The organism is Acidovorax sp. FG27 (genome assembly GCF_040365715.1).
GTDB lineage: Bacteria > Pseudomonadota > Gammaproteobacteria > Burkholderiales > Burkholderiaceae_C > Paracidovorax.
This window is the reverse complement of sequence record NZ_BAABVY010000009.1, coordinates 1,406,824-1,463,751: the sequence shown is the minus strand read 5'-3', so window position 1 is coordinate 1,463,751 and position 56,928 is coordinate 1,406,824. Positions and strand designations below refer to the sequence as shown.

Sequence of the window (56,928 nt, the reverse complement as noted above, 5' to 3'; positions counted from 1 at the left end):
TCTCGGGTTGGTGAAGAGGGCGCGGGCTATGGCAATGCGCTGGCGCTGCCCGCCTGACAGACTGCCGCCCTGCTCACCCACGGCGGTGTCATAGCCTTCCGGCAATTCGCTGATGAAGTCGTGTGCGCCAGCCAGTCGGGCGGCATGCACTACTGCCTCGATGGGAGCGGCGGGGTCGGCAATGGCGATGTTTTCCCGCACGCTGCGGTTGAAGAGCAGGTTCTCTTGCAGCACCACGCCCACTTGGCGCCGCAACTGGGCAGCGTCAATCAGCCCGATGTCGATGCCGTCTACCAAAATGCGGCCTTGCTCGGGTACATAAAGGCGTTGTACCAGCTTGGTCAGCGTGCTTTTGCCAGAACCTGAGCGGCCCACGATGCCAATGACTTCGCCTGGACGCACATCGAGGCTCACGCCCCCCAGCACGGGTGTGGCCTCAGGCCGGTAGCGAAAGTGCACACCGTCCAGCGTGACGCGGCCACGGATGGGCGGTAACTGAGCGGCATTGGTGGGCGGCACTTCGGTGCGAGTATTCAGGATGTCGCCCAGCCGTGCCATGGAGATGCCCGTTTGCTGAAAGTCCGTCCACAGCTGGGCCATGCGCATGATGGGCTGTGCCACGCGCTGCGCGAACATGTTGAATGCGACGAACTGGCCCACGGTGAGCTGATTGCTCATGACCAAGTGGGCGCCATACCAAAGGGTGGCGGCGTTGACCAGTTTGCCAATGAGGTTGACACCTTCGTGGGCCCACGCGGCGACATTCTGGGTTTTGAAACTAGCGCTCACGTAAGCAGCGAGTTGGTTGTCCCAGCGACGGGAAAACGATGGCTCGAGTGCGCTGGCCTTGACAGTCTGTATGCCGGTGACGGTTTCCACCAGCATGGCTTGGTTCTCGGCTCCCCGCGCGAACTTTTGGTCCAGCCGACCGCGCAGTACGGGCACCACGGCCAGGCTCAGACCAAAGTAGAGCGGCAGACTCACCAGCACGATCAGTGTGAGAGGCACGCTGTAGAACAGCATGACGGCAATAAAGATGATGGAAAAGAACACGTCCAGCACGACGGTTAAAGCGTTGCCGGTCAGGAAGTTGCGAATGTTTTCCAGCTCGCGGACCCGGGCTATTGAATCCCCGACACGGCGAGCCTGAAAGTACGCCAGTGGCAGCTGCACGAGGTGACGAAACAGCCGTGCACCGAGTTCGACATCAATACGATTGGTGGTATGGCTGAATATGTATCCCCGTAGTCCGTTCAAGATGCTTTCGAACACTACTACGACCACCAGACCGATCACCAGCACGTCCAGCGTCGTCACCCCCTGATGCACCAACACCTTGTCCATCACCACTTGAAAGAACAATGGGCTGATGAGCGCGAACAGCTGCAGCATGAAGGAAATCAGTAAAACCTCGCCCAGCAGCTTGCGATGCTTGACTAAGCTCGGAATGAACCAAGAAAAGTCAAACTTCGCGAGCTCGCCTGCCAAGCTGGCTCGACTGGTCACCAAGATGAGCTCGCCGGTCCAACGCTGGGCAAATTCCTCCAAAGGTACGATGGTCGGCCGGGCACCATCTTTCTCACTGGCGGGATCTTGCAGCAGCACTCGCTCACGGTCGCAGCGCGCCAGAATGACCATGTATTCATTGCCTTGACCGTCGAGGAGAACAGCCAAGGCAGGCAGGGACGCTAATGCCAGTCGATCTTTGGGCGTTACCGACCGCTTGGCTTTCAAGCCCAGGCGCTGGGCTGCGCGCAGCACATCAGCAGTCGTTACCGCCTCGTGAGGTGACAGCCCCAGTTGATGCGCAAGTGCTGCAGGCTCGGCCGCGATCTGGTGATAGCGAGCCAGTACGCATAGCGCTTGCAATGAGCGAGTAGGGACGTGGGCGACAGGCTTGTTTGCCTCACTTGCGCAGTCGCACAGGGCAGAGTCTTCCCCCGGGTGCCTTGTTAGCAGTTGGCCACCTGCGTGGCTGTCATCACCCATCAGCGACTCTCCCTCTTATGGTTGCCGATCCTAGTGCAACCCACAGATAGATGGGAATAAAAATCATAACGTTTGACAGTTGGTTAACTTTGGTTCCGCATAAAGCGCGGGGGTGTGCACGGAGCCCGCCAAGCAGCCCGGGTCGAGAAGCATCCAGACGGTGCCACAGCTGGACTTAGCCGTTTTGGTAGTTAGCAACTGAGAAATCGTTGGTTTGTTGAGCGAAGCGACTTGCGTAGAGTGCAACGCACAGGCGCCGGCGACTGCTCCGGGCCTCTTACAAGGTTGCACGCATGTCCGCCGTTCCATCCCGTCTTTCGCGCTCTTTCCTGCCGTCGGCCACTCTGTCGTCAGGGTCGGCGCAGCGTTCGAACCCAGCGCCGCCGCAAGGCCTGACCATCCGTCCCCTGCCCGGCGCGCCCCTGGGTGCCGAGGTGCTGGGCCTGGATCTGTCGCGCCCGCTCGGCAATGTCGATTTCGCCCGTCTGCACCAGGCGCATCTCGACCACCATGTGGTCGTGTTCCGCGACCAGCGCATCACCCCCGCGCAGCACGTCGACTTCAGCCGCCGCTTCGGGCCGCTGCAGATCCACGTGCTGAAGAACTTCCAGCTGGCAGGCCACCCCGAGATCTTGGTCGTCTCCAACATCAAGGACGGGGCTGGGCAGCCCATCGGCCTGGGCGATGCGGGCCACTACTGGCATTCCGACCTGTCGTACAAGGAGCGGCCCAGCCTCGGCTCGCTGCTGCACGCGCAGGAGCTGCCCGCCGAGGGCGGCGACACGCTGTTCGCCGACCAGCACGCCGCCTACGACGCGCTGCCCGAGGCACTCAAGCGCGCCATCGCGCCGCTGCGGGCCGAACACAGCTATCTGGCCAAATACGAGGAGCTGCGGGCCCGGAGCCCGTGGCGGCCCAAGCTCACGCCCGCGCAGATTGCCGAGGTGGCACCCGCCGTGCATCCGGTGGTGCGCACGCATCCGGAGACGGGCCGCCGCGCGCTGTTCGTCAACGAGCACTTCACCACGCGCATCGTCGGCTGGCCCGAGGACGAGAGCCGCGACCTGCTGGCCCAGCTATTCGCCGCCGCCGTGAAGCCGGAGTTCGTCTACCGCCACCGGTGGCAGCCGCACGACCTGGTGTTCTGGGACAACCGCTCGGTGCAGCACCTGGCGGCCGGCACGCCGGACAGCCAGCGCCGCAAGCTCCATCGCACCACGGTCGAGGGCGACCTTCCGTTGTAGGGCCTCGCGCCCCCGAGGCGCCGCGAGGCCGCGTCCACCGGATTCCATCGCCGGCGGCAGACTTACTATAAAAATAATAGCTACAGGCGCTTGCAGATCGGGCGCTGGAAGCACTTTTTCATCTGAAATTCCTGAGAGGCCCATCGCATGTCACGTACCACCACCACCACCCCTGTCTCCACGCTGCGCCGCGCCTTCATGGGCAAGGCAGCCGCCGCCGTCACCGCGATGGGCCTGTTCGCGGCGGGCGTCGCCGCGCCCGGCGCCGCGCACGCCGAAGAGGGCAGGCTGCGCATCGCCCAGCAGTTCGGCATCGTCTATCTGCTGCTGAACGTGGCGCAGGACCAGAAGCTGATCGAAAAGCACGGCAAGGCGGCCGGGGTCGACGTGAAGGTGGAGTTCCTGCAGCTGTCGGGCGGCTCGGCCGTGAACGATGCGCTGCTGTCGGGCAACATCGACATCGCGGGCGCCGGCGTGGGCCCGCTCTTCACGCTGTGGGACCGCACGCGCGGGCGCCAGAACGTCAAGGGTGTGGCGTCGCTCGGCAACTTCCCGTACTACCTGGTCAGCAACAACCCGGCGGTGAAGACGATCGCTGACTTCACCGACAAGGACCGCATCGCCGTGCCGGCGGTGGGTGTGTCGGTGCAGTCGCGCGTGCTGCAGCTCGCCTCGGCCAAGCTCTGGGGCGACAAGGACTTCAACCGGCTCGACAGGCTGCAGGTGGCGGTGCCGCACCCGGACGCGGCGGCGGCCATCATCAAGGGCGGCACCGAGATCACCGGCCACTTTGGCAACCCGCCGTTCCAGGAGCAGGAGCTGGCCGGCAACCCGAAGGCCCGCATCGTGCTCAGTTCGTACGACGTGCTGGGTGGCCCGGCGTCCGCCACCGTGCTCTACGCCACCGAGAAATTCCGCAAGGAGAGCCCCAAAACCTACCAGGCATTCCTGGCCGGGCTGAACGAGGCGGCGCAGTTCGTCGCTGCCAACCCGGAGAAGGCGGCCGACATCTACCTGAAGGTGACCGGCGCCAAGACCGACCGCGCCCTGCTGCTGCAGATCATCCAGAACCCTGAAGTGCAGTTCAAGGTGCAGCCCGAGAACACGCTGGGCCTGGGCCAGTTCCTGCACCGCGTGGGCGCCATCAAGCAGAAGCCCGAGGCGCTCAAGGACTATTTCTTCGACGACGCGCTCACGGCGCGCGGCAGTTGAGATTGCACGAACGGAGGCCGCCATGCTGACCATGCGACGACTCGCGCCCCTGTCCGCCACCCTGCTGGAGCGGGTGCGGGAGGAGGTCGGGCACTATGCCGCCGAGGCCCACGCCACCCTGGCGCCGCCGTTGGCAGACCGCGCCGCCGAATCCTCCGCGGCCCAGCCCCTGCTGCGGGTGGACGGCGTCAGCATCGACTACCGCACGGCGCAACGCGCCGTGCGCGCCACGCACCGCGTCGGCTTCGACGTGCATCCGGCCGACCGGCTGGTGCTGCTGGGCGCATCGGGCTGTGGCAAGTCCACCCTGCTCAAGGCCATCGCCGGGTTCATCGCGCCGAGCGAAGGGCGCATCCTGCTCGATGGCCGGGCGGTGACCCGGCCGGGGCCCGACCGGGTTGTGGTGTTCCAGGAGTTCGATCAGCTGCCGCCCTGGAAGACGGTGCGCGAGAACGTGATGTTCCCGCTGCTCGCCTCGCGCCAGGTGGGCCGGGCCGAAGCGGCCGAGCGCGCGGCGCTCTATCTGGACAAGGTGGGGCTCTCCCAGTTCGCGGACGTGCATCCGCACCAGCTCTCGGGCGGCATGAAGCAGCGCGTGGCGATCGCCCGGGCCCTTGCCATGCAGCCCCGCGTGCTGCTGATGGACGAGCCCTTCGCCGCGCTGGACGCGCTCACCCGCCGCCGCATGCAGGAAGAGCTGCTGGCCCTCTGGGACGAGTTCCGTTTCACGCTGATCTTCGTCACGCACTCCATCGAGGAGGCGCTGGTGGTGGGCAACCGCGTGGCCATCCTGTCGCCCCACCCGGGCCGCCTGCGCGCCGAGATCAACAGCCACCAGTTCGGCCTGCACAGCCTGGGCGGGGCCGAGTTCCAGTCCACCGCGCAGCGCATCCACCGCCTGCTGTTCGACGAGCCCGCAGGCGAGGGCGGCCAGGGCGCGGGTGCGCCCGGCTCGGTCGCGGCCGATGCCGCGCAGATGGCGCAGCGCCCGCCCGCCGCCTCCGCCTCGCTGCCTTTCCGGATCGCCATATGAGCCGCACCGCATTGCCTTCTTCCCATGCCACAGCCTCGGCAGGCGCCGCGCCCGCCAGCCGCGTGCCGCCGGTGCGGCCGGAGGTGGAGCACACGCTGCCGCCGCTCACCGGCGTCGCGCCCGAGCGCCCGCTGCCCTGGGCCACCCGCGTCTGGCAGCAGGGCACCGTGCGCCGCTTCGCCATCCTGCTCGTGCTGGCCGCGCTGTGGGAGGCGGCGGCGCGCTGGCAGAACAACGACCTGCTGCTGCCCACCTTCCTGCAGACCGCGCGGGCGCTGGCCGAAGGCATCGCATCGGGCGAGCTGCTGGCCAAGACCGCCATCTCGCTCGCGGTGCTGCTCAAGGGCTACCTCGCCGGCATCGCGGGTGCCTTCGTGCTCACCACGCTGGCGGTCTCCACCCGCCTCGGGCGCGACCTGCTGTCCACGCTCACCTCGATGTTCAACCCGCTGCCCGCCATCGCCCTGCTGCCGCTGGCGCTGCTGTGGTTCGGGCTGGGGCAGGGCAGCCTGGTGTTCGTGCTCATCCACTCCGTGCTGTGGCCGTTGGCGCTCAACACGTATGCCGGGTTCCAGGCCGTGCCCGAGACGCTGCGCATGGCCGGGCGCAACTATGGCCTGACGGGCATCCGCTACGTGCTGCAGATCCTGGTGCCGGCCGCGCTGCCGGCCATCCTCTCGGGCCTGAAGATCGGCTGGGCCTTCGCCTGGCGCACGCTGATCGCGGCCGAGCTGGTGTTCGGTGCATCATCCGGCCAGGGGGGCCTGGGCTGGTACATCTTCCAGAACCGCAACGAGCTCTACACCGACAAGGTGTTCGCCGGCCTGGCGCTGGTCATCATCATCGGCCTGCTGGTGGAAAGCCTGGGGTTCCAGACGCTGGAGCGGTTGACGGTGCGCAAGTGGGGGGTGCAGCGCTGAGCCTGCCCTGCGCAGCCTACACTGCGGTCATGCTCCGCTGGTTCCTCGTCGTCTTCCTGGCCCTGATGTTCATCAGCTGGCTCACGCCGCTGCTGCGGCGCATCGGGTTCGGGCGGCTGCCCGGGGACTTCCGGTTCCGGCTCGCGGGGCGCGAGTGGGATGTGCCGCTCGCCTCCACGCTGCTGCTCAGCTTCGTCGCCAGCCTGATCGCCAAGTGGATGTGACGCGGCCGCGGGCGTGGGCGCCCGCCAGCCGCCGATGGGCCGGCTTCGAGGCTCAGCCGCCCACCGTGGCGGCGACGGTGCCCCCGCCGCCCGGGCGGCGCCCGCCGGCGGCCAGATGGCTGCGGTCGTCGTCCTCGCCGGCCTCGGCGAGCGCGGCCAGGTAGGTCTTGCGCCACCAGTGCACGTCGTGCTCGCGGATGCGCTCCATCAGCCGCTGGTGCCGGCGCTGGCGCTCGGGCAGCGGCATCTGCAGCGCGGCCTGGATGCTGTCGGCCATGCCCTGGGTGTCATAGGGGTTGACCAGCAGCGCTTCCTTCAGCTGCTCGGCTGCGCCCGCAAAGCGCGACAGCACCAGCACGCCCGGGTCTTGCGGGTCCTGCGCGGCCACGTACTCCTTGGCGACGAGGTTCATGCCGTCGCGCAGCGGCGTGACCAGGCCCACGGCGGCGGCGCGGCACAGGCCCGGCACGCGCTTGCGCGCCACCGTGCGGTGGATGTAGCGCAGCGGCATCCAGTCCAGGTCGCCGAAGTCGCCGTTGATCGCGCCGCACAGGCCCTCCAGCTCGGTGCGCAGGTCGGCATAGGCGTTCACGCTGTCGCGCGAGGGCGAGGCGATCATGATCATGGTCGCGCTGTGCTGGTTCTCGGGGTAGCGCGACAGCAGTTCGCGGAAGGCCCGCACCCGCTGCGGGATGCCCTTGGAGTAGTCGAGCCGGTCCACGCCCAGCAGCAGGCGCCGGCGGGAATATTCTTCACGCATGGCGGTGAAGGTGTCCATCGCCTCGGGGGCCTGCGTCAGGTGCGTGAATTCGTCCACGTCGATGCCGATGGGGAATGCCGCCACCTGCACCGTGGCGCCGAAGGCGCGCAGGCGCTGGGCACCCACTGACTGCGCGTCGGCTTCCTTGTCGAGGTAGCGGGTGAAGTGCGCGACGTCGGCCTCGCTCTGCAGGCCCACCAAGTCGTAGGCGAAGAAGGAGCGCATCAGCCATTCGTGCTGCGGAATGGCCGCCATGATGAGCGGCGGCGGCACGGGAATGTGCAGGAAGAACCCGATCTTCTGGCGGCAGCCCAGGGCGCGCAACTCGGCCGCGAGCGGAATCAGGTGGTAGTCGTGCACCCAGATGGTGTCGTCTTCCTTCAGGAGCGGCAGCAGCTTGCGCGCGAACATCTGGTTCACCCGCCGGTAGCCGGCGATGTAGCCCGCGTTGAAGTCGGCCAGGTCGAGCCGGTAGTGGAAGACGGGCCACAGCACGCTGTTGCTGTAGCCGTAGTAGTAGCTGTCGTGGTCCTCGCGGCACAGGTCCACCGTAGCGAGCGTCACGTTGCCGGCCTGGCGCGTGTGCAGCGTGCCCTCGCCGGGCAGGCCGTCCTCGGTGACGGTGCCGCTCCAGCCGAACCAGAGGCCACCGGTCTGGTTGAGCGTTTCGCCCAGCGCCACGGCCAGGCCGCCGGCGGCCGGCTTGCGGGGGTCGGCCAGGCGGTTGGAGATGACGACGAGGCGGCTCATATGACGGTGTCCCAGGGGGCGGAAAGGCGCATGGCGGCGTTGATGATGCCCACCATCGAATAGGTCTGCGGGAAGTTGCCCCACATCTCGCCGGTCTCGGCATGCGTGTCTTCCGACAGCAGGCCCAGCGGGTTGCGAGCGGCCAGCATGGCTTCGAAGATCTCGCGCGCCTGGCTGCGGCGGCCGATGCGGGCGAGGGCGTCGATGCGCCAGAAGGTGCAGATGTTGAAGGCCGTGTCGGGTTTGCCGAAGTCGTCGGCCGCTTCGTAGCGGCGCATGTAGGGGCCGTCGCAGAGCGACGCTTCCATCGCGTCCACCGTGCTCACGAAGCGCGGGTCGCGCGGGTCGATCAGGCCGACCTCGGCCATCAGCAGCACGCTGGCGTCCAGCTCGTGGCCGCCGAAGCTCTCGGCGAAGGCCTGGCGCTTGTCGCTCCAGGACCGGGTGAGGATCTCCTCGCGCATGCGGCTGGCGTGCGCCTTCCAGTGATCGGCGCGGTCCTCCAGCCCCAGCTTGGCGGCTATTTTTGCCAGCCGGTCGCAGGCGGCCCAGCTCATCAGCGCGGACGAGGTGTGCACCCGGGCGCGGGTGCGCAGCTCCCACATGCCGGCGTCGGGCGTGCCGTAGACGCGCACGGCCAGCTCGCCGATCTGCTCCATGCGGGTGAATTCGGCCTCGCCGGCCGGATGCAGCAGGCGCTTGTCGTGGAAGGCCTGCGCCGCGCCCAGGATGATGTTGCCGTACACATCGTGCTGGAAGTGTTCGGCCGCCTGGTTGCCCACGCGCACCGGGCCCATGCCGCGGTAGCCCTTGAGGTGGGGCACGAAGAATTCGGGCAGTTCGCGCTCCAGGCCGATGCCGTAGAGCGGCTGGATGTGCCCTTCGCTGGCCTCGGCCACCACGCTGCTCAGCCAGCGCAGGTAGTCTTCCATCGTGGCCGTTTCCGACAGGCTGTTGAGCGCGCGCACCACGAAGAAGGCATCGCGCAGCCAGCAGAAGCGGTAGTCCCAGTTGCGGCCGCTGTGGGCCGACTCGGGAATGCTGGTGGTCATGGCCGCGACGATGGCGCCCGTGTCCTCGTAGAGCGACAGCTTGAGCGTGATGGCCGCGCGGATCACCGCCTCCTGCCACTCCAGCGGCAGCGCGAGCCGCTGCGTCCACTGCCGCCAGTAGGCCACCGTGTCCTGCTCGTACGAGCGCGCCGTGTCGGCGATGCCGGCGGGCAGGGCCTCGTCCGCGCCCAGCAGGAAGTTGTATTCCCGGGACAGCACGAAGGGCTGGCCCGACAGCACGTGCGACACCGGCGCATCGGTGTTGAGCCGCAGCGTCAGCGCCCCGCCGACGAAGCGCACGTGGTTGCTGCCGCGCGTGATCTCGGGCTGCTCGCTGCCCCAGCCGTAGCGCACGTTGGCGGTCACGCGGATGCGGGGCGATCCCTTGAGCGGGCGCACGCGCCGCACCAGCAGCATGGGCCGGAAGAACCGCGAACGGGCATAAAAGCGCGGCGCGAAGTCGGTGATCTCGATGCTGTTGCCGGCCTGGTCGGTGAGCTGCGTGCGCAGCACGGCCGTGTTCGGCTCATACCACTGGCGGCTCTCGACCTGGTTCTCCAGCTCGATGGCGAAGCGGCTGCCTTCCTCGCCCGGCTGGATCAGCGCGTTGAAGACCGGGTCGCCGTCGAAGCGCGGCATGCACGACCAGACGATCTGCCCGCGCGCGTCCACCAGCGCGCTGATCGAGCAGTTGCCGATCATGCCGAGCTTGAGAGAGCCCTCGATGGGCGGCGCGAACGTGGCCGGCCGCGCCATGGGCTGGATGGGCAGGCCGCGCATGGCGTCGGCCAGCGGCAGCGCCGGCTCGCCCAGCGAGCGGGCGTCCGCCGTCGCCGGCGGCTGCGATGCGGGGGCATCGGTGGAGGGCGCGGAGTGGTCGGGGGGCGTGGTCGTCATGCGGGAAGTCCCTGGGGAGAAGCCATCTGGAAAATCCATTCGCGCAGCTCGGTGGTGTCCGTGCAGCGGGCCTGGGCCTGCGTGTCGCCCGGCCCGACCTTGATGCCGATGCCGCCCAGCGCCCGCACCGCGGCAAAGCCGTGTTCATCGGTCACGTCGTCGCCGGCGAAGACGGGAATGCGGCCGGCAAAAGGCGCGTGGCGCATGAAGTCGGCGATGGCGCGGCCCTTGTCGGGGCCGGCGGGCTTGATCTCCAACACGCACTTGCCCTGCAGCACCTCCAGGCCCGGCGCCTGGGCGAGCGCGTGGTCGACGGCGGCGCGGCAGCGCGCTTCCAGCTCGGGCGCCTGGCGGTAGTGCAGCGCCACGCCGGCGCTCTTGCGTTCCAGCACCAGCGCGGGGTGGCGGTCCAGCATGGGCTGCAGCACGGCCAGCACGGGCGCCAGGTCAGGCGCGGGCACGCCGCCTTCCACGCCGCCGGCCAAGCGGTATTGGGCGCCGTGTTCGGAGGCCAGCGGCAGCTGCAGCGGGTTCAAAAAATGATCGATGTCGGCGCGAGTGCGCCCGGTGGCGATGGCGAGGGCCCCGCCCAGGTAGCCGGAGAGGGTGCGCAATGCGGGCACCACGCCGGGGTGGACCTGCACCGCGTCGGGGTGCGAGGCGATATCGGCCAGCGTGCCGTCGAAGTCGAGAAAGAGCGCATGTCGCGCCGTCAGCAACGGGGGCTTTTGCATCGGCGAGACCTTAGCAAAATGCTTGCCTCGGCCATGTAGGCCGGCGGCTACTGTCCGGCGGCAGCGCGGACCGGACCGGCGCTACCCCGCCGCCGCCAGATGCGCCTGCAGCGCGGCGGTGCGTGCGCGGCGGATGGCCTCGCCCACCTGCGGGCCGGTCATGCCGGCCTGGGCGGCCTGCGCGGCGATGGGGGCGGTGGGCACGGCCCGGGCCGCAGCCAGGGCTGCGGCCAGCCGGGCGCGCTGCGGATAGGGCGCGTCATCGAAGCCCAGCCGGCCGCGCGCATCGCATTCGCAGGCCAGCAGCACGTCGGCGAAGCGTTCGGGCTTGCGCAGCGCATCGCAGCGCTCCAGCAGGCGCAGCAGGGCGGCGGCGTTCAGCTCGCCGCTGCGGTGGATGTTGCCGTGCTCGCGGGCCACCACGTCGGCCGTCTCGCGGCAGTCCACGGGCACGCGCAGGCGCTCGGCCACGCCCTGCAGCAGCCGGGCGCTGCGCATTTCGTGGCCGATGTGGCGCGGCAGCACGTCTGCTGGTGTGGTGCCCTTGCCCAGGTCGTGCGTAAGGCAGGCGAAGCGCACGGCCAGCGGCGCCTCGAGGCGCGCTGCCATGTCCAGCACCATCATCAGGTGGATGCCGGTGTCCACCTCGGGGTGGTATTCGACGCGCTGGGGCACGCCCCAGAGGCGGGCGACCTCGGGCAGCAGCACGGCGAGCGCGCCGCAATCCTTCAGCACCTCGAACATGCGGGAAGGCCGCGCCTCCATCAGGCCGCGCGCCAGCTCCTGCCAGACGCGCTCGGGCACCAGGTGGTCGGCCTCGCCGTCCTCCACCATCTCGCGCATCAGCTGCATGGTTTCGGGCGCGACGGTGAAGTCGGTGAACCGGGCGGCGAAGCGCGCCACGCGCAGGATGCGCACCGGGTCTTCGCGGAACGCGCCGGTCACGTGGCGCAGCACGCGGGCGTCGAGGTCCCTTACGCCGTTATAAGGGTCAAAAAGGCCTGCAGCGCTTGATCCGTCTGGGCTGGCAGCTATCGAATTGATAGTAATGTCCCGGCGGGAGAGATCTTCTTCCAGCGTCACGTCCGGCGCGGCGTGCACGGTGAAGCCCCGGTAGCCGTGGCCGCTCTTGCGCTCGGTGCGGGCGAGCGCGTATTCCTCGCGGGTCTCCGGGTGCAGGAAGACGGGGAAGTCGCGCCCGACGGGCAGGAAGCCGCGTGCTTCCATCTCGGCCGGCGTGGCGCCGACGACGACCCAGTCGCGGTCATGTACGGGGCGGCCCAGCAGCCTGTCGCGCACCGCGCCGCCCACCAAATAGATCTGCATGCGGGCAGTGTAGCCAGGGCTTTGCCTATAGTTGGAAGATCTATCGCCCAGCGCGACCCTTGCGCCTTCCATCGCCATGACCCTGCCTCCGCTCACCATCGCCCAGCTGAATCCCGACGGCAGCCTGCCCATTCCTGCGCCGGCGGCCCCGGCGGTGGACGCCGCTGCCGAGGCGGCGCAGGCGCAGCTGCGGCTGGAGGAACTGCAGGAAGAGCTCGACGCCCTGCAGGCCGTGCTGGACAAGCCGCTCAGCGCCATCCTGGCCGAGCAGGCCCAGGCGCAGGAGGCCGCCACCGCCTGGGACGCCTTCGGCGCCATGTGGATGCTGTCGCAGCGCGCCATGCGCCGCGTGGCGATGGACCTGGCCGCCGCCCAGGGCGTGAGCGAGCAGGAGGTGGTGCAGCGCGCCATGGCCCATGCGCGCAGCGTGCTGAACGTGGAGGACGAAGACCTGGGCGGCAGCGTGGCCCCGGCACAGCTGGCGCACATCGCGCGGCACAAGGCGTTTTTGCGCAAGCAGTTCCGGTGAGCGGTTGCCGGGCCCCGCTTGTTCGCACCGAGCGCGTCGACAGGCCCGGCTCAGCCCGGCCCCACGCCCTCAAACACCGGCCTAAAGAAGCTGCGCTCGTAGCTCACGATGCAGCCCGTCTCCTCGGCATAGCGGAAGGCCGCCTGGCAGTCCGCGTCGTCCATCGACCGCTGGCGGTACACCTCGTAGGCGGCCAGGCTCTCGAAGGTGAAGAGGGCCAGCGCGATGTTGTTGGCGCCTTCGCTCGGCATGAAGTAGCCGTGGTGCCTGCCGCCGAATTTCTCGACCAGCGGAATCCAGAGCCGGCCGTAGTGCTCGAACTCGCGCAGCTTCGCCGTGTTCAGCACGTAGCGCAGGTAGATAGTGACGGCCATGGCGTCAGCCCCGCCCGCCGCGCAGGCGATAGGGTTCCTCGAAGTCGAGGAAGTCGTTCTCGGCCAGCGCGCCCTGCACCCAGTCCTGCACGCCGGGCAGGGCCGTCACCCGGTCCACATAGGCCTGGATGTGCGGCGGCAGCGGCAGCGCGTAGGTGACGAGGCGGGTGCACACCGGGGCGAAGAACGCATCGGCGACCGTGAAGCCGCCGAAGAGCATCGGCCCGCCGTGCGCATCCAGCAGCTGCGTCCACAGGCTGACCAGCCGGGCGACGTCGGCACGCACGGCGGCGTTGTCGCGCCAGAGCAGCGCGCCGGTTTCGGGCAGGCGCGCCTCGATGTTCATCGGGCAGGCGCCGCGCAGGCCGGTGAAGCCGCTGTGCATCTCGGCGCAGGCGCTGCGGGCCACGGCACGCGCGCGGGCGTCCGCTGGCCAGAGGGCGCGTTCGGGAAAGCGCTCGGCCAGGTATTCGGCGATGGCCAGCGTGTCCCACACCACCAGGTCTCCATCGACCAGCGCCGGCACCTTGGCCGTGGGCGACACCGCGGCGATGCGCTGCTTGAACGCGGAATCGGCCGCGAAGCTGTCGAAGCGCACCAGCACTTCCTCGAAGTCGATGCCGGCTTGGCGCATCAGCACCCAGGGGCGCATGGACCAGGAGGAGTAGTTCTTGTTGCCGATGTAGAGCTGGAGCATGGCGGGCTTTTCAGGAAGAGTGACGAGCCCAGTCTAGCCACGCCGTGCCTCGCCAGTGATGCATTGCGCAGCCCCGTTTGATGCCTGGGGCGCATCATCCCGATCGGCCCCTGGGCTAGTCCGTCGAACGGCCGCGGAGCAGGCCAAGCCAGTGCAACCGCGGAACTGGCTCTGCCAGGCCGCCGGTTGCGTCCCCCTTCCCGCCTCGCGCAGCGAGGCGAGAGAAGGGGGAAGCGGCGCAAGCCGCTCAGGGGGATCGCCTCTACACAGGCCAGACCACGCCGTTGTCGTTCAGGATCGCATCCAGCGGCAGATCGTGCGCTTCCGGCTCGAAGTCTTCCAGGAAGCCGTTGGTGAAGCCCAGGCCCACGGTGGTCGGGCTGGGCTGCAGCGTGGCCAGGGTGCGGTCGTAGAAGCCGCCGCCATAGCCCAGGCGGTAGCCGCCGGCGCCATAGCCCACGCAGGGCACGAACAGCAGGGTCGGCACGATGACCTCGGTGTCCTTGGGCTTCGGGATGCCGTAGGCGTCTTCCTCCATCTCGCAGCCGGGGTACCAGACGTGGAAGGTAAGCGTCTTGTGCTCCTTGTTCACCACGGGCAGGCCGATGCGCCGGCGCAGGGGCTGGTCCAGCAGCTCGCCGTCTTCCTTCCAGCGGTGCAGGGCGGGCAGGGGGTCGAACTCGCCCTTGATGGGCCAATAGGCGCCGATGACCGTGTCGGGCCGGTCCACCAGCCAGATGCGCATCACGCGCTGCAGCAGGTCGGCGCGCCGCAGGCGGTCGGGCAAATTCAGACGCTCTTCAATCAGTGCGCGGCGCAGGGCTGCTTTGTCCATCACATAATTCCCGAATGCAATTGCTCAAGATTCTGACACCGCTGTGCGCCGGCGCCGTGATGATGGCCTTGGCCACCCCCGTTCTGGCCCAGAACCGGGGCGACGAAGCCGTGCTGGAGATGCAGAAAGCCTTCCGCAAGGGCGACCGCCAGTCGCTCACCGGCCTGCTGCCCTACACCCGCGGCAACCCCCTGGAACCCTGGGCCGCCTACTGGGAGCTGAAGGCCCGGCTGTCCGAAGCCCAGCCGGCCGAGGTCGCCGCCTTCCTGCAGCGCTACGCCGGCAGCTACCAGGAAGACCGCCTGCGCAACGACTGGCTGCTGCTGCTGGGCCAGCGGCGCGACTGGGCGCAGTTCGCCGACATGCACCCGGCCTACCGCATGTCCGACGACCGCGAGGTGCGCTGCTACGCCATCGCCATCGACCAGATCAAGGGCAACGCGCCGGCCAGCGCCGCCGACGAGGTGCTGCGCCTCTGGTATGCCCAGCGCGAGGCCGACGACGGCTGCACGCATGCCGCGTCCGAAATGTTCTCGGCCCGCAGGATCAAGCCGGTGGAGGTGTGGCGCAAGGCCCGCCTGGGAGCCGACGCCAACCGCTCGCGCGCGGTGCGCGACGCGGTCGAGATCGTCGCGCCCGAGGCCCTGCCACAGCTGCGCGAGGTGCTCGACAGCCCGATGAAATACCTGACGGGCCGCGCCAGCGCCGCCACCAAGGTCAGCCACGAACTGGTGGTGCTGGCGCTGATCAAGCTCGCGCGCAGCGACGTGGGCCAGGCCGCCCGCCTGCTCGACAGCAAGTGGGGCGTGCAGCTCTCGCCCGAGGAGCGCAACTGGGTCTGGGGCGTGATCGGCCGGCAGGCGGCCAGCTCGCTGTCGGACGACGCGCTGGGCTACTACGCCAACGCCAACCGCGACAGCGACCTGACCGACGACATGCTCGGCTGGAAGGTGCGCGCCGCCCTGCGCGCCGGCCAGTGGAAGGTGGCCGGCCGCGCCATCGACGCCATGAGCCCCGAGGCGCGCAGCGAACCCACCTGGACCTACTGGAAGGCGCGCACCATGCTCGCCCAGCGGCCGGGCGACGACGACCGCGCCGAGATCAAAAAGCTGCTGGAACGCATCGCCGGCCCGAGCGGCTTCTACGAGCAGCTGGCGCTTGAAGAGCTGGGCCAGCGCGTGACCGTGCCGCCCGCGCCGCAGCCGCTCACGCCCGAGGAAAAGGCCGCCGCCCGCGCCAACCCGAGCCTGGCGCGCGGGCTCTACGCCATCGCCCTGGGCTTGCGCAGCGAAGGCGTGCGCGAATGGAACTACGGCACCAACCTGCACACGCCCGGCGGCCTGCCCGAGCGCGAACTGCTGGCCGCCGCCGACCTGGCCTGCAGCCAGCAGGTGTGGGACCGCTGCATCAACACCAGCGAGCGCACCAAGGCCTCGTTCGACGCCAACCAGCGCTTTCCCATGCCGTTCCGCGACACGGTGGTGGCGCGGGCGCAGGGCATCGGGCTGGACCCGGCCTACGTCTACGGGCTCATCCGCCAGGAAAGCCGCTTCATCATGGACGCCCGCTCCGGCGTCGGCGCCTCGGGCCTGATGCAGGTCATGCCCGCCACCGCCCGCTGGACGGCGCGCAAGATCGGCATGACCGGCTTCACGCCCGACCAGATCAACGATCGCGACACCAACATCGCCATCGGCACGGCCTACCTGAAGCTGGCGCTGGACGACTTCGACGGCTCCATGGCGCTGGCCGCCGCCGCCTACAACGCCGGCCCGGGCCGGCCGCGCAGCTGGCGCAACGGCCCGGTGATCGACGCCGCCATCTGGGCCGAGAACGTGCCCTTCGCCGAGACGCGCGACTACGTGAAGAAGGTGCTGTCCAACACCACCATGTATTCGGCCATGCTCACCGGCCAGCCGCAGTCGCTCAAGGGGCGGCTGGGCACGGTGGGGCCCCGCGACATGGCCAGGCCGGAGCCGAACAAGGATCTGCCTTGATGCGATTTGCTATTAAATAAATTGCATAAGGCCCAGGTGGATCAAGCGCTGGAGCCTGATTTGGCTTGAAAACCGGGCCGGCTGTGGCAACTCACACGTCGGCCCACATCCGCAGCAGGTTGTGATAGTGGCCGGTCAGGGCGACGGTCTGGTCCGTTTCGCCGAGCCGTGCGCGCAGCTGCTGGATGGTCTGGTCCAGTTCCAGCAGCATGCCGCGCTGCGCGTCGCTGCGCACCATGCTCTGCGTCCAGAAGAACGAGCACACCCGCTCGCCCCGCGTCACCGGCTCCACGCGGTGCAGGCTGCTGGAGGGGTAGACGATCAGGTCGCCCGCCGGCAGCTTGACCTCGTGCGTGCCGTACGTGTCCACCACCACCAGCTCGCCGCCGTCGTAGTCCTCGGGGTCGCACAGGAACAGCGTGCTCGACACGTCGGTGCGCAGCCACGGCGCCGCCCCCGGCACGCGTCGTACCGCGCCATCGACATGCAGGCCGTAGGTCTCGCCCGCCGTGTAGCGGTTGAAGAGCGGCGGCATGTGGCGGGCAGGCAGCGCGGCGCTGAAGAACTGCGCGTTGGCCGCCAGCGCCTGCAGGATCACGCGGCCCTGCTCCAGCGCCACCGGGTCGTCTTCGGGCAGCTGGCGGTTGTGCTTGACCAGCGCGCCCTGCGCGCCCACGGTGGCGCGGCCGTCCACCCAGCCGGCGGCGTCGATGGCGGCGCGCATCTGGCGCACCTGCTCGCGGGTGAGGACGTTGGGGATGTGCAGCATCATGGGAAAAAGCCTTGCGGTCGAAGAAGCGCAAAAAGCCCGCACCGGGAAGGCGCGGGCCGTGGGCGGCGCCGGCGGTCAGAACTTCACGTTTGCCGTCAGCAGCGCCGAGCGCGGCGCGCCGAGCAGGTAGCGGTTGCCGGCGTTGTTCACCCGCGCCAGGTAGAACTTGTCGGCCAGATTGAACACGTTGAGCTGCAGCGACACGTTGCGGTTGACCTCGTAGCCCAGCATGGCGTCGAACACCGTGTAGCTCGGCACCTGGGGGAAGAACGAGGTCGCGGTGATGGCCGCGTTGCTGGTCGAGCGCATCTGCGTGTCCACGTAGCGCACGCCGCCGCCCACCGTGAGGCCCATCGGCAGCCTGTAGGTGGTCCAGAGCGTGGCCGTGAGCTTGGGCGAATAGCGGATCACGGCCAGGTTCTGCGTACTGGGGCCTTCGACGATCTTGGTGTCGATGCGCGCCACCCCGCCGATCACCTGCCAGGCGGGAGTGATCTGCCCGGCGGCGGACAGCTCCAGGCCCTGCACGCGCGTCTTGCCGAACTGGAGGGTTTCGTTGGTCGTGGCATCGACCACCACTTGTTCGTTGCGGTTTTCGGTGCGGAAGGCGGCGGCCGTCAGCGTCAACTGGCGGTTCAGCACCTCCCACTTGGTGCCCAGCTCGGCCGTGCGGGCCTTCTGCGGGTCGCGGTTCGGGTGGTTGATGTTGGCGTCCACAGTGGAGAGCGCGAAGTCGCTGCCCGGCGGCTTGGCCGATGTGGCGTAGGCCGCGTAGATGCTGCCGTTGTCCGCCGGCTTGTAGACCAGCCCCAGCTTGCCGGTGAAGAGGTTGCCCGAGCCGTCGGTGTCGACCGGCGCCGTGGTGGTGCCGGTGGCGGCCACGCTGTGGAAGTCGGTGCGGTAGTGCTCGTAGCGCAGGCCGCCGTTCAGCTGCCACTGGCGGTTGAGTTCCACCGTGTCGAAGGCGTAGAGCGCCGCGGTGGAGACCTTGCCCTCGGTGCGCGCGCCGGAGTCCACGACCGGCACGAAGGCGCGGTTCGGGTCGGGGTTGTAGAGGTTGACGAACGACTGGTAGGAGGCGGTGCCGTTCGACACCACCCGCACGCCATTGCTGGCGTCGATGGCGGCGGCGCGCGCACGGGTCACCTGTTCCTCGCGGCCCAGCTCCAGGCCGGCCGTCACGTTGTGCTTGAGGCCGCCCACGTCCAGGTCGGCGGTCAGGTTGGTCTGGTTGGCCAGCACGGTGTTGCGCTGGTGCTTGCCCTGGGGAAGCACCCGCATCGACCAGGTGGCGGGGTCGTTCAGGTTGGGGGTGACGAGGCTGCTGGAGAACGGCGCGGTCAGCACCAGGTCCTGCGTGGAGCGGCCCCAGCGCGTCAGGTTGCGCAGGGTGACGCCGGGGGCCAGGTCGCGCTCGAATCTGGCGGTCAGCTGGTCGGCCTTGACGTCGTCGTGGTCCGACAGCCAGCCGTAGTAGTTGCTGGTGTCGGCCCTCGGTCCGGTGCCGCCGCGCGCCGCCAGCTGCGCCAGGTAGTAGCCGGCCAGGCCGGTGGTGGGCAGGCCGCCGTCGGGGCGGTTGCTCTGGTCCATGTGCAGGTACTGCAGCGTAGTGCGCGTGTCGGTGCCCAGGCCGAAGGCGACCGAGGGCGCGAAGCCCCAACGCTGGTTGCGTACGTAGTCGCGGCCCGGGGTGCCGCTGTTTTGCGCCATCAGGTTCAGGCGCACGGCCGAGGTCTCGCCCAGGGCGCGGTTGATGTCGGCCGTGACGCGCTTCTGGTCGTCGGTGCCCACGCTCAGGCTGGCGCTGGAGACGTCGCCCCGCACCGGCTGCTTGCTGCTGAGGTTGATGTAGCCGGTGGGCGCGCCCCGGCCGATGTCGGCGCCCGCCGGGCCCTTGATGACTTCCACCTGCTCGATGTTGAACATGTCGCGGGCGATGCTGCCCACGTCGCGCACGCCGTCCACGAAGATGCTGCCCTGCGTGTCGTAGCCGCGCAGGAAGACGGCGTCGCCGGTGGCGGTGTTGCCGTTCTCGCCCAGCTGGAAGGTGATGCCGGGGGTGTTGCGCAGCGCGTCGGTCAGCGTGGTGGCGGCCTGGTCCTGCAGCACCTCCTTGCGGATGACGGTGATGGTCTGGGGTGTGTCCACCAGCGGCTGGGTGTACTTGGGCGACGACGGCGCGCCCGGCTGGTAGCCCGTGTCGCGGGCGGATTCGACCTTCACCTCCTTGAGCGTGGCGCCGGTCGCGGCCGGCGCGGCCGCCGTGGGGGTGGTGGCCTGGGCGCCGCCGCCTGCGGTCTGCGCCTGGGCGGGAAGCCCCAGCGCCAGCAGCGCGGCGGCCGAGGTGGCCGTCGCCAGGGTGGTGAGGGACGCCTGCCGCGTCGTCGTCGTCAGGTGTTTGCGGCTCTTGATGTAGGTGGTGTTGTGTGCCATGGAATGCCCCGGATGGAATCGCGCATTGGCTGGCTGGTCGGGGCGATCAAGGGCATGACGTGCGCCGCGAAACGGCGCCTCTCCGAAGGGCTGGCTGCTGTCGAGCAGGGCCGGCGGCTCTCTCCTTCCGCCCGGCCTGACTCGATTCGGCAATGATATTTATTCTCAATAACGAAGTCCAAGGCGGCGTGCTGGCCGGCCGCGGCGCTGTGGTGACGGCACCACAGGCTACTGTGCCGTCAGCACAGGGCATGCTATCGAATACATAGCAGAAGGCGCTTGCATATCAAGCGCCCCGGCCTGATTGGATGGGTCATCCGGCCCGCGCCGGGCCGTGCTGGCCGCCGGAGCCGGCCACGCGTCAGTGCTCGCCTGGCTCCGCGGGCGGCGCCTTGCGGCCGGTGAACATGGCGGCCACCAGGTTCTCGCGGTGCTGCCAGCTGGTGAAGGCCACGCCCGCCACGTGCAGTGCGACGAGCGCCACCAGCGTCCAGCCCAGCCCATTGTGCAGGTCGGCCAGCCAGCCATAGCCCCAGAACAGGTCGGTGGTGTACAGCCAGCCGGTCAGGCCCAGCGCGGCGGTGCAAGCCAGCAGGGCCAGCACCATCCAGCCGCCCAGCGGGTTGTGGCCCACGAAGCGCTGGGCGCGGCCCGCCAGCACGTCCCGCGCATAGCGCCAGGTGGCGGCCGGCGCACGCACGAAGCTCGCGAAGCGGGCGTGGCGGCTGCCGGCCCAGCCCCAGGCGGTGCGCGCCGCCACCAGCGCCGCCGCGGCGTAGCCGGCGATCTCGTGGACCTCATGCAGCACGCCCAGGTCGCTGCGCGTCAGCCAGGCCGTGGCCACGCTCGCAGCCAGCGCCCAGTGCATCAGCCGCACGGGCCGGTCCCACACGCGCACCCGGGGCTGCGCCGGGCGCGGCGGGACCGCCGCGGTGTTATCGCTCTTCAACGCGCTCGAAGGTCTTGGGGTCGAAGAAGGCCTCGATGCGCTTGCCCTGCGGGTCCTTGGCATAGACCTCGTAGCAGGTCGGCGTCTTCTCCATGCGGCGCACCACCCAGCCTTCCTTCTCCAGCTTCTGCTGCAGCTCGGTGTGGGGGCGCCATTCTGCCTTGGGGTGCTCGGGGCATTCGACCTTGCCGTGGGCGAAGGCGCTGCTGCAGGCGCCCAGCGCCAGCAGGGCGGCGGTGGCGAGGCGGGAGGTGGTGAGTTTCGTCATCGTGGATGTCGTGGTGGTGGTTGGAAGGGAAGGTCCGGGCCGGGCGGCGCTCACTGGCGCACCCAGCGGCGCAGCAGGTTGTGGTAGACGCCCGTCAGCTGCACCAGCCGCGCATCGTCCGCCGCCAGCAGCGGGGTGATGCGCTGGATCGACTGGTCCAGGTCGAACAGCAGGGCGCGGTCTGTGGGGTCGGCCACCAGGCTTTCGACCCAGAAGAAGGAAGCGATGCGCTCGCCCCGCGTGACCGGCGTGACGCGGTGCAGGCTGCTGGACGGGTACAGCACCAGGTCGCCGGCCGCGAGCTTGACGCTCTGCACGCCGAACGGCCCCTCGATCTCCAGCTCGCCGCCGTCGTATTCCTCGGGCGCGGAAAGAAACAGCGTGGCAGAGACGTCCGTGCGCATCTGCTGGTGCGTGCCGGGCACGGCCATGACCGCGCTGTCGACATGCGCGCCGTAGCTGCCGCCGCCGGCGTAGCGGTTGAACTTCGGCGGGTAGATGGTGCGCGGCAGCGCGGCCGAGACGAACAGCGGGTGGCCGGCCAGCCGCGCCAGGATCTGCCGGCCCAGCTCGGCCGCCAGCGGCAGCCCGTCGCTCAGCTGCTGGTTGCGCTTGACGCCCTGCGCCAGCGTGCCGGCGGTGGCGGCGCCGTCGGTCCACGGCGCGGCGTCCAGCGACCGGCGCAGCTGCCGCACCTCGGCGGGGGAGAGGAGTCGGTCGATGGAGATCAGCATGGCGGGGCGTTCGGGTCGTGGGCGGTGGTGTCGGCGGGGGGCCAGGGCTGGGCGGCGAGGCAGTGCGCGCCGATGTCGGCCAGGCTGGCGCAGCCCGCCTGCGCCATGCAGGCCTGCAGCTCCTCGACCAGCAGGGTCAGCATGTGCGCCACGCCCACGGCGCCGGCCACGGCCAGCGCGTACACCTGCAGGCGGCCGACCAGCACCGCGTCGGCGCCCAGCGCCAGCGCCTTGAAGGCGTCGTGGCCGGTGCGCACGCCGCCGTCGAACAGCACCGGGTAGCCCGGCCCCACGGCCGCGCGCACGGCCGGCAGCACCGCCAGGCTGGCGGGTGCGCCGTCCAGGCTGCGCCCACCATGGTTGGACACCACCACGCCGGCGACGCCTTCGGCGCGCAGCGCCACCGCATCGTCCGGGTGCATTACGCCCTTGACCCACACCGGCAGGCGCGTGTGCGCCTGCAGCCAGCGCAGGTCGTCCCAGGTCGGGGCGTGGCGCATGGCGCCCTGGAAGATCCGGCTCTCGCCCTCGGCCAGCGCAGTGGTGGCGCTGGCTGGGTAGCCGGCCAGGTTGCCCGCCAGGCCGTCGGCCGCCGGCAGGCGAAAGCCCGCGCGCAGCGCGCTGCGGCTGGCGAGTTGGATCGAAGCGTCCAGCGTGACGACGAGGGCGGTGTAGCCGGCCGCCTCTGCGCGCCGCACCAGGTCGAGCGTGGTCTCGCGCACGGGCTGGAAGTACAGCTGGAACCAGCGCGCCGGCCCGGCGGCCTGGGCGATGGCTTCGAGCGGCAGCGAAGACAGGGTGCTGGCGATGAAGCCGGCGCCGGTGGCGTGGGCGGCCCGCGCCGTGTCCGCCTCGCCGCGTGGGTGGGCCAGCCGCTGGAAGGCGACGGGCGCCAGCAGCAGCGGGTGCGGCAGGGCCTGGCCGCCCAGCGACAGCCGGGTGTGGCCGGCGCGCACGTCGCGCAGCAGGCGGGGCACCACGGCCCAGCGCCCGAACGCCGCCCGGTTGGCCGCGACGGTGGTGTCCCAGCCGCTGCCGCCGGCCACGTAGGCCCGGTGCGCGGGCGCCAGGTGGCGTGCGGCCAGGGTTTCGTAGTCGGCCGCGTTCCAGGCGCCCTCGGGCACCCGCTCCAGCGGCGCCAGAAGCGGGGCCAGGAGCGGCGCCGGAGGCGGGCTGGTCGGTGGCGGTGTGGGTGTCATCGGTGGAAGCGGGTCCGGCCCTGCCGTGCCATCGCAAGCGCGCACCGGCCGGGCCGGCACGCCAGCCGGGTCACAGATCGTAGTTCAGCGTCAGGCGCACGGCGCGTGCGTCACCCTTGTAGAGGAAAGCGCCCGAGCGGTACACGGCGGTGTAGTAGTCCTTGTCGGTCGCGTTCAGCACGTTCAAGCGAATGTCGAACTGCTTGTTCACGCGGTAGGACGCGAACAGGTCGTACACAGTGAACGAGGGCACCGGCTGCGAGCAGACGCCGTTCACGTTGCCGGCCGCCGTGTCGGGCTGGCCGCCGCAGCGGTTGCTCTCGTGGCGCGCGGCGGCGCCGATCGACAGGTCGCGCGTCAGCTGGTACTTGCCCTGCACCGACAGCGAGCGGTCGGCGAAGTTGCTCAGCGGCTGGCCCACGTTGGCGGGAGTGGACGAGCGCAGCACCTTGGACTTCATGAACGCGACGCCGGCCTGCACCTGGAAGTCGCGCGTGAGGTTGCCGGCCAGGCCGAATTCCACGCCGTGCACGCGGTTGCGGCCGCTGTTGAAGGTGCCGGTGGTGTCGTAGTTGGCGCCTTCCATCACGTCGCGCTTGGTGGTCTGGAAGACCGCCGCCGTCGCCAGCAGCTTGTCGTCCAGCAGGTTCCACTTGGTGCCGATCTCGAAGTTGCGCGAGGTCTCGGGCTTGGCGCCGGCGGCGTTGCCGTTGTAGAGCACCAGGCCGCCGTAGCCGCTGCTGGTGCCGGCATCCGGTTCGCCGCCGTTGATGTCCTGCGCGCTGCCGTAGCTGGCGTAGACCATGCCCATCGGGTTGATCTTGTAGCTCACGCCCAGGTGGCCGTTGAGCAGCGTGTCGTTGAAGCTGTAGTCGCCCGTCTGCGCGCCGCTGGTGGCGTTGCGGGTGAGCATGTCCAGCTGGTAGTAGTCGGCCCGCAGCCCGCCGAAGGCCGTCCAGCGGTCGGTCAGGTCCACCGTGTCCATGGCCGACAGCGCGAAGGTCTTGACCTGCCAGTCGCGGTTCCAGGCCGTGCGCGAATAGCTGCGGCCGGCCAGCGATCCCAGGTTGCTCACCGCGTTGCCGTTCGCGTCGGTGATGCACCAGGCGTTGTTGGCGGTGGCGTTGGCGGCGCCGCGGCAGTTGAAGGCGCCGCTGTTGGCGATGGCGTAGCTGCCGGACTTGACGCGGTGGTCGGTGTATTCGGCGCCGAAGATGAATTCGTTCTTCTTGCCGCCGATCAGCGTGTCCCAGCGCACGTTGCTCTGGTGGGCGAAGTACTTCACGTCCTGCCAGCCGGTGTGGCCGCCGTCGAGCGCGCCCGTGGTGAACAGCGGCTGGCCGTTGGCGAACGCGGTGCGGCTGGAGGCGCCGGTAGTGGCGTAGCCGTTGTCGGAGGTGCCGTAGCGCGTCAGGCTGGTCAGCTTCAGGTCGGGCGCGAAGCGGTAGGCGATGCGCGCGGTGACGGTGTCCACGTCGGATTGCACGAAGTCGTTGTCCTGCGCGTAGACCGGCACGCCGCGGGCGGGCACGCGGCTGGGCACGGTGCCCACCAGGTAGGCGCCCAGGTCGGGGCGCTTGTCCTTGGCGCGCAGGCCGTAGTAGTCGAGGGTGACCGACAGGTCGCGGTTCACTTCCCACAGGCCCGAGAGCGCCAGGCCGTTGCGCCGGCGCTCGGAAGGGCTGCGGTCGGGCACGTCCTCGCTGCCCACCAGGGCGTTGGCGCGCAGGGCGAACTGGTCGGTGAAGCCCTTGTTGACGTCCAGCGTCAGGCGGCGGTGGCTGTCGGTGCCCAGGCCCAGCGAGGCGCGGGTGAAGTCGTAGTCCAGCGTGGCCTGCTTGGTGATGGCGTTGATGGCGCCGCCCGCGGAGCCCCGGCCGGCGAAGCTGGAATTCGGGCCCTTGGTGATCTCCACCTGCTCGACGGCGAAGCTCTCGCGCGTGGTCATGCCCGGGTCGCGCAGGCCGTCCACGAACACGTCGCTGCGCGCTTCCTGTCCGCGGATGATGTAGCGGTCGCCGAAGGCATTGCCGTTCTCGCCGGTGCCCAGCGTGATGCCAGGCTGCGCCGCCAGGATCTGCTTGAGGTCGGTGAAGCCGGAATCGTCGATGGCGTTCTTGGTGACCACCGAGATGGTCTGCGGCGTTTCGGCCAGCGGCCGGGTGTGCCGCACGTCGGCGGAGGTCTTGGCCTTGTAGGGCGCGCCGACCTCGGCGTTCGGGTTCGGGTCGATGGCCTGCTCCTGCACCGTGACGGTGGGCAGGGCGACATCTGCGGCCGGGGCGCCCGTCTGGGCCAGGGCGGCCCAGGGCAGCAGCGCGGCGGTGGACAGGGAGGCGGCGACACCGCCGGGCAGGCGCAGGCTGCGCGGCTTCTTGAAGGAACTGGAGTGTTTCATGATGTTGTCGGACGTAACGCGGGCGGCCGGATTATTATTAAGAATCAAATGCATTTGCGATTCCGCTTGACACGCGCTCGGCGATTTCCGCGATTGCCTTGCAAAAATCGGGGGATTTGTCGCTAATGAGCAACAGCCGGATGCGCTTTCGAGCGGCACCGGTGCGCGCCGGCCTTGGCGGGCCCGGTGAGCGGCGGGGCGAGGGGCCCCGGGACAGCGCCGCGTGGGCCCGAGCGGGCTGAAGGCCGGCGGAAGGCGCGCGCCGTCAGGCGTTGTGCAGCCAGTCGCCCTCGCGCCGGGCGGCGCCGCTGGCCTGCAGCGCCTGCACCAGCGCATCGATCCAGTCGGCGAAGGGCACGGCGTCGAAATAGCGCCCGTGCAGCAGGCAAAAGTACGGTGTCGCGGCGGCCCAGCCGTGCACCTGGGCCACCGGGGCGCGCTGCCACTCCAGCAGCTTGTACTTGAGCAGCACCTTGGCGGCATAGAGCGCATGGCGGTCCGGAGCGCGCACGAAGCCGTCGAGCCGGCGGCGGGCGGTGGCGAGCGCCCGCGGCACGTCGGTGAACACTGGGCCGTGGCCCGGAATGGCGATGCGCGGCGCCAGCGCCTCGATGCGGTCCAGCGTGGCGGCGACCTCGGCGAAGGCCTGCTCGCCCTCCAGCTCGGGAAAGACCACGCCGAAGCCGTTCTCCCACAGCGCGTCGGCCGAGATCAGCACCGCATGCTCCGGCTCGAACAGCACGACGGAATGCGTGTCGTGCCCCGGTGCCACGTGCACCTGCCAGTCGCGCCCGCCCAGGCGCACGGCGCTGCCGGGCTGCAGCACGCCGTCCAGCCGGAAGGGCGGGCAGTCCTGCCCGGTGGGGGTGTAGCTCAGGGCGTCGGGGTTCCAGTCGCGCACGTGGGCCGCCTGGCCGGGTGGCACCAGGGTGCGCAGCGCCGGAAACGCTGCCTGCAGCGCCGCGTTGCCGCCGCAGTGGTCGCTGTGCAGGTGGGTGTTGGCCAGGGTGGCGAGCGGCAGCCCGCCCAGGCTGGCGGTGACCAGCGCGACGGTCTGCGCCGCATGGGTGCAGTAGCCGCTGTCCACCAGCGCGGCGTCGTCCGGGCCGGTGAGCAGGATGTTGTTGGCCGACAGCCAGCCGCGCTCCAGCACGGTGATGCCGGCGGGCAGCAGGGCGGCGGGGGCGGGCGTCGCGGGTGGCTCGATCGGCTCGGGTGGGGTCATGGCCCGACCAGCGTAGCGCGGCGGGCGGCGCCCCGCAGGAAGGGAAACCCGCAGCCGGCGGCCCCGCGCGCCCCGCCCGGCCGCCACCGGCCGAGCCGCGACAATACGGCCCCATGAAAACCATTCGTTTGCGACCCGGCAAGGAGCGTTCGCTCCTGCGCCGCCACCCCTGGATCTTCGAGTCGGCCATCGCCAAGGGCGGCGGCCACAGCGGCGAGACGGTGCGGGTCGAATCCGCCGAGGGCCAGTTCCTTGCCTGGGCCGCGTTCAGCCCGCAATCGCGCATCCGCGCCCGGGTCTGGAGCTTCGACGAGCGCCAGCGCATCGATGCTCCTTTTTTCATAGCTGCATGCGCCCGTTCCATCAGCGCCAGGGCCCGATTTGGCATTGAAAGCGACGGTGTGCGGCTGGTGCATGGCGAATCCGACGGGCTGCCCGGGCTGATCGTGGACCGCTATGGCGACGGGGACGATGCCGTGCTGGTGGCGCAATTCACCAGCGCCGGCACCGAGCGCTGGAAGGACGTGATCGCCGATGCGCTGCTGCAGGCCACCGGCGCGCGCCATCTCTATGAGCGATCCGACGCCAGCGTGCGCCAGCTGGAGGGGCTGGAGCCCGCCACCGGCTGGCTGCGCGGCGGCACCGATGCCGGCGGCGCGCCGGTGCCCGTGGAGCGCTCGCTGCGCGAGCACGGCTGGCGGCTCACCCTCAACATCGCCGAAGGCCACAAGACCGGCTTCTACCTGGACCAGCGCGACAGCCGGCAGCGCTTCTTCCACACCGTGCGGCGGCTGGGCTCGCAGCGCGTGCTGAACTGCTTTTGCTACACCGGGGGCTTCTCGGTGGCGGCGCTGGCGGGCGGGGCCGGGCACGTCACCTCGATCGACTCGTCCGGCCCGGCGCTGGAGCGGGCGCGCGCGCACGTCGCGCTCAACGGCTTCGACGCGTCCCGCGCCAGCTTCCTCGACGCCGACGTGAACGCCTCGCTGCGGCAGTTCCTTAAGGAAGGCCGCAGCTTCGACGCCATCGTGCTCGACCCGCCGAAGTTCGCCCCCACCGCCGCGCACGCCGACCGGGCCGCGCGCGCCTACAAGGACATCAACCGCCTGGCGCTGCAGCTGCTGGAGCCGGGCGGCGTGCTGTTCACCTTCTCGTGCTCGGGCGGCATCAGTGCGGACCTGTTCCACAAGATCGTCGCCTCGGCCGGCGCCGACGCGGGCGTGGACGGCTACATCCAGGAGCGCCTGGCCGGCGCGCCCGACCACCCGATGACGCTGGAATTCCCGGAGGGCGAATACCTCAAGGGGCTGTCGGTGATGCGCAAGGGCTGACCTGCCCGCCGGCCGGCGCCAGCTCGACCCGGCCCCGCCCGGCGCGCTTGGCGGCGTAGCAGGCGCGGTCGGCGTCCGCCAGCAGCGCCTCGGCCGGCTCGCTGCCGCCGCCGAAGAGCCGCACGCCGATGCTGGCGCCGACGCGAAAGCTCGCACCGCTTTCCAGCGCGAAGGGCCTGTCCTGCAGCGCGGCGATGATGTGCCCGGCCGCCCGCCGGGCGGGCGCCTCGGTGCAATGCGGCAGCACCACCACGAATTCGTCGCCCCCGAGCCGCACCAGCGTGTCGCCCTGCCGCAGGCAGCGCGTCAGGCGCGCGGCCACGCGGCGCAGCACCTGGTCGCCCGCGGCGTGGCCCGCCTGGTCGTTCACGGCCTTGAAGCCGTCCAGGTCGATGAACAGCAGCGCGTGCGGGCCCGGCTGGCCGCTCAGCTCGCCCAGCAGCGTGTGCAGGCTGCGGCGGTTGAGCAGTCCGGTGAGCAGGTCGCGCTGGGTTTCGCTGCGCAGCTGTTCGGCCAGCACGCGCAGCTGCTGTTCGCTGGCGCGCAGCTCGCTCTCGCTGCGCTTGATGCGGCTGATGTCGGCATGCAGCGCATAGCTCTGGCCGCCAGCGCTGCGGTTCATGGCGACCCGCAGCCAGCGGCGGCCGGGCAGCGGCAGCTCGAAGGGGGCGCCGGCGAAGAGGGCCGCATCGCGCAGCGCGGCCGCCACGTCCTCGTCGCGCTGCGCCCTTTCCTGCGCGTGCGGGGCGGCGGCCCAGAGCCGCTGCACGATCTGCGTGTAGGTGCTGCCTTGCAGCGCCGCCCGGGAGGGCAGGCCGTAGAGCGCCAGGAAGCGGTCGTTGGCCAGCAGGATGTGGCCCTCGGCATCCATGACCGTGGCGGCCTCGCCCATGTCCTCCAGCATCTGCTGGGTGCCTGAGGCCGGCAGCACGTTGGGGTGCACGGTCAGCGGCGCGGGCCGGGAGTCCGTGTCTTCCCCCTGCGCGCCCACCTGCAGCCACACCCGCACCTGGCCGCCCTGGGGGCGCGGCGCCACGGCCACCCGCAGCCAGCGGCCGTGGTGCGAGAAGACGAATGGCTGCGCCTGCGAGCGAAAGCGCTGCAGGCCATCGGCGATGAAGCGGTCGATGTAGGGCAGGTCTTCGGGCGCCAGCCGTTCAAGGTAGAAGCGCCGCAGGTTGTGCGAATAGGGCTCGCCCGCATGCACGTGGCCGTCATGCTCCGGAAAGAGGCGCAGGAACGATGCGTTCCACAGCACCGTGCGTTCCTGGGCGTCGAACGCGCACAGCGCGATGCCCAGGGAGTCCAGCAACTCGGCTGTCGATTGAAGATCCATGGCCGGGAAGGTTTGAAAGAGGAGGGCGATCGGATTCCGCGAAGCGATAGCGGACTATGAAACGAACTGCATAGGGCGAAGGTTTTTGGAAGCGGGGTTCCATCGCGCTTTTTGGGGCTTGACAGCTTCGCTAAACTTTGACAACCAGGCACTCGCCCATGCCGGGGGGCGCCGCGCCGTTTCCCCGGCCCAGTCTCTCCCCTACTTCTTTCTCTTTCCTTGAAAGCGCCGACGACCATGTCCCTCATTCCCGTCACCATCCTCACCGGCTTTCTCGGCTCCGGAAAGACCACGCTGCTCAAGCGCCTGCTGACCGAGGCGCACGGCCAGAAGATCGCCGTCATCGAGAACGAATTCGGCGAAGAGAACATCGACAACGACATCCTGGTGACCGAGTCGAAAGAGCAAATCGTGCAGATGAGCAATGGCTGCATCTGCTGCACCATCCGCGAGGACCTGCGCGAGACGCTGCAGCTGCTGGCCGCCAAGCGCCGCAAGAACCTGCTGGAGTTCGACCGCATCGTCATCGAGACCACCGGCGTGGCCGACCCCGGGCCGGTGGCGCAGACCTTCTTCATGGACGAGGAGATCGCCGAGACCTACCTGATCGATTCGATCATCACGCTGGTGGATGCCAAGCACGCGGCCCAGCAGCTGAACGACCGCCAGGAAGCGCGCCGCCAGGTGGGCTTCGCCGACCAGATCTTCCTGTCCAAGACCGACCTGGTCAGCGCCGAGGAGACCGATGCGCTGATCCATCGCCTCAAGCACATGAACCCGCGCGCGCCCATGAAGGCGGTGCATTTCGGCGAAGTGCCGATCTCCGAGGTGCTGGACCTGCGCGGCTTCAACCTGAACGCCAAGCTGGACATCGACCCCGAGTTCCTCAAGGAGGACGGCCACGGCCATGGGGGCCATGACCATGACCACCATGGCCACGACCATGCGCCCGGCGAGGCCTGCAACCACCCGTCGCATGCCCACGAACACGGCCACGGCCACCATCACCACCATGACGACGACGTCAAGAGCTTCGTCTTCCGCGCCGAACGGCCGTTCGACCCAGCCAAGCTGGAAGACTTCCTCGGCGCCATCGTCAACATCTACGGTCCGCGCATGCTGCGCTACAAGGGCGTGCTGTACATGAAGGGGACGGAGCGCAAGGTGATCTTCCAGGGGGTGCACCAGCTGATGGGCAGCGACCTGGGGCCGCAGTGGGCAGAGGGCGAGCAGCGGCTGAGCAAGATGGTGTTCATCGGCATCGAGCTGCCTCAGGACATCTTCCTGCAGGGCCTGGAGCAGTGCCTGGCCTGAAGCGCCGCGGGCCGGCAGGCCGGGGGCGGGCAGGGCGCTTTGCGTAGGAGAGCGCCGCGTTTTCCCCAAGGTGCGCCGCAGGGGGTTTCGCCCCAGGCCCAGGTCGATACAATCGCGCCCCGGTAAAACCCCGGAAAGCGCCTGCCGGGCCCGCCTTCCCGCGGGCCCGCAGCGAGTAGACGGACCAGCGGACACCTCCTGCATTCCCTTGCGACGCACGGCTGCCACGGCGGCCATGGGCGTCATTTCGGAATGCGTGAATCCGCCGGGCCGTTTTTTCCGATTGACCGTACCATCCTTGGAACCCACGGTGGCTTTCCTTTCCCGGATCGCCACAGCCAGCTCAATACCTACCATGCCTACCACCCTGCAAGCCCAATCCCCCGTGGCGGCCGCCAAGAAAGATCCCAAGCTGGCCAACAACTGGAAGACCAAGGCGGTCGAAGAGCTGACCGATGCCGAAGTCATGGCCATGCCTGACAGCGAGTACATGAACGACAAGCAGATGGCGTTCTTCCGCCGCAAGCTCGTTCAGCTCAAGCAGGACATCCACAACAGCGCCGGCGAAACCACCGAGCACCTGCGCGAAGACACCGTCGTCGTGCCCGATCCGGCCGACCGCGCCACCATCGAGGAAGAACACGCCCTCGAGCTGCGCACCCGCGACCGCGAGCGCAAGCTGCTCAAGAAGATCGAGCAGTCCATCGCCCGCATCGACGCCGGCGACTACGGCTACTGCGATGAGACCGGCGAGCCCATCGGCGTCGGTCGCCTGCTGGCGCGTCCCACCGCCACGCTGTCGCTGGAAGCCCAGCAGCGCCGCGAACTCAAGCAAAAGATGTTCGGCGACTGAAGCCTTGGGGGTTTTCCAGTCGTCGCGCTCGATCTGCTGCCACAATCGTTTGACACATTCAGCGCGCCCTACTGCATGACCAAGGAAGATCCTCCCGGCAGCCTGCTGTCCAAGATGGCGCGGTTCGTGCGCAACCCGACCGTCAACTGGGCCGAACTCGACTCCATCGACGAGGACCGCGAGAGCCAGTACAGCAAGCAGATGCTCAAGGAGATGATCGAGCGCAAGCGCCGCAACGACTTCGTGCGGCGTCGCGAATTCGATCAGCTGCGCAAGCTGCGCCAGCGCGAGGCCCTGCAGGGCCAGCGCATCGAAGACCCGACCGCCCGCCCGTCCTTCTTCCAGAGCAGCTTCTCGCCGCAGCCCGACGACCGAGCCGGCACGCTCAAGAAGATCGACGAGATCGAGGCGCAGATGTCCCAGCAGTGGTGGAAGGGCGGCGCGCCCGGCGCCCCCGCTGCGGCCGTGGCGGCCGGCTCGCCCCCCGGCGCGCCTGCGGGAGACCCCGACATGCCGCCGCCGGTGCGGCCCCCGCTGGCCCAGGAAGACCCCGCACGGCACGCCCACGCTTTCGCCGCGACCGAGCCCGCGGGCCTGGCCGACCGCCTCGGGCTGCAGCAGGGCGCGCCCGGTGCCCCTGCGGCGGGCGCGGAGCCACTGCTTCCCAACGACGACTCCTGGGGCGGCGCCAGTGGGGGCGCGCCGCTCGTGCCCCCTGCGCCGCAGGCCGCGCCGCCGCTGGCCGATGCGTCCGCGCAGGCCGCCGCTTGGCGCCCTGGCGAGCCTGAGGCGGCACCGGAGTTCGTGCACGACCCCGATCTGGAGGAGGCGGCCATCCGCTTCGCGAATGGCGATCACGCGGGTGCCGAGGCGGCCCTGCGCGAGGTGCTGGCGCTGCATGCCGGCTACGCGCCCGCCCAGCAGCTCGAGATCTGGATGACGCTCTTCGACCTGTACCGCGCCACGGGCGATCACGAAAGCTTCGACGCGCTCGCCATCGACTTCGCTGCGTCGTTCCACCGCTCCGCTCCGCTGTGGTTCTCGCTGCCGGAGCTGGTGGGGGCCGAGGCGTCAGCGCCCGCCGACGCGCCCGCCGCCCCGTCGGCGCGTGAATTCAAGTGGTCCGCCCCGCCCACCCTCGGGTTGCAGTCGGTGGCGGCGCTGCAGGCGTCCGTGCAGCGGGCGGCCGGGCCGTGCGTGCTGACCTGGTCGCGCCTGCAGGCCATCGAGCCGCCCGCCGTGGCGGCGCTGGCCGACCTGTTCGGGCAGTGGGCCGACCAGACCGTGCAGCTGGTCTTCCAGGGCGTGGGCAGCCTGCTGGGCGTGCTGCAGCAGCTCACGCCATCGGGCGACCGCGCCGCCGAACCCCAGGGGTGGCGACTGCACATGGCCGCTTTGCGGCTGATGAACCGGCCCGAGGAGTTCGAGCTGGTGGCGCTGGACTACTGCGTCACCTACGAGGTGTCGCCGCCCTCGTGGGCGCCGCCGCGCTGCAGCTACGGCGACGACGGCGAGGCCGCCGCCGGCGGGCTGGCGCTCGCCCCGGTGGACGATTATTCGCAGCCGGCGCCCGGCTTCGAGGTCTCCCGCCCTGCGCACATCGACGAGCCCATGCCCGAGCTGCGCGGCCGTGTGGAAGGCGATGCCGCCGCCCTGCTGGCGCCGCTCCTGGACATGGTGCCGGCCGGCGCCCCGCTGGTCGTGGTCTGCGACAAGCTGATCCGCGTCGACTTCGCGGCGGCCGGCTCGGTGCTGAACTGGACGGCCGACCTCGAGGCGCAGGGCCGCAGCGTGCACTTCGTGCGCGTTCCCCGCCTGGTGGCGGTGTTCTTCAACGTGATCGGCATCAACGAGCACGCCCGGATCGAGCCCCGCACCCACTGAGCGGGTGCGCGGCTGGCGGAGGCGGCCGCGGACGCGTCGCCCCTCGCCCGGCGTGCTTGCAAAACGGCGCCATGCCCCGATCTGCGGGCGCTATGGAACAGTTTCACGGCACCACCATCCTCAGCGTCCGCCGCCAGACGGCGGACGGCATCCAGGTCGCCATCGGCGGCGACGGCCAGGTCACCCTGGGCAACATCGTGGTCAAGGGCACGGCGCGCAAGGTGCGCAAGCTCCACCACGGCAAGGTGCTGGCGGGCTTTGCCGGCGCCACGGCCGATGCCTTCACGCTGTTCGAGCGCTTCGAGGCCAAGCTGGAAAAGCACCAGGGCCACCTGACCCGCGCCGCCATCGAGCTGACCAAGGACTGGCGCACCGACCGCGTGCTGCGCCGGCTGGAGGCCATGCTGGCGGTGGCCGACGCCAGCGCCTCGCTCATCATCACCGGCAACGGCGACGTGCTGGAGCCCGAGCAGGGCATCGTGGCGATCGGCTCGGGCGGCGCCTACGCGCATTCGGCCGCCAAGGCGCTGCTGAGCCATACCGAGCTGTCGGCTGAAGAAGTGGTGCGCAAGTCGCTGGCGATCGCCGGCGAGCTGTGCATCTACACCAACATGAACCACACCATCGAGACGCTGTGACCGGCTCCGGCCCGGCCGCCGCGCCGCTCCCACGTCGTTTGCTATTGATTTGATAGCTTCCGGCGCTTGATGCACAAGCGCTGGCGGCCTGTTTGGCATTGAATTCGAAGAAGGCAGGCATCGCATGTCCTCCATGACCCCCCAGGAAATCGTCTCCGAGCTCGACCACCACATCGTAGGGCAGCAGGGCGCCAAGCGCGCCGTGGCCATCGCACTGCGCAACCGCTGGCGCCGCCAGCAGGTCGAAGGCAGCCTGCGCCAGGAGATCACGCCCAAGAACATCCTCATGATCGGCCCCACCGGCGTGGGCAAGACCGAGATCGCCCGCCGTCTGGCGCGCCTGGCCGACGCGCCCTTCATCAAGGTCGAGGCGACCAAGTTCACCGAGGTGGGCTATGTCGGCAAGGACGTCGATTCGATCATCCGCGACTTGGTGGAGATAGCCGTCAAGCAGACGCGCGAGGCCGACATGAAGGGCCTGCGCGCCCGGGCGGAGGACGCGGCGGAGGACCGCATCCTCGACGTGCTGGTGCCACCGGCGCGCAACGCGCTGGCCGAGCCCGCCCGCGCAGGCGACGCGCCGCCGGCCGACAACACGGCCCGCCAGGTCTTCCGCAAGAAGCTGCGCCAGGGCGAGCTGGACGACAAGGAGATCGACATCGAGGTGGCCGACGCCCGGCCGCAGCTGGAGATCATGGGCCCGCAGGGCATGGAGGACATGGCCGAGCAGCTGCGCGGCATGTTCAGCCAGATGGGCCAGGAGCGCCGCAAGACGCGCCGCCTCAAGATCGGCGAGGCGCTCAAGCAGCTGACCGACGAGGAGGCCGCCAAGCTGGTCAACGAGGAAGACGTGAAGGCCCGGGCGCTGCAGAACGCCGAGCAGAACGGCATCGTCTTCATCGACGAGATCGACAAGGTCGCCACCCGGCAGGAGGCCAGCGGCTCCGACGTGTCGCGCCAGGGCGTGCAGCGCGACCTGCTGCCGCTGGTGGAGGGCACCACCGTGTCCACCAAGTACGGCATGGTCAAGACCGACCACATGCTGTTCATCGCCTCGGGCGCCTTCCATCTCAGCAAGCCCAGCGACCTGATTCCCGAGCTGCAGGGGCGTTTCCCGATCCGGGTGGAGCTGGAATCGCTCTCGGTGCAGGACTTCGAAGCCATCCTGACCCAGACGCATGCATCGCTGGTCAAGCAGTACCAGGCCCTGCTGGCGACCGAAGGGGTGACGCTCGAGTTCACGCCCGAAGGCATCACGCGCCTGGCGCGCATCGCCTTCGAGGTGAACGAACGCACCGAGAACATCGGCGCGCGCCGGCTCTCCACCGTCATGGAGCGGCTGCTGGACGAGGTCAGCTTCGACGCGGCCCGCCTGTCGGGCACCACGGTGAGCGTGGACGCCGCCTACGTGGACCAGCGGCTGCAGACCCTGAGCCAGGACGAAGACCTGTCCCGATACATTTTGTAATCGGCGGTCCGGGCCGCCCCGCGGCTTCAGATTTCACATGCACACCACTCCCTAAGTGCTTGCAAGATAAGGAATTTTGCCGGTTTCCAATCTCAGGAATATCGGCTAAGTCCTTGATTTCATTGCAAAATTTTGTAGCACCCGGCCGGGTTCGCAGCGCGTTTGCTGATACAGTGGGAAAAAGTGCAATTAAGTGGTGAGAAGTGCCTTTTGAGTTCCATTCCGGGCTCAAGCGGTCGCCACCCATCTGGGGTTCCAAACCGTGTTTCAAGGGGCGTCATCGCTGAGTCTCGATGCCAAGGGGCGGCTGTCCGTGCCGACCCGGCATCGTGACGTCCTCTCGGCCACGGCCGGCGGGCAGCTCACCATCACCAAGCACCCGCACGGCTGCCTGATGGTGTTCCCGCGCCCCGAATGGGAGAAGTTCCGCGAGCGCATCGCCGAACTGCCCATGTCCGCCCAGTGGTGGAAGCGCATCTTCCTGGGCAACGCGCAGGACGTGGACATGGACGGCACCGGCCGGGTGCTGGTCTCGCCCGAGCTGCGCCAGGCCGCCGGCATCACCCGCGACACCATGCTCCTGGGCATGGGCAACCATTTCGAGCTCTGGGACAAGGCGACCTACGAAGCCAAGGAGGCCGAAGCCATGCAGGCGGCCATGCCCGACGTCTTTCAGGATTTCTCTTTCTAGGGCTGCCGGTGGATTCCTCCTTGCAACACACCACCGTTCTGCTGCCGGAGGCGGTCGATGCCCTGCTGGGCGCGGCCGGCCCGTCGCCGTCCGGCACGTTCGTGGACGGCACCTTCGGGCGCGGCGGGCATTCGCGCCGCATCCTGCTGCGGTTGGGGCCAGAGGGGCGGCTCATCGCGTTCGACAAAGACCCTGAAGCCATCCAAGAGGCAGCGCGCATCACCGATGCGCGTTTTGCCATTCGTCATGAAGGTTTCCGGAACCTGTCCGAGCTGCCCGCGGGCAGCGCCGCGGGCGTGCTGCTGGATCTGGGCGTGAGCTCGCCGCAGATCGACAGCCCCGAGCGCGGCTTCAGTTTCCGGTTCGACGGCCCGCTCGACATGCGCATGGACACCACCCGTGGCCAGAGCGTGGCCGAGTGGCTGGCCGAGGCCGAAGTCGGCCAGATTGCGGAGGTGATACGTGAATACGGCGAAGAGCGGTTTGCTGGCCCCATTGCAAAGGCGATTGTTGCGCGTCGGGAAGAACGCGGCCCACTCGCCACCACCGCAGAGCTGGCCGACCTCGTGGCTGGCGCGGTCAAGACCCGCGAAGCCGGCCAGAACCCGGCGACGCGCACTTTCCAGGCTCTTCGGATTTTCATCAACGCCGAGTTGGAAGAGCTGCAACAGGCGCTAGAGGCCTCCTTGCGCCTGCTGGCGCCCGGCGGGCGGCTGGTGGTGATCAGCTTCCATTCGCTGGAGGACCGCATCGTCAAGCAGTTCATCGCCCAGCATTCCAAGGAGGTGTACGACCGGCGCGCGCCCTTCGCGCCGCCGCAGGCCATGCGGCTCGTCGCGCTCGATCGCATCAAGCCCGGTGCCGCCGAAGTGGCGGCCAACCCCCGCTCGCGCAGCGCCGTGATGCGCGTGGCCGAGCGCACCGGGGTGCCGGCATGAGCGCGGTGCGCTGCAGCCGCCGCCGTGCGGCAGAGAAAGTGGGCCGGCCATGACGCGGCTCAACCTCATGCTGCTGCTGGCCGTGATGGCGAGCGCCATGTACCTGGTGCGCACGCAGTACGAATCGCGGCGCCTCTTCACCGAGCTCGACCGCGCGGTGGCCGAGTCGCGCCGCCTGGAGACCGAGCACCAGCGCCTGCAGGTGGAAAAGCGCGCCCAGGCCACGCCGCTGCGCGTGGAACGGCTTGCCCGCGACCGCCTGCAGATGCGCACGGCCACGCCCGCCATCACGCAGTACGTGACCGACAACGGCGACATCGTGCCGCCCGTGGCACCGCCGCCACCGCCCGCCGCGCCGGCGGCCCATCCGTCCGGGAAGCGCCCATGAGCACCCGCAGCGTCAACTACACCTCCAGCCCCCTGCTGGCCGCGCGCACGCCGCTCTGGCGCAGCAAGTTCGTGGTGGCCCTCGTCGCCCTGGGCTTCCTGGGGCTGATCGGCCGGGCGGCCTACGTGCAGGTGATCGGCAACGCCTTCTTCCAGCGGCAGGGCGAGGTGCGCTTCGCCCGCACGCTGGAGCTGCCGGCCAACCGGGGCCGCATCCTCGACCGCAACGGGCTGATTCTCGCCTCCAGCGTGCCGGCCGCCAGCATCTGGGCCATTCCGGAGGACGTGGACCAGGAGAGCCCCGACGTGCAGGCCAAGCTGCGCCAGCTGGCCAAGCTGCTCGAAATGCCGCTGCCCGCGCTCAAGTCCAAGCTGGCGGACGAAGACAAGACCTTCGTCTGGATCAAGCGCCAGCTCGACTGGGACGTCGGCCAGCAGATCGCCGCGCTCGACATCAAGGGCATCTACCAGCGCAAGGAATACAAGCGCCAGTACCCCGAGGGCGAGTCCGCTGCGCACGTGGTGGGCTTCACCAACGTCGAAGACCAGGGCCAGGAAGGCATGGAGCTGGCCTTCAACAAGGAGCTGGGCGGCAAGCCTGGTTCCCGCCGCGTCATCAAGGACCGCATGGGCCGCGTGGTCGAGGGCGTGGGCGCCGAAGTGCCGCCGGTGGACGGGCAGGACATGCAGCTGTCCATCGACAGCAAGGTGCAGTTCTTTGCGTACCAGAAGCTGCGCGACCAGGTGGCGGCGCACAAGGCCAAGGCCGGCAGCGTGGTGGTGATCGACGCGCACACGGGCGAATTGCTGGCGCTGGCCAACTACCCCAGCTACGTGCCCGACAAGCGGCAGAACCTGACCGGCGAGCAACTGCGCAACCGCGCGCTCACCGACGTGTTCGAGCCCGGCTCGACCATGAAACCCTTCACCATCGGTCTGGCGCTCAACACGGGCCGCGTGAAGCCGGAGACCATCGTCGACACCAACCCGGGCCGCATCAACGTCACCGGCTCCACCATCTCGGACACGCACAACTACGGCGTGCTGACGGTGGAAGGCGTGATCCAGAAATCCAGCAACGTCGGCACCACCAAGATCGCCATGACGCTGCCGGCCAAGGAGATGTGGGAGACCTTCTCCGCCGCCGGCTTCGGACAGAAGCCGCAGATCCACTTCCCGGGCGTGGTCAGCGGCCGGCTGCGGCCCTACAAGACCTGGCGGCCGGTGGAGCAGGCCACCATGTCGTACGGCTACGGCCTCTCGGCCAGCCTGCTGCAGATGGCCCGCTCCTATACGGTGTTCGCCAACGGCGGCAAGATCATTCCGGCCACCATGCTCAAGTCGCACGAGCCGGCGGTGGGCGTGCCGGTGTTTTCCGAGCGCACGGCCGACCAGATCCGCAAGATGCTGCAGATGGCGGCCGGCCCCGGCGGCACCGGCCAGAAGGCGCAGACCGTGGGCTATTCGGTGGGCGGCAAGTCCGGCACGGCGCGCAAGCAGGTCGGCAAGCACTACGCGCAGGGCAAGTACCGCGCCTGGTTCACGGGCCTGGCGCCGGTCGAGAACCCCCGCATCATCGTGGCCGTGATGATCGACGAGCCCAGCAACGGCGTGTTCTACGGCGGCGCCGTGGCCGCGCCGGTGTTCAGCGAGGTCGTCCAGCAGACGCTGCGCATGATGGGCGTGCAGCCCGACATGGCCGTCAAGCCGCAGATCGTGGCCAACACGGTGGAGGAATCGCTATGACCAGCCTGTCGCTCACCTCCGCGCAGGACGCCGTGCAGTGGCTGCGCCAGCGCGTGACCGGCACGCTGCAGACCGACAGCCGGCGCGTCGCGCCCAGCGACGGCTTCATCGCCTGGCCGGGCGCCGCCACCGACGGCCGCGCCCACGTGGGTGATGCGCTGGCGCGGGGTGCGGCGGCCTGCCTGGTGGAGCAGGAAGGCATCGACGCCTTCCACTTCGCCCTGCCGCAGATCGCGGCGCTGCGCGGGCTCAAGGCGGCCACCGGCACCATCGCCGCCGAATGGTTCGAGCTGCCCACGAAGCGCCTGGACGTGCTGGCCGTGACGGGCACCAATGGCAAGACCAGCACCGCCTGGTGGCTGGCCGACGCGCTGAACGTGCTGTCGGCCCGCGGCCTGGCGGCGCCGGGCGGCTGCGCCATCGTCGGCACGCTGGGCGTGGGCGTGCCGCCCGCGCTCGAATCCACCGGCATGACCACGCCCGACCCGGTGCAGCTGCAACGGGCGTTCCGCCGCTTCGCCGACGGCGGCCGGGTGGCCTGCGCCATCGAGGCATCGTCCATCGGCCTGGCCGAGCACCGCCTGGCCGGCACCCGCGTGCGGGTGGCGCTCTTCACCAATTTCACGCAGGACCACCTGGACTACCACCCCAGCATGGCGGCCTACTGGCAGGCCAAGGCGATGCTCTTCGACGCGCCCGGGCTGCAGGCAGCGGTGATCAACATCGACGACGTGCGCGGCGCAGAACTGCACGCCACGCTCTCCGAGCGCCCGCTGGACCTGTGGAGCGTCTCCATCCGCCAGCCGGCCCGGCTGCAGGCGCGGGACATCGTCCACGGCGACGCGGGCCTCTCGTTCACCGTGGCCGAGGGCGCGCAGGCGCACGTGCTGCAGACGCGGCTGATCGGCCTTTACAACGTGTCCAACGTGCTGGGCGTGCTGGCGGCCCTGCGCGCCGTCGGCGTGCCGCTGGAGCATGCCCTCTATGCCTGCGCCCAGCTCACGCCGGTGCCTGGCCGCATGGAGCAGATCAGCCGGCCCGGCCAACCCCTGGTGGCGGTGGACTACGCCCACACGCCCGACGCGCTCGACCAGGCTCTGCAGGCGCTGGCGCCGGTGGCGGCGGCCCGGGGCGGGCGCCTGTGGTGCGTGTTCGGCTGCGGCGGCAACCGCGACGCGGCCAAGCGCCCGCTGATGGGCGGCGTCGCGCAGCAACGGGCCGACCAGGTGGTCGTCACCAGTGACAACCCCCGCGGGGAGGATCCGGCCGAGATCATCCGGCAGATCCTGCTGGGGACCATCGCCGGCCTCACGGTGCGGGCCGAGCCCGATCGTGCCGCCGCCATCGCGCTGGCGCTGCACGAGGCCGGCGCGGACGACGTGGTGCTGATCGCCGGTAAGGGCCACGAGGACTACCAGGAGACGGCCGGCCAGCGCCATGCCTTCTCCGACATGGAACACGCCCGCACGGCGCTGGACCGCCGCCCGGGAGCCGCCGCATGAGCGCCGTGCCTTCGTCACCCGGCATGTTCACGCTGCGGCAGGCGCACGCCCTGCTGGCCGCCCGCGTGCCCGGCGCCCGCCTGGTGGGCGACGGCGCCACCCCGCTCGGCCGCGTGCACACCGACACGCGCACGCTCGCGGACGGCGACCTGTTCGTCGCGCTCAAGGGCGAGCGCTTCGATGCCAACGCCTTCCTGGCCGATGCCCGGGCCGCGGGTGCGGCCGCCGCCGTGGCGCACGGCGGGCTGCAGGCCGCCGGCCTGTCCGGCATCGAGGTGCCCGACACGCTGCAGGCCCTGGGCGCCCTCGCCGCCGGCTGGCGCGCGCAGTGGACGCTGCCGCTCATCGGCGTCACCGGCAGCAACGGCAAGACCACCGTCACGCAGATGACCGCCTCCGTGCTGCGTGCCTGGCAGGCTGATGCGGCCTTTGCCACGCAGGGCAACTTCAACAACGACATCGGCGTGCCGCTGATGCTGCTGCGCCTGCGCCCGTCGCACCGCGCCGCCGTCATCGAGCTGGGCATGAACCACCCCGGCGAGATCGCGCACCTCGCGGCCATGGCAGCGCCCACGGTGGCCCTGGTGAACAACGCCCAGCGCGAGCACCTGGAATTCATGCACACGGTGCAGGCCGTGGCCGAGGAGAACGGCTCGGTGCTGGCCGCCCTGTCGCGAGACGGTGTCGCCGTCTTCCCGGCCGAAGACGCCTACACCGCGCTCTGGCAGTCGCTGGCGGCGGGCCGCCGCTGCATCACCTTCGGCGGCGCCACGGGCGACGTGCGCTGCGCCGCCGCCGAGTGGGCGGGCGGCGCCTGGCAGGTGCGCATCGCCACGCCGCAGGGCACCTTCGGCACCAGCTTGCACATCGCCGGCCGCCACAACGTGACCAACGCCCTGGCCGTCACGGCCTGTGCCGTCGCCGCGGGCGTGCCGCTCGCCGCCATCGCCGAGGGGCTGCGCGCCTTCGTGCCCGTCAAGGGCCGCTCGCGCGCCTTCGCGCTGGCGCGGGCCGGGCGCACCGTGACGGTGGTGGACGACACCTACAACGCCAACCCCGACTCCATGCAGGCCGCCATCGACGTGCTGGCCGAGCTGCCCGGCCCGCGCCTGCTGGTGCTGGGCGACATGGGCGAGGTGGGCGACGACGGCCCGCGCTTTCATGCCGAGGCCGGCGACCACGCGCGCACCAGCGGCATCGGGCAGCTGTTCGCGCTGGGCGCACAAAGCGCGCACGCCGCGGCGGCCTTCGGCCCGGCGGCGCGGCATTTCGACGACATGGCATCGCTGCTGGCGGCGGTGCACGAGGCGCTGCCCGCCGTGGGCAGCGTGCTGGTGAAGGGATCCCGGTTCATGAAGATGGAACAAGTGGTGCAGGCGCTGGAAGCCGGCACGGAGCAGGCCACGGCCGGCGGCGCCCCGTCGGCGCCCGCGGCACGCGAGGTGCCAGCATGCTGATACTGCTGGCCCAATGGCTGCACGGCACGGGCAACCCCGAGCTGAGCTCGTTCCGCGTGTTCCAGTACCTCACCTTCCGCGCCGTGATGGCCGCGGTGACGGCGCTGCTGATCGGCCTGGTCGCCGGGCCCAAGGTGATCCGCATGCTGACCGCGCTCAAGATCGGCCAGCCGGTGCGCGGCTACGGCATGCAGACCCACCTGGCCAAGAGCGGCACGCCCACCATGGGCGGGGTGCTGATCCTGGGGGCGATCACGCTGTCCACTCTGCTCTGGGCCGACCTGTCGAACCGCTTCGTCTGGATCGTGCTGGCCGTGATGCTGGGTTTCGGCGCCATCGGCTGGGTGGACGACTGGCGCAAGGTGGTCAACAAGGACCCGGAAGGCATGCGCTCGCGCGAGAAGTATTTCTGGCAGTCCGTCATCGGCCTGCTGGCGGCGCTCTACCTCGTGTTCAGCATTTCCGAGAACTCCAACGCCCGCGTGTTTGAGCTGTTCGTTTCGTGGGTGCGCTCGGGCTTCTCGCTCGACCTGCCCCCGAAGGCCGGCCTGCTGGTGCCCTTCTTCAAGGAAGTGAGCTACCCGCTGGGCGTGCTGGGCTTCGTCATCCTGACCTACCTGGTCATCGTCGGCGCCAGCAACGCGGTCAACCTGACCGACGGGCTGGACGGCCTGGCCATCATGCCGGTGGTGATGGTGGGCGCCACGCTGGGCCTCTTCGCCTATGTGGGCGGCAACGTCGTGTTCTCCAAGTACCTGCTGTTCCCGCACATAGCGGGGGCGGGCGAGCTGCTGGTGTTCTGCTCGGCCATGGCCGGGGCGGGCCTGGCCTTCCTGTGGTTCAACACCCATCCGGCGCAGGTCTTCATGGGCGACGTGGGCGCGCTGGCGCTGGGCGCGGCGCTTGGCACCGTCGCCGTGATCGTGCGCCAGGAAATCGTGCTGGCCATGATGGGCGGCATCTTCGTGGTCGAGGCGCTCTCCGTGATGATGCAGGTGGCCTGGTTCAAGCTCACCAAGCGCCGCTACGGCACCGGCCGCCGCCTGCTCAAGATGGCGCCGCTGCACCACCATTTCGAGAAAAGCGGCTGGACGGAGACGCAGGTCGTTGTGCGCTTCTGGATCATCACCATGCTGCTGTGCCTGCTCAGCCTGTCCACGCTGAAACTGCGATGAACGCACCCGCCCCGCACCGCCCCGAAGCCGGCAACGACATGCTCGCCAGTGACCCCACCGGCGGGCATGCTGCCGTGAGCGCGCCTGTTCCGGACCCATCGGCCGTGCCGGGCCCCGACGCGATGGCCGAAGCGCCCGACACGAGCAGCGCCAATGAGCGTCCTGCCGAAGCCTCCCAGGGCAACGCCGCTGCGGGCATGCCGGCGGACGGCTACGTCGCTCCCGCCCTGTCGGCGGCGCAGTCGGCGGCCGAATTCGTGGCGCGCATCTTCGCCGACGTGGAAGCGCCTGCGGCCCAGGGCGCGGCAGCCGAAGCAGCGCCGGCGCCTGCAGGCGACGACGCCACCGTGGCCGACGAACCCGCGCCGCCGCCCGCCCCGCTGGGCGAAGCCCTGGCCACCTCCATGCAGGGCCGGCAGGTGCTGATCCTGGGCCTGGGCGCCTCGGGCCTGGCCATGGCGCGCTGGTGCGCGCGCTGCGGCGCGGGCGTCACCGTGGCCGACACGCGCTCGGCACCACCCCAGCTCGCCACGCTGCAGGCCGAACTGCCCCAGGTGCGCTTCGTCGCCGGCGCGTTCGACGCGGCCCTGGTGCACGGACTGGAGCAGGGCGCGGGGCTGGACGCCATCTACCGGTCGCCAGGCCTCGCTCCGGCCACGATTGCTCCTGTTTTGATAGCTGCAAGCGCCCATGGAATCGGCGCTGCGGGCGAATTGGCCTTGTATTCGCAGGCGCTGGCCCAGTTGCGGGCCTCGCACGGCTACGCGCCGGCGGTGCTGGGCGTCACCGGCACCAATGGCAAGACCACGGTCACCTCGCTCACCGGCCTGCTGGCCGATTGCGCCGGCCGCACCGTCGCCATCGCCGGCAACATCGGCCCGACGCTGCTGGACACGCTGGCCCAGCACGTCGACGCGGACACGCTGCCCGAAGTCTGGGTGCTGGAGCTCTCCAGCTTCCAGCTGGACGACGCCGCCGGCTTCGAGCCCACCGCCGCCACCGTGCTCAACATCAGCCAGGACCACCTGGACTGGCATGGCGACCTGGCGGCCTATGCCCGGGCCAAGTCGCGCATCTTCGGCCAGACCGGCCTGATGGTGCTCAACCGCGACGACCCGGCCGTGATGGACATGCTGGACGCCGCCCAGGCACCGGCACCCGCACCCGCCGCCACGGCCGATGGCTCGGCCCCGGCGAAGAAGCCCGCCAGCCGCGCCAAGGCGCCCAAGCCGGTGCCACGCCACCACGTCACCTTCGGCGGCGACCTGCCCCGGCGGCCGGGCGACTTCGGCATCGAGGTGGTGGGCGGCATGGCCTGGCTGGTGCGCGCGCAGGAGGCCGACGAAACCGCGCGCCGCCCGCGCTCCACCGCCGCCGCAGAGGACTTGTTCATCCAGCGCCTGATGCCGGCCGACGCGCTGCGCATCCGCGGCCGCCACAACGCCGTCAACGCGCTGGCCGCGCTGGCCCTGGCGCATGCCGCGGGCTGCGCGCTCGCTCCCATGCTCTACGGCCTGCGCGAATACCGGGGCGAGCCGCACCGTGTCGAGCCCATCGGCATGGTCGGCGGCATCGAATACTTCGACGACAGCAAGGGCACCAACGTGGGCGCCACCGTGGCTGCGCTGACGGGCCTGGGCGCCGACCGGCGCGTGGTCGTCATCCTGGGCGGCGACGGCAAGGGGCAGGACTTCGCCCCGCTGGCCGCGCCCGTCGCCCGGCATGCGCGCGCCGTGGTGCTGATCGGCCGCGACGGCCCGCAGATCGGCGCCGCGCTGCAGTCCGCCTGCGTGCCCGTCGAGACTGCCGCCACGCTGCCCGAGGCCGTGCGGCGCGCCACCCAGCTGGCGCACGCCGGCGACGCGGTGCTGATGTCGCCGGCCTGCGCCAGCTTCGACATGTTCACCGGCTATGAACACCGCGCCCGCGTGTTCTGCGAGGCGGTGCGCGAACTGGCGCACGAGGCCGGCCACGAACTGGAGGGCATGGCATGAACGGCAGTACGTCCACCCACGCCACGCAGCGCTCGCCCGGCCTGCTGCAGCGCCTGCGCAGCTGGGCCGGCGGCGCTCCGGCGGCCGCGGCCGACGTGCTGCCGGTGCGCGTGGGCGGCACCGAATACCGCCAGACCACCACCACCCCAGCCAGCGTGCTGGGGTTCGACCAGGCGCTGGTCTGGGTCGTCATCGCACTGCTGGCCTGGGGCCTGGTGATGGTGTATTCGGCCTCCATCGCCATGCCCGACAACCCGCGCTTCGGCAAGATCGCGCCCACGCACTTCCTGGTGCGGCACACCATGGCGCTGGTGATCGGCTTCGTCGCGGCGCTGCTCGCCTTCCAGGTGTCCATGGCCACCTGGGAGCGCATCTCGCCGTGGCTCTTCGTCGGCTCCATCGTGCTGCTGATCGCGGTGCTGGTGCCGCACGTGGGCACGGTGGTGAACGGCGCGCGCCGCTGGCTGTCGCTGGGCATCATGAACTTCCAGCCGTCCGAGCTGGCGAAGTTCGCCGTGGTCATCTACGCCTCGGGCTACATGGTGCGCAAGATGGAGGTGAAGGAGCGGTTCTTTCGCGCCGTGCTGCCCATGGGCGTGGCGGTGGCGGTGGTCGGCGCGCTGCTGCTGGCCGAACCCGACATGGGCGCCTTCATGGTGATCGCCGTGATCGCCATGGGCATCCTGTTCCTGGGCGGCGTGAACGCCCGCATGTTCTTTCTCATCGCCGCCGTGCTGGTGGGCGCCTTCGCCATGATGGTGATGCTGAGCCCCTGGCGGCGCGAGCGCATCTTCGCCTACCTCGACCCGTTCAGCGAAGAGCATGCGCTGGGCAAGGGCTACCAGCTCTCGCACTCGCTGATCGCCATCGGCCGGGGCGAGATCTTCGGCGTGGGGCTGGGCGGCAGCGTGGAAAAGCTGCACTGGCTGCCCGAGGCGCACACCGACTTCCTGCTGGCCGTGATCGGCGAGGAATTCGGCCTGGTCGGCGTCGTGGTGCTCATCATCCTCTTCCTCTGGCTCACCCGCCGCATCATGCACATCGGCCGCCAGGCCATCGCGCTGGACCGCGTCTTCAGCGGCCTGGTGGCGCAGGGCGTCGGCATGTGGATGGGCTTCCAGGCCTTCATCAACATGGGCGTGAACCTGGGCGCGCTGCCCACCAAGGGGCTGACGCTGCCGCTGATGAGCTTCGGCGGCTCGGCCATCCTGATGAACCTGGTGGCGATCGCGGTGGTGCTGCGGGTAGACTATGAAAACAAACACCTCATGCGCGGAGGCCGTGCATGAGGTGTTTGTTTCGCCAAAACACAGCACCTGCCGCGCGCCAGCGCGGCGAGGCGCGCAGCGCCGTGCGCGGAGGCCGCGCATGAGGTGTTTGTTTCGCCAAAACACAGCACCTGCCGCGCGCCAGCGCGGCGAGGCGCGCAGCGCCATGCGCGGAGGCCGCGCATGAGGTGTTTGTTTCGCCAAAACACAGCACCTGCCGCGCGCCAGCGCGGCGAGGCGCGCAGCGCCATGCGGGGAGGCCGCGCATGAAGACCGCCCTCGTCATGGCCGGCGGTACCGGCGGCCACATCTTCCCCGGCCTGGCCGTGGCCGAGGAACTGCGCGCACGCGGTTGGCGCGTGCACTGGCTGGGCACACCCGGCAGCATGGAATCGCGCCTGGTGCCGCCGCGCGGCTTCGCGTTCGAGCCCATCGATTTTTCCGGCGTGCGCGGCAAGGGGCCGGTCACGCTGGCACTGTTGCCGATGCGCCTGCTGCGCGCCTTCTGGCAGTCGCTGGCGGTATTGCGCCGGGTGCGCCCCGACGTGGTGATCGGCCTGGGTGGCTACGTCACCTTCCCGGGCGGGATGATGGCCACGCTGCTGGGCAAGCCGCTGGTGCTGCACGAGCAGAACTCGGTCGCGGGCCTGGTCAACAAGGTGCTGGCCGGTGTGGCCGACCGGGTGTTCACCGCCTTTCCGGGCGTCTGGGCCAAGGCTCGCTGGGTGGGCAACCCGCTGCGCGAGCCCTTCCTGCGCCAGCCCGACCCGGCCACCCGCTTTGCCGGCCGCAGCGGCCCGCTGAAGGTGCTGGTGGTGGGCGGCAGCCTGGGCGCCAAGGCGCTCAACGACATAGTGCCCCGCGCCGTCGGGCTCATCCCCGCCGACCGGCGCCCCCAGGTCACGCACCAGAGCGGCGCCGCGCAGATCGACGCGTTGCGCGCCAACTACGAAGCCGCCGGCGTGCAGGCCACGCTCACGCCCTTCATCGACGACACGGCCACGGCCTTCGCCGAGGCCGACCTGGTCATCTGCCGCGCCGGCGCCAGCACGGTGACCGAGATCGCCGCCGTGGGCGCCGCCGCGTTGTTCGTGCCGTTCCCGCATGCGGTGGACGATCACCAGACCACCAATGCCCGGTTCCTGGTGCAGGCGGGCGGTGGCTGGCTGGTGCAGCAGCGCGATCTCACGCCCGAGGGCTTGGCAGAGATGCTACAAAATACAGAGCGCCCTGCGCTGATGCAGCGGGCGCTGGAAGCCAAAAAGATGCAAAAGACAGAAGCCACCCACGCGGTGGTCTCGGCGTGCGAGGAGCTCACCGCATGAAGCACGCCATCCGCCACATCCATTTCGTCGTGAATAAAAAACACGCCGACGAACCGTGCCGTGCGAGGGTCGCGCCATGAAGCACGCCATTCGCCACATCCATTTCGTCGGCCTGGGCGGCGCCGGCATGTGCGGCATCGCCGAGGTGCTGTTCAACCTGGGGTACGAGATCTCCGGCTCCGACCTGTCCGACAGCCCCACGCTGCGCCGGCTGGCGGGGCTGGGCATCCGCACGCACGTGGGCCACGCGGCCGCGCACATCGACGGGGCCGACGCGGTCGTCACTTCCACCGCCGTACAGGAGGGAAACCCCGAGGTGCTGGCCGCGCGCGAGAAGAAGATTCCGGTCGTGCCCCGTGCGCTGATGCTGGCCGAGCTGATGCGCTTGAAGCGCGGCATCGCCATCGCCGGCGCGCACGGCAAGACCACCACCACCAGCCTGGTGACCAGCGTGCTGGCCGAGGCCGGGCTGGACCCGACCTTCGTCATCGGCGGCCGCCTGAACAGCGCCGGTGCCAACGCCAAGCTGGGGCAGGGCGACTACATCGTGGTGGAGGCGGACGAGTCCGACGCCTCGTTCCTCAACCTGCTGCCCGTGATGTCGGTGGTGACGAACATCGACGCCGACCACATGGAAACCTACGGGCACGACTTCGGCCGGCTCAAGGGCGCCTTCGTCGAATTCCTGCACCGCATGCCGTTCTACGGCACGGCCATCCTCTGCATCGACAGCCCGGCCGTGCGCGACATCGTGCCGCAGGTCACCTGCCCGATCACCAGCTACGGCTTCAGCGAGGACGCGCAGGTGCGCGCCGTGCAGGTGCGTGCCGTGGGCGCGCAGATGCATTTCCGCGTGCAGCGGCGCAACGGCGTCGTGCTGCCCGACCTGGACGTGGTGCTGAACCTGGCGGGCGAGCACAACGTGCTCAACGCGCTCGCGGCCATCGCCATCGCCGCAGAGCTGAGCATTCCGGACGAGGCGCTCCTGCGGGCGCTGGCCGGCTTTCGCGGCGTGGGCCGGCGCTTCCAGAGCCATGGCGACCTGCCGGCGAAGGACGGCGGCACCTTCACGCTCATCGAGGACTACGGCCACCACCCGGTGGAGATGACCGCCACGCTGGCCGCCGCGCGCGGCGCCTTTCCCGGCCGCCGGCTGGTGCTGGCCTTCCAGCCGCACCGCTACAGCCGCACGCGCGACTGCTTCGAGGATTTCGTCAAGGTGATCGGCAGCGCCGACGCCGCGCTGCTGACCGAGGTGTATGCCGCCGGCGAGTCGCCCATCGTCGCGGCCGACGGCCGGGCGCTGGTGCGGGCCGTGCGCGTGGCCGGCCAGGTGGAGCCGGTGTTCGTCGAGGCCGTGGCCGACCTGGCGCCGCGCATAGCCGACACCGCGCAGGGCGGCGACGTGGTGGTGTGCATGGGCGCCGGCTCGATCGGCAGCGTGCCCGCCAAGGTGGTTGGTTTGCTACAAAAAAATGAGCATAATGCGCTGCAGGAGAGGGCGTCGTGAGCATGAATGACCTGAATATCGACGTGCGTGCCCTGGGCAAGGTGGCGGTGCTGATGGGCGGCACCTCCGCCGAGCGCGAGGTGTCGCTGATGTCCGGCGGCGGCGTGCTGCAGGCGCTGCGCGCGCGCGGCGTGGACGCGCACGCCTTCGACCCCTCGCAGAGCCCGCTGGGCGAGCTCAAGCGCCACGGCTACACGCGCTGCTTCATAGCGCTGCACGGCCGCCATGGCGAGGACGGCACGGTGCAGGGCGCGCTGGAGCTGATGGGCATTCCCTACACCGGCCCGGGCGTGATGGCCTCCAGCATCGCCATGGACAAGATCATGACCAAGCGCATCTGGCGCTTCGAAGGCCTGCCCACGCCGGACTGGCGCCTCGTCTCCAGCGCGGCGGAAACGGCGCAGGCGCTGCAGGCCCTGGGCGCGCCGATGATCGTCAAGCCCTCGCGGGAAGGCTCCACCATCGGGCTGACCAAGGTCACCTCGCCCGGCCAGTGCGAACAGGCCTACCTGCTGGCCTCGCGCTACGACCCTGAGGTGCTGTGCGAGGAATTCATCGAGGGCGAGGAGACCACCTGCCCCGTGCTGGGCCAGGGCGCCGGCGCACGCGCCCTGCCGGTGATCCGCATCGTGGCGCCCGAGGGCAACTACGACTACCAGAACAAGTACTTCACCGACGTCACGCAGTACCACTGCCCGAGCGGCCTGCCCGAGGCCGAGGAGCGCGAGATCCAGCGCCTCGTGGTGGAGGCCTTCCGCACGCTGCAGTGCCGTGGCTGGGCGCGGGCCGACATCATGATCCGCGCCAGCGACCGCAAGCCCTTCCTGCTGGAGATCAACACCTCTCCCGGCATGACGGGCCACTCACTGGTGCCCATGTCGGCGCGCGCCTCCGGCATCAACTACGAAGCGCTCTGCCTGCGCATCCTGGCGAGCGCCTCGCTCGACAGCGCGCAAGGCCAGCCGGCCGGCGACGGCACCCCGCAGGACGCCCCATGAACAACGCGCTGCCCGCACCGTTCGACGTCAAGCTCATGAACTGGACCGCCTCGGCCCTGTTCGTGGGCTGCGCCGCGCTGGTGCTGGCGGCGGCCGGCTCCTGGCTGCTGCGCCTGCCGGTGTTTTCCATCGGGCGCATCGTGGTGCAGGGCGAGCTGGTGCACAACAACCCCGTCACCCTGCGCGCCAACGTCGGCCCGCACCTGGTGGGCAACTTCTTCACCGTGGACCTGCAGGCCGTGCGCGAGGCGTTCGAGCAGGTGCCCTGGGTGCGCAGCGCCATGGTGCGCCGCGAGTTCCCCAACAGCCTGCGCGTGGAGCTGCAGGAGCACCAGGCCGCCGCCGTCTGGGGCGCCGAGGGCGGCAACAAGCTGGTGGACACCCGCGGCGAGGTGTTCGAGGCCAGCAGCGAGGACCTGGAGGGCGACGATCTGCCGCGCCTGGTCGGCCCCGAGGGGCGGTCGCTGGAAGTGCTGCAGATGGAGCGCAGCCTGGCGCCGGTGCTCAAGCCCCTGGGCCCGGAGATCGACGTGCTGGAGCTGACCGGGCGCGGCGGCTGGCGGGTCACGCTGGACGGCGGCGCGGTGATCGAACTGGGAGGCGGCAACCCGGCCGACGTGGTGGCGCGGGCGCGGCGTTTCGTGCATACCGTTCCGCAGGTCGCGGCGCAGCAGGGCCGCCGCATCGATGCACTGGAGCTGGCCGATCTGCGGCACGACAACGGCTACGCGCTGCGGCTGCGCGGCGTGAGCACCATCACGGCCGAGATGGCCGCCAAGCCCCGGCCCGTCCGTGCGCCGGCGCGCTCCGGCGCAGCAGGCACGCGGCCGGCCACGACCGGCGCACCGGCAAGAACAACAGGGCAGACCCGCTGAGGGCAGGACACAGTTATGGCAAGAGAATTCAAAGACGTGGTCGTGGGGCTGGACATCGGCACCGCCAAGGTGATGGCGGTGGTGGCCGAGGTGCTGCCGGGCGGCGAACTCAAGCTCGCCGGCCTGGGCGTGGCGCCCAGCAACGGCCTCAAGCGCGGCGTGGTGGTCAACATCGACGCGACGGTGCAGAGCATCCAGCAGGCGCTCAAGGAAGCCGAGCTGATGGCCGACTGCAAGATCCAGCGTGTCTACACCGGCATCACCGGCAGCCACATCCGCGGCCTCAATTCCAGCGGCATGGTGGCCGTCAAGGACAAGGAAGTCACCCAGGCCGACGTGGCGCGCGTGGTGGAGACCGCCAAGGCCATCAACATCTCCAGCGACCAGCGGCTGCTGCTGGTCGAGCCGCAGGAATTCGTCATCGACGGGCAGGACGTGCGCGAACCCATCGGCATGAGCGGCATCCGCCTGGAGGCCAAGATCCACATCGTGACCGGCGCGCAGAGCGCGGCCGAGAACATCATCAAGTGCGTGCGCCGCTGCGGCCTGGAGGTCGAGCAGCTCATGCTGAACCCGCTCGCTTCCAGCCAGGCGGTGCTGACCGACGACGAGCGCGAGCTGGGCGTGGCGGTGGTGGACATCGGCGCCGGCACGACCGACGTGGCGATCTTCACCGGCGGCGCGATCCGCCACACCGCCGTGATCCCGATCGCCGGCGACCTGATCACCAGCGACATCGCCATGGCGCTGCGCACGCCCACCAAGGACGCGGAAGACATCAAGGTCGAGAGCGGCTACGCCAAGCAGCTGCTGGCCGACCCCGAGGCGCAGGTGGAAGTGCCGGGCCTGGGCGACCGCAGCCCCCGCATGCTCAGCAAGCAGGCGCTGGCCGGCGTGATCGAGCCGCGCGTGGAAGAAATCTTCTCGCTCGTGCAGCAGGTCATCCGCGAGTCCGGCTACGAAGAAGTGCTCTCGTCCGGCATCGTGCTCACGGGCGGCAGCGCCGTCATGCCCGGCATGGTCGAGCTGGCCGAGGACATCTTCCTCAAGCCCGTGCGCCGGGGCGTTCCGAAGTATTCCAGCGCCTTGTCCGACATGGTGGCCCAGGCCCGTGCTGCTACCGTCATGGGTTTGCTGGAAGAGGCACGCTTGGCGCGCCAGCGCGGTTTCAAGGTGGCGCAGAAGAGCGGCTCCGTGAAGACCGCCTTCGGCCGGTTCAAGGACTTCATCGTGGGGAATTTCTGACATGGCCCGCCATCCGCTTTGGATCGCCCGTGCAAGTCCCCATGCCCGCTCGCGCGAGCGATGGCGAAGCACCGGACCGCCGCCCGCGCCGCCCTCGATTTCGATTGCGACACCCGATTCAAAAACCCACCGGCGTGGCACAGGCCACCCACCACTCTTTCACGTGAATAGACCAGGAGCACCACATGTCCATCGAAATGATTGAAGCCGAAGAGTTCAACCAAGGCACGCAGATCAAGGTGATCGGCGTGGGCGGCGGCGGCGGCAATGCCGTGGAACACATGATCGCGCGCAGCGTGCAGGGCGTGGAATTCGTCTGCGCCAACACCGACGCGCAGGCCCTGACGCGCAGCTCCGCGCACCGCACCATCCAGCTGGGCCACAGCGGCCTGGGCGCCGGCAGCAAGCCCGAGAAGGCGCGTGAAGCCGCCGAGGGCGCGCAGGAAGACATCCGCCAGGCCATCGCCGGCGCGCACATGCTGTTCATCACCGCCGGCATGGGCGGCGGCACGGGCACGGGCGCCGCGCCCGTCATCGCCCGCGTGGCCAAGGAAATGGGCATCCTGACCGTCGGCGTGGTCACCAAGCCCTTCGACTGGGAAGGCGGCCGCCGCATGAAGAACGCCGACGACGGCCTGGCCGAACTCGAAGCCAACGTCGACTCGCTGATCGTCGTGCTGAACGAAAAGCTGCTCGAGGTGCTGGGCGACGACATCAGCCAGGACGAAGCCTTCGCCCACGCCAACGACGTGCTGAAGAACGCCGTCGGCGGCATCGCCGAGATCATCAACGAGTACGGCCACGTCAACGTCGACTTCGAAGACGTGCGCACCGTGATGGGCGAGCCCGGCAAGGCCATGATGGGCACGGCCACCGCCAGCGGCCCCGACCGCGCCCGCATCGCCGCCGAGCAGGCCGTCGCCTGCCCGCTGCTGGAAGGCATCGACCTGTCGGGCGCCAAGGGCGTGCTGGTGCTGGTGACGGCCGCCAAGGGCAGCCTGAAGCTGTCCGAGTCGCGCCTGGCCATGAGCACCATCAACGCCTACGCCTCGCCCGACGCGCACGTCATCTACGGCGCGGCCTACGACGACAGCCTGGGCGACGACATCCGCGTGACCGTGGTGGCCACGGGCCTGTCGCGCGCCAACGCGCGCCGCCAGCCCATCTCGGTGGTGCAGGGCGGCCTGCGCACCGGCACCGACAACATCGCCTACCAGATGCCCATGGCCGGCTCGGCCGTCGGCGTGGCCGGCGGCCTGATGGGCGGCGCGGCCCAGGCCGACTACGGCAACATGTCCGTGCCCAGCGTGTGGCGCACCAACCGCACCCAGGCCGCGGCCCGGGTGGACGCGCTGTCGTCCGGCGGCATGGACGACCTGGAGATCCCGGCCTTCCTGCGCAAGCAGGCCGACTGATTCCGTCATTCGCCGCCGCAGCCGCCGCGCCTTCCCGGGCCCGGCGGTTTTTTTTTCGGCGGGCTGCGGTGGGCATCCGGGAGGGACGTAACCTATCGTCTCCATAGGGGAGGCGATGCACCAGACAGGTGCCGCGCCCCTTAAACTCGGCAGATGCTCCAGCAACGCACGATCAAGACCCTGACCCGCGCCGTCGGCGTGGGCCTGCACAGCGGGCAGCGCGTCGAGTTGACGCTGCGCCCGGCGCAGCCCGACACGGGCATCGTGTTCCGCCGGGTGGACCTGCCCGAGCCGGTGGACATTCCCATCACCGCCGAAGCCGTGGTGGACACGCGCATGGCCTCGACCATCGGCGTGGGCGGTGCCAAGGTGCACACCGTGGAACACCTCATGTCCGCGTGCGCCGGCCTGGGGCTGGACAACCTCTACATCGACATCACCGCCGAGGAAGTGCCCATCCTCGACGGCTCCTCGGCCTCGTTCGTGTTCCTGCTGCAGAGTGCCGGGGTCGAGCTGCAGAACGCGCCCAAGCGCTTCATCCGGGTGAAGCGCCCGGTCGAGATCCGGCAGGGCGAGGGGCCCAGCCTGAAGTGGGCGCGGCTCGATCCGTACCACGGCTTCAAGCTGCGCTTCGAGATCGACTTTGCCCACCCCGCCGTCGACTCGACCGGCCAGAGCGTGGAGTTCGACCTGGGCGCCGGCAGCTACACCCGCGACATCGCCCGCGCCCGCACCTTCGGCTTCACCAAGGACGTGGAGATGATGCGGGCCAGCGGCCTGGCGCTGGGCGGCGGGCTGGACAACGCCATCGTCATGGACGACTACAAGGTGCTGAACGCCGATGGCCTGCGCTACGACGACGAGTTCGTGAAGCACAAGATCCTCGACGCCATCGGCGACCTCTACATCGTGGGCCGGCCGTTGCTGGCGGCCTACAGCGCCTTCCGCTCGGGCCATGCCCTGAACAACCTGCTGCTGCGCGAGCTCCTGGCGCAGGAAGACGCCTGGGAGATCGCCACCTTCCAGAACGAACGCCACGCGCCCGCCGGCTTCCTGCAGCCGGCACGCGCCTGGTAGCCGCGCGGAGCGCTGCGGGCATGCTGCTCTTTCGTTGGGCCATCACGCTGCTGCTGCTCATGGCGGCGGTGTCGTTCCTGTTCTACGTGGGGACCGGCCAGGTGCGCTACCGGCGCTTCGGCCTCGTCATCGTGAAGTGGACGGTGATCGCCGCGCTGTTCTTCTTCGCGGTGCTGTTCATCCAGCGCATTCTCTGAAGCGTGGCCTGCGCGCAGGGCGGCTCGCCATGGGCGGCGCGAGTCCCTATACTCGCCCCTGCTCCGGGGTGCACGTGTGCGTGCTGAGACGGCGGAATCGACCGCCGGAACCGCGAACTTGATCTGGTTAGTACCAGCGTAAGAAGAGCTGCAGTCGACAGGCCCGCGTCACCGCGTGCGCAGGTCGCCGCGTCCTCCGGGGCGATGGCGCCCTGCCGCATCGCGCCTCGGGGGCCGGGCGGCCCATGGCGGAGCACTTTCCCTCCCTTCCACCCATGAGGACCGTGCCGCCATGAATGCTCCCGACAAGTTCGCCCAGCTGCTCGCGCTCACCCGCGAACCCTTTCCCGCTTCGACCAAAGGCTATCTGACGGGCAGCCGCCCGGACGTGCGCGTGCCCGTGCGCGACATCGCGCTCACCAACGGCGAGCAGGTCAGCGTCTACGACACCTCCGGCCCCTACACCGACCCCACGGCGGACATCGACGTGCGCCGGGGCCTCGCCAGCGTGCGCGGCGCCTGGATCGAGGCGCGCGGCGACACCGAGCGCTACGAGGGCCGCAAGCAGCAGGCGCTGGACGACGGCAGCCGCAGCGAGGATGCCGCCCGCCTGGCCGCGCTGCGCGCCGAGGCCGCCGCGCTGCAGCGCCAGCCCCTGCGTGCCCGCAGCGGGGCCTACCACACCGGCAATGTCACGCAGATGCACTACGCCAGGAAGGGCATCGTCACGCCCGAGATGGAATACGTGGCCCTGCGCGAGAACGGCCGCCGCGAGTGGATGGCGCAGTACCAGCGCGACGCGGCGCGCGAGCAGCGCCTGGCCGGCAACCCGATGGGCGCCAGCATCCCGAAGATCATCACGCCCGAGTTCGTGATGGGCGAGGTGGCCCGGGGCCGCGCCATCATCCCGGCCAACATCAACCACCCCGAGGTCGAGCCCATGGCCATCGGGCGCAACTTCAAGGTCAAGATCAACGCCAACATCGGCAACTCGGCCGTCACCTCCAGCATCGAGGAAGAGGTCGAAAAGCTCGTGTGGGCCATCCGCTGGGGCGCGGACAACGTGATGGATCTCTCCACCGGCAAGAACATCCACACCACGCGCGACTGGATCGTGCGCAACAGCCCCGTGCCCATCGGCACCGTGCCGATCTACCAGGCGCTGGAGAAGGTGGGCGGCGTCGCCGAGGACCTCACCTGGGCGATCTTCCGCGACACGCTCGTCGAGCAGGCCGAGCAGGGCGTGGACTACTTCACCATCCACGCGGGCGTGCGGCTGGCCTTCATCCACCTCACGGCCGAACGGCGCACGGGCATCGTCTCGCGCGGCGGCTCCATCATGGCCAAGTGGTGCATGGCGCACCACCGCGAGAGCTTCCTCTACGAACACTTCGAGGACATCTGCGACATCATGAAGCAGTACGACGTGTCCTTCAGCCTCGGCGACGGCCTGCGGCCCGGCTGCGCGTCCGACGCCAACGACGAGGCCCAGTTCGCCGAGCTGCGCACGCTGGGCGAGCTCACGCAGATCGCCTGGAAGCACGACGTGCAGACCATGATCGAAGGCCCCGGCCATGTGCCCCTGCACATGATCCAGGCCAACATGACCGAGCAGCTCAAGACCTGCCACGAGGCGCCGTTCTACACCCTCGGGCCGCTGACCATCGACATCGCCCCCGGCTACGACCACATCGCCAGCGCCATCGGCGCAGCCATGATCGGCTGGATGGGCACGGCCATGCTCTGCTACGTG

At 69.8% G+C, this 56,928-nt stretch carries 48 protein-coding genes and 1 riboswitch (2 of these 49 cut by a window edge); of the genes, 31 read left to right on the top strand and 17 right to left on the bottom strand.

Annotated elements, in window-relative coordinates; genetic code table 11:
• Positions 1–1,989: the 5' portion of a type I secretion system permease/ATPase gene (locus ABWV53_RS13565; RefSeq protein WP_353366614.1), read on the bottom strand. 315 nt of this gene lie to the left of the window's left edge; only the first 1,989 of its 2,304 coding nucleotides appear in the window; it begins with the start codon at positions 1,987–1,989; the stop codon falls past the left edge of the window.
• 293 nt (positions 1,990–2,282) lie between these two features.
• On the opposite strand from ABWV53_RS13565, the gene ABWV53_RS13560 reads away from it, so the two are divergent.
• The 5 genes from ABWV53_RS13560 (at position 2,283) to ABWV53_RS13540 (ending at position 6,622) form a co-directional block, all read left to right on the top strand.
• Positions 2,283–3,233 (top strand): TauD/TfdA dioxygenase family protein, encoded by a 951-nt coding sequence (locus ABWV53_RS13560; protein ID WP_353366613.1) that lies wholly within the window; start codon positions 2,283–2,285, stop codon positions 3,231–3,233.
• Positions 3,234–3,431: 198 nt separating this feature from the next.
• Entirely contained in the window at positions 3,432–4,445 is a 1,014-nt protein-coding gene (locus tag ABWV53_RS13555; protein WP_502903899.1) for an ABC transporter substrate-binding protein, read from the top strand.
• 31 nt (positions 4,446–4,476) lie between these two features.
• Entirely contained in the window at positions 4,477–5,478 is a 1,002-nt protein-coding gene (locus ABWV53_RS13550; RefSeq protein WP_353366725.1) for an ABC transporter ATP-binding protein, read from the top strand.
• The gene (locus ABWV53_RS13545; protein ID WP_353366612.1) at positions 5,475–6,398 is read left to right on the top strand and encodes an ABC transporter permease; all 924 of its coding nucleotides are present in this window, start codon (positions 5,475–5,477) and stop codon (positions 6,396–6,398) included. Before ABWV53_RS13550 ends, ABWV53_RS13545 begins: the two co-directional genes overlap by 4 nt.
• A gap of 29 nt (positions 6,399–6,427) precedes the next feature.
• On the top strand, positions 6,428–6,622 hold the full coding sequence (locus tag ABWV53_RS13540; RefSeq protein ID WP_353366611.1) for a DUF2905 domain-containing protein: 195 nt from the start codon (positions 6,428–6,430) through the stop codon (positions 6,620–6,622).
• Between the two features lie 52 nt (positions 6,623–6,674).
• Here ABWV53_RS13540 and otsA read toward each other — a convergent pair whose 3' ends face one another.
• The 4 genes from otsA to ABWV53_RS13520 all read right to left on the bottom strand — a co-directional run bounded on the left by otsA (position 6,675) and on the right by ABWV53_RS13520 (position 12,141).
• Positions 6,675–8,132 (bottom strand): alpha,alpha-trehalose-phosphate synthase (UDP-forming), encoded by a 1,458-nt coding sequence (otsA, locus tag ABWV53_RS13535; RefSeq protein ID WP_353366610.1) that lies wholly within the window; start codon positions 8,130–8,132, stop codon positions 6,675–6,677.
• A complete protein-coding gene (locus ABWV53_RS13530; protein ID WP_353366724.1) occupies positions 8,129–9,940 on the bottom strand; it encodes a glycoside hydrolase family 15 protein in 1,812 nt (603 codons plus the stop codon). Before ABWV53_RS13530 ends, otsA begins: the two co-directional genes overlap by 4 nt.
• A gap of 137 nt (positions 9,941–10,077) precedes the next feature.
• Positions 10,078–10,815 carry a trehalose-phosphatase gene (gene otsB / locus ABWV53_RS13525; protein ID WP_353366609.1) on the bottom strand — a complete coding sequence of 246 codons (738 nt, stop codon included), beginning with the start codon at positions 10,813–10,815 and terminating at the stop codon, positions 10,078–10,080.
• Between the two features lie 81 nt (positions 10,816–10,896).
• Positions 10,897–12,141, bottom strand: a complete 1,245-nt coding sequence (locus ABWV53_RS13520; RefSeq protein ID WP_353366608.1) for a multifunctional CCA addition/repair protein — start codon at positions 12,139–12,141, stop codon at positions 10,897–10,899.
• Positions 12,142–12,217: 76 nt separating this feature from the next.
• Here ABWV53_RS13520 and ABWV53_RS13515 point away from each other — a divergent pair, with 76 nt between their 5' ends.
• Positions 12,218–12,670, top strand: coding sequence for a hypothetical protein (locus ABWV53_RS13515; protein WP_353366607.1), 453 nt, complete (start codon positions 12,218–12,220; stop codon positions 12,668–12,670).
• A 50-nt stretch (positions 12,671–12,720) separates the two neighbouring features.
• Here ABWV53_RS13515 and ABWV53_RS13510 read toward each other — a convergent pair whose 3' ends face one another.
• From ABWV53_RS13510 to ABWV53_RS13500, 3 genes are all read right to left on the bottom strand, one after another.
• The gene (locus ABWV53_RS13510; protein WP_353366606.1) at positions 12,721–13,044 is read right to left on the bottom strand and encodes an NIPSNAP family protein; all 324 of its coding nucleotides are present in this window, start codon (positions 13,042–13,044) and stop codon (positions 12,721–12,723) included.
• A gap of 4 nt (positions 13,045–13,048) precedes the next feature.
• The gene (locus tag ABWV53_RS13505; protein ID WP_353366605.1) at positions 13,049–13,741 is read right to left on the bottom strand and encodes a glutathione S-transferase N-terminal domain-containing protein; all 693 of its coding nucleotides are present in this window, start codon (positions 13,739–13,741) and stop codon (positions 13,049–13,051) included.
• 262 nt (positions 13,742–14,003) lie between these two features.
• Positions 14,004–14,576, bottom strand: coding sequence for a 5-formyltetrahydrofolate cyclo-ligase (locus tag ABWV53_RS13500; protein ID WP_353366604.1), 573 nt, complete (start codon positions 14,574–14,576; stop codon positions 14,004–14,006).
• A 14-nt stretch (positions 14,577–14,590) separates the two neighbouring features.
• On the opposite strand from ABWV53_RS13500, the gene ABWV53_RS13495 reads away from it, so the two are divergent.
• The gene (locus ABWV53_RS13495; protein WP_353366603.1) at positions 14,591–16,573 is read left to right on the top strand and encodes a lytic transglycosylase domain-containing protein; all 1,983 of its coding nucleotides are present in this window, start codon (positions 14,591–14,593) and stop codon (positions 16,571–16,573) included.
• Between the two features lie 91 nt (positions 16,574–16,664).
• Here ABWV53_RS13495 and ABWV53_RS13490 read toward each other — a convergent pair whose 3' ends face one another.
• From ABWV53_RS13490 to ABWV53_RS13455, 8 genes are all read right to left on the bottom strand, one after another.
• A complete protein-coding gene (locus ABWV53_RS13490) occupies positions 16,665–17,345 on the bottom strand; it encodes a Fe2+-dependent dioxygenase (RefSeq protein WP_353366602.1) in 681 nt (226 codons plus the stop codon).
• A 75-nt stretch (positions 17,346–17,420) separates the two neighbouring features.
• Complete coding sequence (locus tag ABWV53_RS13485; RefSeq protein WP_353366601.1) at positions 17,421–19,778, bottom strand: catecholate siderophore receptor Fiu; 2,358 nt, start codon at positions 19,776–19,778, stop codon at positions 17,421–17,423.
• Positions 19,779–20,139: 361 nt separating this feature from the next.
• A complete protein-coding gene (locus tag ABWV53_RS13480; RefSeq protein ID WP_353366600.1) occupies positions 20,140–20,727 on the bottom strand; it encodes a cytochrome b/b6 domain-containing protein in 588 nt (195 codons plus the stop codon).
• A complete protein-coding gene (locus tag ABWV53_RS13475) occupies positions 20,714–20,995 on the bottom strand; it encodes a PepSY domain-containing protein (protein ID WP_353366599.1) in 282 nt (93 codons plus the stop codon). The genes ABWV53_RS13480 and ABWV53_RS13475 overlap by 14 nt, the downstream gene beginning before the upstream one ends.
• Positions 20,996–21,045: 50 nt before the next feature.
• Positions 21,046–21,729: a Fe2+-dependent dioxygenase gene (locus tag ABWV53_RS13470; RefSeq protein ID WP_353366598.1), complete on the bottom strand. Its 684-nt coding sequence runs from the start codon at positions 21,727–21,729 to the stop codon at positions 21,046–21,048.
• A complete protein-coding gene (locus tag ABWV53_RS13465) occupies positions 21,723–22,928 on the bottom strand; it encodes an alpha-hydroxy acid oxidase (protein ID WP_353366597.1) in 1,206 nt (401 codons plus the stop codon). Before ABWV53_RS13465 ends, ABWV53_RS13470 begins: the two co-directional genes overlap by 7 nt.
• Before the next feature lie 70 nt (positions 22,929–22,998).
• Positions 22,999–25,380: a TonB-dependent receptor gene (locus ABWV53_RS13460; protein ID WP_353366596.1), complete on the bottom strand. Its 2,382-nt coding sequence runs from the start codon at positions 25,378–25,380 to the stop codon at positions 22,999–23,001.
• 211 nt (positions 25,381–25,591) lie between these two features.
• Positions 25,592–26,551: an MBL fold metallo-hydrolase gene (locus tag ABWV53_RS13455; RefSeq protein ID WP_353366595.1), complete on the bottom strand. Its 960-nt coding sequence runs from the start codon at positions 26,549–26,551 to the stop codon at positions 25,592–25,594.
• A 113-nt stretch (positions 26,552–26,664) separates the two neighbouring features.
• On the opposite strand from ABWV53_RS13455, the gene ABWV53_RS13450 reads away from it, so the two are divergent.
• Positions 26,665–27,882: a class I SAM-dependent rRNA methyltransferase gene (locus ABWV53_RS13450; RefSeq protein WP_353366594.1), complete on the top strand. Its 1,218-nt coding sequence runs from the start codon at positions 26,665–26,667 to the stop codon at positions 27,880–27,882.
• Here the strand turns inward: ABWV53_RS13450 and ABWV53_RS13445 are convergent.
• The gene (locus ABWV53_RS13445) at positions 27,851–29,218 is read right to left on the bottom strand and encodes a sensor domain-containing diguanylate cyclase (RefSeq protein WP_353366593.1); all 1,368 of its coding nucleotides are present in this window, start codon (positions 29,216–29,218) and stop codon (positions 27,851–27,853) included. The two genes, ABWV53_RS13450 and ABWV53_RS13445, sit on opposite strands and share 32 nt — an antisense overlap.
• Before the next feature lie 237 nt (positions 29,219–29,455).
• On the opposite strand from ABWV53_RS13445, the gene ABWV53_RS13440 reads away from it, so the two are divergent.
• The 23 genes from ABWV53_RS13440 to thiC form a co-directional block, all read left to right on the top strand.
• Entirely contained in the window at positions 29,456–30,532 is a 1,077-nt protein-coding gene (locus ABWV53_RS13440; protein ID WP_353366592.1) for a CobW family GTP-binding protein, read from the top strand.
• Positions 30,533–30,734: 202 nt separating this feature from the next.
• Positions 30,735–31,385, top strand: coding sequence for an RNA polymerase-binding protein DksA (dksA, locus tag ABWV53_RS13435; protein ID WP_502903898.1), 651 nt, complete (start codon positions 30,735–30,737; stop codon positions 31,383–31,385).
• A gap of 75 nt (positions 31,386–31,460) precedes the next feature.
• On the top strand, positions 31,461–33,269 hold the full coding sequence (locus ABWV53_RS13430; protein ID WP_353366591.1) for an STAS domain-containing protein: 1,809 nt from the start codon (positions 31,461–31,463) through the stop codon (positions 33,267–33,269).
• A 92-nt stretch (positions 33,270–33,361) separates the two neighbouring features.
• On the top strand, positions 33,362–33,907 hold the full coding sequence (hslV, locus tag ABWV53_RS13425) for an ATP-dependent protease subunit HslV (RefSeq protein ID WP_353366590.1): 546 nt from the start codon (positions 33,362–33,364) through the stop codon (positions 33,905–33,907).
• Positions 33,908–34,031: 124 nt separating this feature from the next.
• The gene (hslU, locus tag ABWV53_RS13420) at positions 34,032–35,375 is read left to right on the top strand and encodes an ATP-dependent protease ATPase subunit HslU (protein ID WP_353366589.1); all 1,344 of its coding nucleotides are present in this window, start codon (positions 34,032–34,034) and stop codon (positions 35,373–35,375) included.
• A gap of 262 nt (positions 35,376–35,637) precedes the next feature.
• The gene (gene mraZ, locus ABWV53_RS13415; protein WP_353366588.1) at positions 35,638–36,066 is read left to right on the top strand and encodes a division/cell wall cluster transcriptional repressor MraZ; all 429 of its coding nucleotides are present in this window, start codon (positions 35,638–35,640) and stop codon (positions 36,064–36,066) included.
• 8 nt (positions 36,067–36,074) lie between these two features.
• A complete protein-coding gene (gene rsmH / locus ABWV53_RS13410) occupies positions 36,075–37,004 on the top strand; it encodes a 16S rRNA (cytosine(1402)-N(4))-methyltransferase RsmH (protein WP_353366587.1) in 930 nt (309 codons plus the stop codon).
• A 49-nt stretch (positions 37,005–37,053) separates the two neighbouring features.
• Positions 37,054–37,392 (top strand): cell division protein FtsL, encoded by a 339-nt coding sequence (ftsL, locus tag ABWV53_RS13405; RefSeq protein ID WP_353366586.1) that lies wholly within the window; start codon positions 37,054–37,056, stop codon positions 37,390–37,392.
• Entirely contained in the window at positions 37,389–39,137 is a 1,749-nt protein-coding gene (locus tag ABWV53_RS13400; protein ID WP_353366585.1) for a peptidoglycan D,D-transpeptidase FtsI family protein, read from the top strand. The genes ftsL and ABWV53_RS13400 overlap by 4 nt, the downstream gene beginning before the upstream one ends.
• Positions 39,134–40,639 (top strand): UDP-N-acetylmuramoyl-L-alanyl-D-glutamate--2,6-diaminopimelate ligase, encoded by a 1,506-nt coding sequence (locus tag ABWV53_RS13395; RefSeq protein WP_353366584.1) that lies wholly within the window; start codon positions 39,134–39,136, stop codon positions 40,637–40,639. Before ABWV53_RS13400 ends, ABWV53_RS13395 begins: the two co-directional genes overlap by 4 nt.
• Positions 40,636–42,096 (top strand): UDP-N-acetylmuramoyl-tripeptide--D-alanyl-D-alanine ligase, encoded by a 1,461-nt coding sequence (locus ABWV53_RS13390; protein ID WP_353366583.1) that lies wholly within the window; start codon positions 40,636–40,638, stop codon positions 42,094–42,096. The genes ABWV53_RS13395 and ABWV53_RS13390 overlap by 4 nt, the downstream gene beginning before the upstream one ends.
• Complete coding sequence (gene mraY / locus ABWV53_RS13385; RefSeq protein WP_353366582.1) at positions 42,090–43,271, top strand: phospho-N-acetylmuramoyl-pentapeptide-transferase; 1,182 nt, start codon at positions 42,090–42,092, stop codon at positions 43,269–43,271. The genes ABWV53_RS13390 and mraY overlap by 7 nt, the downstream gene beginning before the upstream one ends.
• A complete protein-coding gene (locus tag ABWV53_RS13380; protein WP_353366581.1) occupies positions 43,268–45,265 on the top strand; it encodes a Mur ligase family protein in 1,998 nt (665 codons plus the stop codon). Before mraY ends, ABWV53_RS13380 begins: the two co-directional genes overlap by 4 nt.
• A complete protein-coding gene (gene ftsW / locus ABWV53_RS13375) occupies positions 45,262–46,554 on the top strand; it encodes a putative lipid II flippase FtsW (protein ID WP_353366580.1) in 1,293 nt (430 codons plus the stop codon). The genes ABWV53_RS13380 and ftsW overlap by 4 nt, the downstream gene beginning before the upstream one ends.
• Before the next feature lie 245 nt (positions 46,555–46,799).
• Positions 46,800–47,858: an undecaprenyldiphospho-muramoylpentapeptide beta-N-acetylglucosaminyltransferase gene (murG, locus tag ABWV53_RS13370; RefSeq protein WP_353366579.1), complete on the top strand. Its 1,059-nt coding sequence runs from the start codon at positions 46,800–46,802 to the stop codon at positions 47,856–47,858.
• A 76-nt stretch (positions 47,859–47,934) separates the two neighbouring features.
• Positions 47,935–49,368 (top strand): UDP-N-acetylmuramate--L-alanine ligase, encoded by a 1,434-nt coding sequence (gene murC, locus ABWV53_RS13365; protein WP_353366578.1) that lies wholly within the window; start codon positions 47,935–47,937, stop codon positions 49,366–49,368.
• A 2-nt stretch (positions 49,369–49,370) separates the two neighbouring features.
• The gene (locus tag ABWV53_RS13360) at positions 49,371–50,366 is read left to right on the top strand and encodes a D-alanine--D-alanine ligase (protein ID WP_353366577.1); all 996 of its coding nucleotides are present in this window, start codon (positions 49,371–49,373) and stop codon (positions 50,364–50,366) included.
• On the top strand, positions 50,363–51,241 hold the full coding sequence (locus ABWV53_RS13355) for a cell division protein FtsQ/DivIB (RefSeq protein WP_353366576.1): 879 nt from the start codon (positions 50,363–50,365) through the stop codon (positions 51,239–51,241). The genes ABWV53_RS13360 and ABWV53_RS13355 overlap by 4 nt, the downstream gene beginning before the upstream one ends.
• A 15-nt stretch (positions 51,242–51,256) precedes the next feature.
• Positions 51,257–52,486: a cell division protein FtsA gene (gene ftsA, locus ABWV53_RS13350; protein ID WP_056660180.1), complete on the top strand. Its 1,230-nt coding sequence runs from the start codon at positions 51,257–51,259 to the stop codon at positions 52,484–52,486.
• A gap of 185 nt (positions 52,487–52,671) precedes the next feature.
• A complete protein-coding gene (gene ftsZ / locus ABWV53_RS13345) occupies positions 52,672–53,901 on the top strand; it encodes a cell division protein FtsZ (RefSeq protein ID WP_353366575.1) in 1,230 nt (409 codons plus the stop codon).
• Between the two features lie 153 nt (positions 53,902–54,054).
• On the top strand, positions 54,055–54,978 hold the full coding sequence (gene lpxC, locus ABWV53_RS13340; RefSeq protein WP_353366574.1) for a UDP-3-O-acyl-N-acetylglucosamine deacetylase: 924 nt from the start codon (positions 54,055–54,057) through the stop codon (positions 54,976–54,978).
• A gap of 20 nt (positions 54,979–54,998) precedes the next feature.
• Entirely contained in the window at positions 54,999–55,175 is a 177-nt protein-coding gene (locus ABWV53_RS13335; RefSeq protein ID WP_353366573.1) for a hypothetical protein, read from the top strand.
• Positions 55,176–55,229: 54 nt separating this feature from the next.
• Positions 55,230–55,337, top strand: a riboswitch (TPP riboswitch).
• 130 nt (positions 55,338–55,467) lie between these two features.
• Positions 55,468–56,928, top strand: the 5' portion of a protein-coding gene (gene thiC, locus ABWV53_RS13330) for a phosphomethylpyrimidine synthase ThiC (RefSeq protein WP_353366572.1). It continues 405 nt past the right edge of the window; only the first 1,461 of its 1,866 coding nucleotides appear in the window; it begins with the start codon at positions 55,468–55,470; its stop codon lies beyond the right edge, outside the window.

Bases quoted from the DNA above. Each gene is read 5' to 3' on its own strand.
- ABWV53_RS13555 (WP_502903899.1), top strand. From the start codon at position 3,432: ATGGGCAAGGCAGCCGCCGCCGTCACCGCGATGGGCCTGTTCGCGGCG.
- ABWV53_RS13445 (WP_353366593.1), bottom strand. From the start codon at position 29,218: ATGGATCTTCAATCGACAGCCGAGTTGCTGGACTCCCTGGGCATCGCG.
- ABWV53_RS13550 (WP_353366725.1), top strand. From the start codon at position 4,477: ATGCGACGACTCGCGCCCCTGTCCGCCACCCTGCTGGAGCGGGTGCGG.
- ABWV53_RS13475 (WP_353366599.1), bottom strand. From the start codon at position 20,995: ATGACGAAACTCACCACCTCCCGCCTCGCCACCGCCGCCCTGCTGGCG.
- ftsW (WP_353366580.1), top strand. From the start codon at position 45,262: ATGAACGGCAGTACGTCCACCCACGCCACGCAGCGCTCGCCCGGCCTG.
- otsB (WP_353366609.1), bottom strand. From the start codon at position 10,815: ATGCAAAAGCCCCCGTTGCTGACGGCGCGACATGCGCTCTTTCTCGAC.
- ABWV53_RS13530 (WP_353366724.1), bottom strand. From the start codon at position 9,940: ATGGCGCGGCCGGCCACGTTCGCGCCGCCCATCGAGGGCTCTCTCAAG.
- ftsA (WP_056660180.1), top strand. From the start codon at position 51,257: ATGGCAAGAGAATTCAAAGACGTGGTCGTGGGGCTGGACATCGGCACC.
- otsA (WP_353366610.1), bottom strand. From the start codon at position 8,132: ATGAGCCGCCTCGTCGTCATCTCCAACCGCCTGGCCGACCCCCGCAAG.
- lpxC (WP_353366574.1), top strand. From the start codon at position 54,055: ATGCTCCAGCAACGCACGATCAAGACCCTGACCCGCGCCGTCGGCGTG.
- ABWV53_RS13490 (WP_353366602.1), bottom strand. From the start codon at position 17,345: ATGATGCTGCACATCCCCAACGTCCTCACCCGCGAGCAGGTGCGCCAG.
- ABWV53_RS13495 (WP_353366603.1), top strand. From the start codon at position 14,591: ATGCAATTGCTCAAGATTCTGACACCGCTGTGCGCCGGCGCCGTGATG.
- murC (WP_353366578.1), top strand. From the start codon at position 47,935: ATGAAGCACGCCATTCGCCACATCCATTTCGTCGGCCTGGGCGGCGCC.
- ABWV53_RS13390 (WP_353366583.1), top strand. From the start codon at position 40,636: ATGAGCGCCGTGCCTTCGTCACCCGGCATGTTCACGCTGCGGCAGGCG.
- ABWV53_RS13560 (WP_353366613.1), top strand. From the start codon at position 2,283: ATGTCCGCCGTTCCATCCCGTCTTTCGCGCTCTTTCCTGCCGTCGGCC.
- ABWV53_RS13460 (WP_353366596.1), bottom strand. From the start codon at position 25,380: ATGCATTTGATTCTTAATAATAATCCGGCCGCCCGCGTTACGTCCGAC.
- ABWV53_RS13430 (WP_353366591.1), top strand. From the start codon at position 31,461: ATGACCAAGGAAGATCCTCCCGGCAGCCTGCTGTCCAAGATGGCGCGG.
- ftsL (WP_353366586.1), top strand. From the start codon at position 37,054: ATGACGCGGCTCAACCTCATGCTGCTGCTGGCCGTGATGGCGAGCGCC.
- mraY (WP_353366582.1), top strand. From the start codon at position 42,090: ATGCTGATACTGCTGGCCCAATGGCTGCACGGCACGGGCAACCCCGAG.
- ABWV53_RS13355 (WP_353366576.1), top strand. From the start codon at position 50,363: ATGAACAACGCGCTGCCCGCACCGTTCGACGTCAAGCTCATGAACTGG.
- ABWV53_RS13360 (WP_353366577.1), top strand. From the start codon at position 49,371: ATGAATGACCTGAATATCGACGTGCGTGCCCTGGGCAAGGTGGCGGTG.
- ABWV53_RS13500 (WP_353366604.1), bottom strand. From the start codon at position 14,576: ATGGACAAAGCAGCCCTGCGCCGCGCACTGATTGAAGAGCGTCTGAAT.
- ABWV53_RS13440 (WP_353366592.1), top strand. From the start codon at position 29,456: ATGTCCCTCATTCCCGTCACCATCCTCACCGGCTTTCTCGGCTCCGGA.
- ABWV53_RS13450 (WP_353366594.1), top strand. From the start codon at position 26,665: ATGAAAACCATTCGTTTGCGACCCGGCAAGGAGCGTTCGCTCCTGCGC.
- ABWV53_RS13510 (WP_353366606.1), bottom strand. From the start codon at position 13,044: ATGGCCGTCACTATCTACCTGCGCTACGTGCTGAACACGGCGAAGCTG.
- ABWV53_RS13395 (WP_353366584.1), top strand. From the start codon at position 39,134: ATGACCAGCCTGTCGCTCACCTCCGCGCAGGACGCCGTGCAGTGGCTG.
- hslU (WP_353366589.1), top strand. From the start codon at position 34,032: ATGTCCTCCATGACCCCCCAGGAAATCGTCTCCGAGCTCGACCACCAC.
- ABWV53_RS13335 (WP_353366573.1), top strand. From the start codon at position 54,999: ATGCTGCTCTTTCGTTGGGCCATCACGCTGCTGCTGCTCATGGCGGCG.
- ABWV53_RS13470 (WP_353366598.1), bottom strand. From the start codon at position 21,729: ATGCTGATCTCCATCGACCGACTCCTCTCCCCCGCCGAGGTGCGGCAG.
- ABWV53_RS13540 (WP_353366611.1), top strand. From the start codon at position 6,428: ATGCTCCGCTGGTTCCTCGTCGTCTTCCTGGCCCTGATGTTCATCAGC.
- ftsZ (WP_353366575.1), top strand. From the start codon at position 52,672: ATGTCCATCGAAATGATTGAAGCCGAAGAGTTCAACCAAGGCACGCAG.
- ABWV53_RS13485 (WP_353366601.1), bottom strand. From the start codon at position 19,778: ATGGCACACAACACCACCTACATCAAGAGCCGCAAACACCTGACGACG.
- ABWV53_RS13465 (WP_353366597.1), bottom strand. From the start codon at position 22,928: ATGACACCCACACCGCCACCGACCAGCCCGCCTCCGGCGCCGCTCCTG.
- ABWV53_RS13400 (WP_353366585.1), top strand. From the start codon at position 37,389: ATGAGCACCCGCAGCGTCAACTACACCTCCAGCCCCCTGCTGGCCGCG.
- murG (WP_353366579.1), top strand. From the start codon at position 46,800: ATGAAGACCGCCCTCGTCATGGCCGGCGGTACCGGCGGCCACATCTTC.
- ABWV53_RS13505 (WP_353366605.1), bottom strand. From the start codon at position 13,741: ATGCTCCAGCTCTACATCGGCAACAAGAACTACTCCTCCTGGTCCATG.
- ABWV53_RS13520 (WP_353366608.1), bottom strand. From the start codon at position 12,141: ATGCAGATCTATTTGGTGGGCGGCGCGGTGCGCGACAGGCTGCTGGGC.
- hslV (WP_353366590.1), top strand. From the start codon at position 33,362: ATGGAACAGTTTCACGGCACCACCATCCTCAGCGTCCGCCGCCAGACG.
- ABWV53_RS13545 (WP_353366612.1), top strand. From the start codon at position 5,475: ATGAGCCGCACCGCATTGCCTTCTTCCCATGCCACAGCCTCGGCAGGC.
- ABWV53_RS13515 (WP_353366607.1), top strand. From the start codon at position 12,218: ATGACCCTGCCTCCGCTCACCATCGCCCAGCTGAATCCCGACGGCAGC.
- ABWV53_RS13455 (WP_353366595.1), bottom strand. From the start codon at position 26,551: ATGACCCCACCCGAGCCGATCGAGCCACCCGCGACGCCCGCCCCCGCC.
- ABWV53_RS13380 (WP_353366581.1), top strand. From the start codon at position 43,268: ATGAACGCACCCGCCCCGCACCGCCCCGAAGCCGGCAACGACATGCTC.